At 68.0% G+C, this 56,007-nt stretch carries 58 protein-coding genes and 1 riboswitch (2 of these 59 only partly in view); of the genes, 23 read left to right on the top strand and 35 right to left on the bottom strand.

The window, feature by feature from the left end; all coding sequences use genetic code 11:
- From otsB to ACIA75_RS05320, 6 genes are all read left to right on the top strand, one after another.
- Positions 1-126, top strand: the end of a protein-coding gene (otsB, locus tag ACIA75_RS05345) for a trehalose-phosphatase (RefSeq protein WP_397100123.1). It extends 2,427 nt beyond the left edge of the window; only the last 126 of its 2,553 coding nucleotides appear in the window; the start codon falls outside the window, past its left edge; the stop codon is at positions 124-126.
- A 287-nt stretch (positions 127-413) separates the two neighbouring features.
- On the top strand, positions 414-1,304 hold the full coding sequence (locus tag ACIA75_RS05340; RefSeq protein ID WP_397100120.1) for a metal ABC transporter solute-binding protein, Zn/Mn family: 891 nt from the start codon (positions 414-416) through the stop codon (positions 1,302-1,304).
- Between the two features lie 32 nt (positions 1,305-1,336).
- Positions 1,337-2,377 carry a metal ABC transporter ATP-binding protein gene (locus ACIA75_RS05335; RefSeq protein WP_397100118.1) on the top strand — a complete coding sequence of 347 codons (1,041 nt, stop codon included), beginning with the start codon at positions 1,337-1,339 and terminating at the stop codon, positions 2,375-2,377.
- On the top strand, positions 2,378-3,244 hold the full coding sequence (locus tag ACIA75_RS05330; RefSeq protein ID WP_397100116.1) for a metal ABC transporter permease: 867 nt from the start codon (positions 2,378-2,380) through the stop codon (positions 3,242-3,244).
- Positions 3,245-3,336: 92 nt separating this feature from the next.
- Positions 3,337-4,506: an acyl-CoA dehydrogenase family protein gene (locus ACIA75_RS05325; RefSeq protein WP_397100114.1), complete on the top strand. Its 1,170-nt coding sequence runs from the start codon at positions 3,337-3,339 to the stop codon at positions 4,504-4,506.
- 85 nt (positions 4,507-4,591) lie between these two features.
- Positions 4,592-5,395 (top strand): enoyl-CoA hydratase/isomerase family protein, encoded by an 804-nt coding sequence (locus ACIA75_RS05320; protein WP_397100112.1) that lies wholly within the window; start codon positions 4,592-4,594, stop codon positions 5,393-5,395.
- A 6-nt stretch (positions 5,396-5,401) separates the two neighbouring features.
- Here the strand turns inward: ACIA75_RS05320 and ACIA75_RS05315 are convergent, their stop codons facing one another.
- From ACIA75_RS05315 to carD, 6 genes are all read right to left on the bottom strand, one after another.
- Positions 5,402-5,677: a DUF4190 domain-containing protein gene (locus ACIA75_RS05315; protein ID WP_397100110.1), complete on the bottom strand. Its 276-nt coding sequence runs from the start codon at positions 5,675-5,677 to the stop codon at positions 5,402-5,404.
- Positions 5,678-5,790: 113 nt separating this feature from the next.
- Positions 5,791-6,762 carry a 23S rRNA (guanosine(2251)-2'-O)-methyltransferase RlmB gene (gene rlmB, locus ACIA75_RS05310; RefSeq protein ID WP_397100108.1) on the bottom strand — a complete coding sequence of 324 codons (972 nt, stop codon included), beginning with the start codon at positions 6,760-6,762 and terminating at the stop codon, positions 5,791-5,793.
- A complete protein-coding gene (cysS, locus tag ACIA75_RS05305; RefSeq protein WP_397100106.1) occupies positions 6,762-8,168 on the bottom strand; it encodes a cysteine--tRNA ligase in 1,407 nt (468 codons plus the stop codon). Before cysS ends, rlmB begins: the two co-directional genes overlap by 1 nt.
- 184 nt (positions 8,169-8,352) lie before the next feature.
- Positions 8,353-8,847: a 2-C-methyl-D-erythritol 2,4-cyclodiphosphate synthase gene (ispF, locus tag ACIA75_RS05300; protein WP_397100962.1), complete on the bottom strand. Its 495-nt coding sequence runs from the start codon at positions 8,845-8,847 to the stop codon at positions 8,353-8,355.
- Between the two features lie 2 nt (positions 8,848-8,849).
- Positions 8,850-9,563, bottom strand: a complete 714-nt coding sequence (gene ispD, locus ACIA75_RS05295) for a 2-C-methyl-D-erythritol 4-phosphate cytidylyltransferase (protein ID WP_397100104.1) — start codon at positions 9,561-9,563, stop codon at positions 8,850-8,852.
- 2 nt (positions 9,564-9,565) lie between these two features.
- On the bottom strand, positions 9,566-10,054 hold the full coding sequence (carD, locus tag ACIA75_RS05290) for an RNA polymerase-binding transcription factor CarD (protein WP_397100101.1): 489 nt from the start codon (positions 10,052-10,054) through the stop codon (positions 9,566-9,568).
- 462 nt (positions 10,055-10,516) lie between these two features.
- Between carD and ACIA75_RS05285 the strand changes: the two genes are divergently transcribed.
- Positions 10,517-11,173 carry a hypothetical protein gene (locus ACIA75_RS05285; protein WP_397100099.1) on the top strand — a complete coding sequence of 219 codons (657 nt, stop codon included), beginning with the start codon at positions 10,517-10,519 and terminating at the stop codon, positions 11,171-11,173.
- 333 nt (positions 11,174-11,506) lie between these two features.
- Positions 11,507-12,886 (top strand): DNA repair protein RadA, encoded by a 1,380-nt coding sequence (gene radA / locus ACIA75_RS05280; protein ID WP_397100097.1) that lies wholly within the window; start codon positions 11,507-11,509, stop codon positions 12,884-12,886.
- A gap of 130 nt (positions 12,887-13,016) precedes the next feature.
- On the opposite strand, the gene ACIA75_RS05275 is transcribed toward radA, so the two are convergent.
- Entirely contained in the window at positions 13,017-13,667 is a 651-nt protein-coding gene (locus ACIA75_RS05275) for a hypothetical protein (protein ID WP_397100095.1), read from the bottom strand.
- Positions 13,668-13,785: 118 nt separating this feature from the next.
- Positions 13,786-14,409 (bottom strand): carbonic anhydrase, encoded by a 624-nt coding sequence (locus ACIA75_RS05270; protein WP_397100093.1) that lies wholly within the window; start codon positions 14,407-14,409, stop codon positions 13,786-13,788.
- A 182-nt stretch (positions 14,410-14,591) separates the two neighbouring features.
- Between ACIA75_RS05270 and ACIA75_RS05265 the strand changes: the two genes are divergently transcribed.
- Complete coding sequence (locus tag ACIA75_RS05265) at positions 14,592-15,455, top strand: A/G-specific adenine glycosylase (protein ID WP_397100960.1); 864 nt, start codon at positions 14,592-14,594, stop codon at positions 15,453-15,455.
- Positions 15,456-15,480: 25 nt separating this feature from the next.
- Here the strand turns inward: ACIA75_RS05265 and ACIA75_RS05260 are convergent, their stop codons facing one another.
- The gene (locus ACIA75_RS05260; RefSeq protein ID WP_397100090.1) at positions 15,481-16,245 is read right to left on the bottom strand and encodes an alpha/beta fold hydrolase; all 765 of its coding nucleotides are present in this window, start codon (positions 16,243-16,245) and stop codon (positions 15,481-15,483) included.
- A gap of 159 nt (positions 16,246-16,404) precedes the next feature.
- On the opposite strand from ACIA75_RS05260, the gene ACIA75_RS05255 reads away from it, so the two are divergent.
- From ACIA75_RS05255 to ACIA75_RS05240, 4 genes are all read left to right on the top strand, one after another.
- Positions 16,405-16,719 carry an antibiotic biosynthesis monooxygenase family protein gene (locus tag ACIA75_RS05255; protein WP_397100088.1) on the top strand — a complete coding sequence of 105 codons (315 nt, stop codon included), beginning with the start codon at positions 16,405-16,407 and terminating at the stop codon, positions 16,717-16,719.
- A 60-nt stretch (positions 16,720-16,779) separates the two neighbouring features.
- Positions 16,780-16,922: riboswitch (cobalamin riboswitch) on the top strand.
- 31 nt (positions 16,923-16,953) lie between these two features.
- Positions 16,954-17,148 carry a CbtB domain-containing protein gene (locus ACIA75_RS05250; RefSeq protein WP_397100086.1) on the top strand — a complete coding sequence of 65 codons (195 nt, stop codon included), beginning with the start codon at positions 16,954-16,956 and terminating at the stop codon, positions 17,146-17,148.
- Complete coding sequence (locus ACIA75_RS05245) at positions 17,139-17,942, top strand: CbtA family protein (RefSeq protein ID WP_397100084.1); 804 nt, start codon at positions 17,139-17,141, stop codon at positions 17,940-17,942. The genes ACIA75_RS05250 and ACIA75_RS05245 overlap by 10 nt, the downstream gene beginning before the upstream one ends.
- 207 nt (positions 17,943-18,149) lie before the next feature.
- A complete protein-coding gene (locus tag ACIA75_RS05240) occupies positions 18,150-18,608 on the top strand; it encodes a hypothetical protein (protein ID WP_397100082.1) in 459 nt (152 codons plus the stop codon).
- Between the two features lie 60 nt (positions 18,609-18,668).
- On the opposite strand, the gene ACIA75_RS05235 is transcribed toward ACIA75_RS05240, so the two are convergent.
- Both ACIA75_RS05235 and ACIA75_RS05230 read right to left on the bottom strand, forming a co-directional pair.
- Positions 18,669-19,112 carry an OsmC family peroxiredoxin gene (locus ACIA75_RS05235; RefSeq protein WP_397100080.1) on the bottom strand — a complete coding sequence of 148 codons (444 nt, stop codon included), beginning with the start codon at positions 19,110-19,112 and terminating at the stop codon, positions 18,669-18,671.
- 56 nt (positions 19,113-19,168) lie between these two features.
- A complete protein-coding gene (locus tag ACIA75_RS05230; RefSeq protein WP_397100078.1) occupies positions 19,169-19,624 on the bottom strand; it encodes an SRPBCC domain-containing protein in 456 nt (151 codons plus the stop codon).
- Between the two features lie 250 nt (positions 19,625-19,874).
- Between ACIA75_RS05230 and ACIA75_RS05225 the strand changes: the two genes are divergently transcribed.
- Complete coding sequence (locus ACIA75_RS05225; protein ID WP_397100076.1) at positions 19,875-20,978, top strand: sensor histidine kinase; 1,104 nt, start codon at positions 19,875-19,877, stop codon at positions 20,976-20,978.
- A 325-nt stretch (positions 20,979-21,303) separates the two neighbouring features.
- On the opposite strand, the gene ACIA75_RS05220 is transcribed toward ACIA75_RS05225, so the two are convergent.
- The 18 genes from ACIA75_RS05220 to ftsH form a co-directional block, all read right to left on the bottom strand.
- Positions 21,304-21,960, bottom strand: a complete 657-nt coding sequence (locus ACIA75_RS05220) for a VWA domain-containing protein (RefSeq protein WP_397100074.1) — start codon at positions 21,958-21,960, stop codon at positions 21,304-21,306.
- A 160-nt stretch (positions 21,961-22,120) separates the two neighbouring features.
- Complete coding sequence (locus tag ACIA75_RS05215; protein WP_397100072.1) at positions 22,121-24,676, bottom strand: ATP-dependent Clp protease ATP-binding subunit; 2,556 nt, start codon at positions 24,674-24,676, stop codon at positions 22,121-22,123.
- Positions 24,677-25,017: 341 nt separating this feature from the next.
- Positions 25,018-25,665, bottom strand: coding sequence for an FHA domain-containing protein (locus ACIA75_RS05210; RefSeq protein WP_397100070.1), 648 nt, complete (start codon positions 25,663-25,665; stop codon positions 25,018-25,020).
- Positions 25,666-25,898: 233 nt separating this feature from the next.
- Positions 25,899-26,261, bottom strand: coding sequence for an Lsr2 family protein (locus tag ACIA75_RS05205; RefSeq protein ID WP_397100068.1), 363 nt, complete (start codon positions 26,259-26,261; stop codon positions 25,899-25,901).
- 118 nt (positions 26,262-26,379) lie between these two features.
- Positions 26,380-27,846, bottom strand: a complete 1,467-nt coding sequence (lysS, locus tag ACIA75_RS05200; protein ID WP_397100958.1) for a lysine--tRNA ligase — start codon at positions 27,844-27,846, stop codon at positions 26,380-26,382.
- A gap of 300 nt (positions 27,847-28,146) precedes the next feature.
- Positions 28,147-28,569 (bottom strand): rhodanese-like domain-containing protein, encoded by a 423-nt coding sequence (locus tag ACIA75_RS05195; protein WP_397100956.1) that lies wholly within the window; start codon positions 28,567-28,569, stop codon positions 28,147-28,149.
- An 8-nt stretch (positions 28,570-28,577) separates the two neighbouring features.
- Positions 28,578-29,204, bottom strand: coding sequence for a cysteine dioxygenase (locus ACIA75_RS05190; RefSeq protein WP_397100066.1), 627 nt, complete (start codon positions 29,202-29,204; stop codon positions 28,578-28,580).
- A 181-nt stretch (positions 29,205-29,385) separates the two neighbouring features.
- On the bottom strand, positions 29,386-30,180 hold the full coding sequence (locus ACIA75_RS05185) for a type III pantothenate kinase (RefSeq protein ID WP_397100064.1): 795 nt from the start codon (positions 30,178-30,180) through the stop codon (positions 29,386-29,388).
- Between the two features lie 17 nt (positions 30,181-30,197).
- Positions 30,198-30,617: an aspartate 1-decarboxylase gene (gene panD / locus ACIA75_RS05180; RefSeq protein WP_397100954.1), complete on the bottom strand. Its 420-nt coding sequence runs from the start codon at positions 30,615-30,617 to the stop codon at positions 30,198-30,200.
- Positions 30,617-31,573, bottom strand: a complete 957-nt coding sequence (gene panC, locus ACIA75_RS05175) for a pantoate--beta-alanine ligase (protein WP_397100062.1) — start codon at positions 31,571-31,573, stop codon at positions 30,617-30,619. The genes panD and panC overlap by 1 nt, the downstream gene beginning before the upstream one ends.
- 91 nt (positions 31,574-31,664) lie before the next feature.
- A complete protein-coding gene (locus ACIA75_RS05170; RefSeq protein ID WP_397100060.1) occupies positions 31,665-32,612 on the bottom strand; it encodes a Rossmann-like and DUF2520 domain-containing protein in 948 nt (315 codons plus the stop codon).
- A 115-nt stretch (positions 32,613-32,727) separates the two neighbouring features.
- A complete protein-coding gene (locus tag ACIA75_RS05165) occupies positions 32,728-33,858 on the bottom strand; it encodes a DUF6779 domain-containing protein (RefSeq protein WP_397100058.1) in 1,131 nt (376 codons plus the stop codon).
- 127 nt (positions 33,859-33,985) lie between these two features.
- Positions 33,986-34,513: a DUF3180 domain-containing protein gene (locus ACIA75_RS05160; protein ID WP_397100056.1), complete on the bottom strand. Its 528-nt coding sequence runs from the start codon at positions 34,511-34,513 to the stop codon at positions 33,986-33,988.
- Positions 34,510-35,055, bottom strand: a complete 546-nt coding sequence (gene folK, locus ACIA75_RS05155) for a 2-amino-4-hydroxy-6-hydroxymethyldihydropteridine diphosphokinase (RefSeq protein WP_397100054.1) — start codon at positions 35,053-35,055, stop codon at positions 34,510-34,512. Before folK ends, ACIA75_RS05160 begins: the two co-directional genes overlap by 4 nt.
- Positions 35,052-35,438 carry a dihydroneopterin aldolase gene (gene folB / locus ACIA75_RS05150; protein WP_397100052.1) on the bottom strand — a complete coding sequence of 129 codons (387 nt, stop codon included), beginning with the start codon at positions 35,436-35,438 and terminating at the stop codon, positions 35,052-35,054. The genes folK and folB overlap by 4 nt, the downstream gene beginning before the upstream one ends.
- Positions 35,435-36,253, bottom strand: a complete 819-nt coding sequence (gene folP / locus ACIA75_RS05145) for a dihydropteroate synthase (protein ID WP_397100952.1) — start codon at positions 36,251-36,253, stop codon at positions 35,435-35,437. Before folP ends, folB begins: the two co-directional genes overlap by 4 nt.
- Before the next feature lie 92 nt (positions 36,254-36,345).
- On the bottom strand, positions 36,346-36,945 hold the full coding sequence (gene folE, locus ACIA75_RS05140; RefSeq protein WP_397100950.1) for a GTP cyclohydrolase I FolE: 600 nt from the start codon (positions 36,943-36,945) through the stop codon (positions 36,346-36,348).
- A 145-nt stretch (positions 36,946-37,090) separates the two neighbouring features.
- On the bottom strand, positions 37,091-39,454 hold the full coding sequence (gene ftsH, locus ACIA75_RS05135; RefSeq protein WP_397100050.1) for an ATP-dependent zinc metalloprotease FtsH: 2,364 nt from the start codon (positions 39,452-39,454) through the stop codon (positions 37,091-37,093).
- A gap of 332 nt (positions 39,455-39,786) precedes the next feature.
- On the opposite strand from ftsH, the gene ACIA75_RS05130 reads away from it, so the two are divergent.
- The gene (locus tag ACIA75_RS05130; RefSeq protein WP_397100048.1) at positions 39,787-40,752 is read left to right on the top strand and encodes a hypothetical protein; all 966 of its coding nucleotides are present in this window, start codon (positions 39,787-39,789) and stop codon (positions 40,750-40,752) included.
- A gap of 251 nt (positions 40,753-41,003) precedes the next feature.
- On the opposite strand, the gene ACIA75_RS05125 is transcribed toward ACIA75_RS05130, so the two are convergent.
- Positions 41,004-41,819: a DUF1266 domain-containing protein gene (locus ACIA75_RS05125; protein WP_397100046.1), complete on the bottom strand. Its 816-nt coding sequence runs from the start codon at positions 41,817-41,819 to the stop codon at positions 41,004-41,006.
- A 149-nt stretch (positions 41,820-41,968) separates the two neighbouring features.
- Here ACIA75_RS05125 and ACIA75_RS05120 point away from each other — a divergent pair, with 149 nt between their 5' ends.
- The 4 genes from ACIA75_RS05120 to ACIA75_RS05105 all read left to right on the top strand — a co-directional run bounded on the left by ACIA75_RS05120 (position 41,969) and on the right by ACIA75_RS05105 (position 46,110).
- Entirely contained in the window at positions 41,969-42,226 is a 258-nt protein-coding gene (locus ACIA75_RS05120) for a DUF2277 domain-containing protein (RefSeq protein ID WP_397100043.1), read from the top strand.
- Between the two features lie 168 nt (positions 42,227-42,394).
- Positions 42,395-43,984: an aldehyde dehydrogenase family protein gene (locus ACIA75_RS05115; protein ID WP_397100041.1), complete on the top strand. Its 1,590-nt coding sequence runs from the start codon at positions 42,395-42,397 to the stop codon at positions 43,982-43,984.
- The gene (locus ACIA75_RS05110) at positions 43,981-44,811 is read left to right on the top strand and encodes an SDR family oxidoreductase (RefSeq protein ID WP_397100039.1); all 831 of its coding nucleotides are present in this window, start codon (positions 43,981-43,983) and stop codon (positions 44,809-44,811) included. Before ACIA75_RS05115 ends, ACIA75_RS05110 begins: the two co-directional genes overlap by 4 nt.
- A gap of 414 nt (positions 44,812-45,225) precedes the next feature.
- Positions 45,226-46,110, top strand: coding sequence for a LysR family transcriptional regulator (locus tag ACIA75_RS05105; protein ID WP_397100037.1), 885 nt, complete (start codon positions 45,226-45,228; stop codon positions 46,108-46,110).
- Positions 46,111-46,168: 58 nt separating this feature from the next.
- On the opposite strand, the gene hpt is transcribed toward ACIA75_RS05105, so the two are convergent.
- From hpt to ACIA75_RS05085, 4 genes are all read right to left on the bottom strand, one after another.
- A complete protein-coding gene (gene hpt / locus ACIA75_RS05100) occupies positions 46,169-46,732 on the bottom strand; it encodes a hypoxanthine phosphoribosyltransferase (RefSeq protein WP_397100035.1) in 564 nt (187 codons plus the stop codon).
- Between the two features lies 1 nt (position 46,733).
- Positions 46,734-47,735, bottom strand: coding sequence for a tRNA lysidine(34) synthetase TilS (gene tilS / locus ACIA75_RS05095; RefSeq protein WP_397100947.1), 1,002 nt, complete (start codon positions 47,733-47,735; stop codon positions 46,734-46,736).
- 186 nt (positions 47,736-47,921) lie between these two features.
- Entirely contained in the window at positions 47,922-49,034 is a 1,113-nt protein-coding gene (locus tag ACIA75_RS05090) for a zinc-dependent metalloprotease (protein WP_397100033.1), read from the bottom strand.
- A 14-nt stretch (positions 49,035-49,048) separates the two neighbouring features.
- A complete protein-coding gene (locus tag ACIA75_RS05085) occupies positions 49,049-50,533 on the bottom strand; it encodes a D-alanyl-D-alanine carboxypeptidase/D-alanyl-D-alanine-endopeptidase (protein WP_397100945.1) in 1,485 nt (494 codons plus the stop codon).
- Positions 50,534-50,724: 191 nt separating this feature from the next.
- On the opposite strand from ACIA75_RS05085, the gene ACIA75_RS05080 reads away from it, so the two are divergent.
- Positions 50,725-51,216 (top strand): inorganic diphosphatase, encoded by a 492-nt coding sequence (locus ACIA75_RS05080; RefSeq protein ID WP_397100031.1) that lies wholly within the window; start codon positions 50,725-50,727, stop codon positions 51,214-51,216.
- Between the two features lie 249 nt (positions 51,217-51,465).
- Here the strand turns inward: ACIA75_RS05080 and ACIA75_RS05075 are convergent, their stop codons facing one another.
- Positions 51,466-52,287 carry a crotonase/enoyl-CoA hydratase family protein gene (locus tag ACIA75_RS05075; RefSeq protein WP_397100029.1) on the bottom strand — a complete coding sequence of 274 codons (822 nt, stop codon included), beginning with the start codon at positions 52,285-52,287 and terminating at the stop codon, positions 51,466-51,468.
- A gap of 152 nt (positions 52,288-52,439) precedes the next feature.
- Between ACIA75_RS05075 and ACIA75_RS05070 the strand changes: the two genes are divergently transcribed.
- From ACIA75_RS05070 to ACIA75_RS05060, 3 genes are all read left to right on the top strand, one after another.
- Positions 52,440-52,913 carry a YbaK/EbsC family protein gene (locus tag ACIA75_RS05070; protein WP_397100027.1) on the top strand — a complete coding sequence of 158 codons (474 nt, stop codon included), beginning with the start codon at positions 52,440-52,442 and terminating at the stop codon, positions 52,911-52,913.
- 67 nt (positions 52,914-52,980) lie between these two features.
- Positions 52,981-53,541, top strand: coding sequence for a flavin reductase family protein (locus ACIA75_RS05065; protein ID WP_397100025.1), 561 nt, complete (start codon positions 52,981-52,983; stop codon positions 53,539-53,541).
- A 160-nt stretch (positions 53,542-53,701) separates the two neighbouring features.
- A protein-coding gene (locus tag ACIA75_RS05060; RefSeq protein WP_397100023.1) for a Pls/PosA family non-ribosomal peptide synthetase crosses the window boundary here: on the top strand, positions 53,702-56,007 show its 5' portion. The gene runs 1,612 nt beyond the window's last position; the window shows 2,306 of its 3,918 coding nt (coding positions 1-2,306); its start codon is at positions 53,702-53,704; its stop codon lies off the right edge, out of view.

Raw genomic sequence — 56,007 nt, 5'->3', positions numbered from 1 at the left:
GTGGCCGGTCCCACAGGCCTGCTGAGCGAGGAGTACGACCCGGTCGCCGAACGGTCCCTGGGCAACCACCCCCAGGCCTACAGCCACCTGGGCCTGCTCCGCTGCGCTCAACTGCTGGCGGCCTGAGAGCGTAGTCACACATCACCCGCGGCGGCACGAACATGCCGCCGCGGGTCGGCCATAACCGGCTCACCGTACGTACCCAGCGGCGGTGCCGAGTCTTATGAGGCCCTTGGAGGTTTCGGCCCGTCCCGGCTTTCGGCCCTCTAAGCACATGCGGCGCAGCCGCGAGTCCCGAGAGCCGAAAGCAGGGCCCGAGGCCGGGACCGAAACCCCCGCGCGCCGGAGGCACGCCAAAGGACACTGCTAAAGTAAAACGGAAACGATTTCCATTAATCCTGGTAGGACTTGCCGTGTCACTGAAATCTGCCCGTAGCGCTCTGATCCTCGCTGTGGGCGTCGCGACCACCGCGGCGCTCACCGCCTGCGGAGGCTCCGGGGACGATTCCGGTAAACCGTCGGTGGTCGCGTCGACGAACGTCTGGGCCGATATCGCGACCGCGGTCGCCGGACCCGACGCGGAGGTTTCGGCGATCATCTCCGATCCCGCGGCCGACCCACATTCGCACGAGACCTCCGCCGCGGAATCCGCCCGGATCAGCGATGCCGACCTGGTGGTCTACAACGGCGGCCACTACGACGAGTTCATGTCGAAGGCGATCGAGGGCCGCGACAAGCGGGCCGTCGAAGCCGCCGCCTCGCGTGCGCCCGAGATCCAGGGCGATGCGAACGAGCACATCTGGTACGACATGGAGACCGTCGCCCTCGTCGCCGAACAGATCGGCACCGCCCTCGGCGAGGTCGATCCCGCCCATGCGACCGGGTACGCCGACCGCGCCGCCCAATTCACCGGCCGCCTCGCCCAGGTCACCTCCCTCAGCGACCGGATCGCCGCGGAACACCCCGGCACTCCGGTCCTGCAGACCGAACCGCTGGCGTACTACCTGCTCCAGGACGCCGGAACGGTCGACCGGACGCCACGCGACTACCAGGAAGCGGTCGAGCAGGAAACCGACCCCGCCCCGGCGGCGGTGGCCGCCACCCGCGACCTGATCAACAGCAAGCAGATCGACGTGCTGGTCTACAACGTCCAGACCGAGGACAAGGTCAGCCAGGACCTGCGGACAGCCGCCGACGCGGCCGGTATTCCGGTCGTCGAGGTGACCGAGACACTGCCGCCCGGGCTCGATTTCGTGACCTGGCAGACCCGGAACACGCAGGCGCTGGCCGACGCCATCGGCTGAGCCGGACCCGGATCGACGAACGGATGAATCCGATGAGTGAAACCGCGTCGCCGGGCGGCCGCACCACGGCTCCCGGTGCGAAGACCGCGCCCGCCGCGGGTCGCGCGAACGGCCCGAGCGGTAACGGCGCCCACCCGGCGTCGGAAGACACCGCTCCCCGGAACGGGCGCGGGCCCGGCTCGGCCCGGACCGAGCCGCCGGCCATCGCGCTCGATTCGGCCACCCTCGCATTCGGTGACCGCACCCTGTGGCGGGAACTGAACCTGAGCGTGGGCCGTGGCGAGTTCATCGCGGTTCTCGGCCCCAACGGGTCCGGTAAAACGTCGCTGCTCCGCGTGCTGCTCGGCCAGCTCGCCCTGACCTCCGGCACCGCCCGCGTCAGCGGGGCCCCGCCCCGGGCCGGGCATCCGGATATCGGATACATCCCGCAGCAGCGCACCATCGACGCCGGGGTGCAGTTACGCGGCACCGATCTGGTCGGTCTCGGCGTCGACGGGCACCGGTGGGGTCTCGGCCTGCGTAGCCGCGCCGACCGCCGCCGCAAGGTCGCCGCCGCGATCGCCGAGGTCGGTGCCGAAGCCTTCGCGAAGGCTCCGCTGGAAAGTATGTCCGGCGGCGAACAGCAGCGGCTGCGGGTCGCGCAGGCGCTGATCGGCGATCCGGCGGTGCTGCTCTGCGACGAGCCCCTGCTCAGTCTCGACCTGGCCAGTCAGCAGCTGGTCGCCGGATTGATCGACGCACGGCGCCGCCGGCACGGCACGGCGGTCCTCTTCGTCACCCACGAGATCAATCCGATCCTGCCGCTGGTGGACCGGGTGCTCTACCTGGTCGACGGGAAGTTCCGGATCGGCACGCCGGACGAGGTGATGACCTCGGCGGTGCTGTCGGAGCTGTATCAGACCGAGGTCGATGTGCTGCGCGTCCGGGGCCGGCTGGTCGTGGTCGGTACCGGTGACACGATGGATGCCCTCGGCACCGCCGGAGCCCACTGCCACGGCGACCCCGGCACCCCGTACACGCCCGACTTCGGAAGCACCGACCTACTCCAGCAATCCCGACAGGCACACAGGTAGATGGACAAGCTTTCCGATGTGGTGACCCAGGTCTTCGATCTGCGGACCACCGTGCACCTGCTCGGCTACGACTTCGTCCAGCAGGCCGTGCTCGCGGCGGCACTGCTGGGGCTGCTGGCCGGGGTCATCGGACCCCTGATCATCAGCCGGCAGATGTCCTTCGCGGTGCACGGCACCAGCGAACTCTCGCTGACCGGCGCCGCGGCGGCGCTGCTGGTGGGCGCCGGGGTCGGTATCGGCGCGATCGCCGGATCGGTGGTGGCGGCGGTGCTGTTCGGCGTGCTCGGCACCCGGGCCCGGGAACGCGATTCGGTGATCGCGGTGGTGCTCTCGTTCGGCCTCGGCCTGTCGGTGCTGTTCCTCTGGCTGGGCCCCGAACGGGCCGGTTCGAAATTCTCCTTGCTCACCGGTCAGGTCGTGAGTGTCGGGTTCGGCGGGCTGACGCTGCTGGCCACCTGCACCGCGGCGGTCCTGGCGGTCCTTGCCGTGGTCTACCGCCCGCTGCTGTTCGCCAGCACCGACCCCGAGGTCGCGGTGGCGCGTGGGGTGCCGGTCCGCGCCCTGTCGATCCTCTTCGCGGTCATGCTCGGTATCACCGCGGCATTCGGCGTGCAGATCGTGGGCGCCCTGCTGGTGCTCGCCCTGTTGATCACTCCGGCCGCCGCGGCGGCACAACTCACCGCCGATCCGGTGCGGGCCACCGTGCTCGCGGTGATCTTCGCGGAGATCTCGGCGGTCGGCGGAATCCTGCTGTCCCTCGCACCGGGCGCCCCGGTCTCCACCTTCGTCACCACGATCTCGTTCCTGATCTACCTGGTCTGCCGGGTAGTCGGCGCCAGACAGCGGCAAGTGGCGCGGGTGCGGTAGGGCTGACACCTTCTTTGCGGGCAGGTGCCTTCAGTCTGGGCGGCGGGGTTTCGTATGCTCGTGCCCAACGCTCCCGGAACGAAGGTGACACGATGATCGACTTCACGATTCCCGCCGACCTGGCCGCCGAACGGGACCGGATCCGCCGATTCGTCGCCGACAAGATCGTGCCCTACGAGCGCGACCCTCGCCTCACCTCGCACGGACCCACCGACGAACTCCGGCAGGAACTCGTCGAACTCGCCCGTGCCGAGAAGCTCCTCACCATCCAGGCCCCCACCGAACTCGGCGGCCGCGGCCTCACCCATCTCGAACAGGCCGTCCTCTACGAGGCAGCCGGCTGGTCCACCCTCGGCCCGGTCGCGATGAACTGCGCGGCACCCGACGAGGGCAATATGTTCCTGCTCTCCAAGATCGCCGACCCGGACCAGACCGCACGCTATCTGCAGCCGGTCATCGACGGGCACCAGCGCTCGGTCTTCGCCATGACCGAACCCGACGGCGCCGGATCCGACCCCGGCCAGCTGACCACCACCGCCACCTTCGACGGCGAGAACTTCATCATCGACGGCCGCAAATGGCTCATCACCGGCGCGAACGGCGCGAAAACCTGGATCATCATGGCCAAGCTCGCCGAGAACCCGCACCTCCCAGCCGGCCCGACCCTGTTCCTCACCGACGGTGACCAGCCCGGCATCATTATCGAACGCACCATGAACACAATGGACCGCAATTATGTGGCCGGCCACTGTGTGGTGCGCTTCGACAAGCTGACCCTGCCGAAATCCGCCCTGCTCGGCGAGGCGGGCCAGGCCCTGCGCTACGCCCAGCTGCGCCTTGCCCCGGCCCGGCTCACCCACTGCATGCGCTGGCTCGGCGCGGCCGAACGCGCCCAGAGCATCGCGGTGGAGCACGCCAAAACGCGCACGGCCTTCGGCAAAACCCTCGGCGAACACCAGGGCGTTTCCTTCATGATCGCCGACAACGAGATCGCCCTGCACCAGTGCCGCCTGACCATCTGGCATACCTGCTGGCTCATGGACCAGGGCGAAAAAGCACGCCATGAGAGCTCGATGGCGAAATCGTTCGTCTCCGAGGAACTGTTCAAGGTCGCCGACCGCTGCGTTCAGATTCTCGGCGGAATCGGCGTCAGTGACGAAACGGTGGTCGAAATGATCTTCCGCGATATGCGCCCCTTCCGCCTCTACGACGGCCCCACCGAAGTCCACAAATACGCCATAGCCCGCAAGGTGCTGCGGTAATTCTTCCGCGCCGCGGCGCGCGGGTTTTCGGACCGACCAGGGGGCCAAAAACCCGCGCCGCCGGAGGCAGCGCCATAATCACCCCATGAGTTCGGAATTGCTCGTCGATGTCTCAGCGGGCATCGCCGTCCTCACGCTGAATCGACCGGCCAAACAGAACGCGTTCAACCCCGCCATGACCGAGGCGCTGGGAGCCGCACTGAAACGGTGCGATACCGAGGACGCCATCCGGGTCGTGGTCATCACCGGGACGCCGCCCGCCTTCTGCGCCGGGGCCGACCTGTCCGACCGGGTGGGCGAGGTGAGCGCGAGTATCGATCCGCCGCCGTTCCGGGTCCGTAAACCGGTGATCGCGGCGGTCAACGGACATGCAGTGGGGGTCGGGCTGGCGCTGGCGCTGCAATGCGATCTGCGGTACCTCGCCGACGACGCGGTCTATGCGCTGAGCCAGGTGCGGCGCGGAGTCCTGGCGGACGGCTATGCGCACTGGACGTTGCCGCGGCTGGCCGGGCTGGCCAATGCCGCCGATATCCTGCTCACCGGCCGCACCTTCGACGGCGCCGAGGCAAAAGCGATGGGGCTGGCGAATGCCTGCCTGCCCGCGGCGGAAGTGCTGCCGACCGCGATGGCAGTCGCGCACGATATCGCCAACGGATCGGCACCGCTCAGCGTGGCGCTGTCCAAGCGCCTGCTCTGGGAGGGGGTGGGTCTGGAACCGTCGATGGTCGGGCAGCTGGAGGCCGACCTCAACGAGCACATCGCCGGCGGCCGCGACGCGGGCGAGGCAATGGCCGCCTTCCGGGAACGCCGCCAGCCCACCTGGTCGGGTTCGATCAGCGAGGAATGGCCGGGACCGGCGAAATGGTCCGGCCAGCAGAGCCTCGACTGAACGGCGTCACCCGCCGCCGAGCAATACCAGGACGAACAGCAGCGCCATCAGCACCATCAGGATCGTGCCGATGACACCGAGGGTGAACCCGACCACGACCTGCGTACGCCCGCCGTATGCGCCACCGGACTCGTCGATCTGATCGAGCGCCCGTTTACCCATCGCCCACGCCACCGGCCCGGACAGCCCGAAACAGAACAGGCTGAGGACGCCCAGCAACAGCACCACCGTTGCGTACGGGTGCTCGATCGGCTTACCGATGGGCGCGTTGGGTATCACCACACAGCGAATTCTACGGTGCCGAGCCGGTTTTGCGTTCCGGGCGCGGCAGAATCGCCGCCGGACCGCGTGTCCGGCCCGCCCGGTCAGCGGCTCGGACCGCGCGGCGGGGCAGGTCAGGCGCGGCGCTGCCGGGCCGTCTCGGCCAGCACCACACCGGCCGCCACGGAGGCATTGAGCGATTCCACCGGCCCCGACATCGGGATACTCAGGATCGCGTCGCAGTTCTCGCGGACGAGCCGCGACAGTCCCTTACCCTCGGACCCGACCACGATCACCGTCGGCCCGGTGGCGTCGAAATCGTCGAGCGAGGTGTCACCGCCGGCGTCCAGGCCCACGATCTGAACACCCTTGGCGGCCCAATCTTTCAGCGTGCGAGTGAGATTGGTGGCCCGGGCGACCGGTAGCCGCGCGGCCGCGCCGGCACTGGTCCGCCAGGCCACCGCGGTCACGCTGGCGCTGCGGCGCTGCGGGATCACGACACCGTGCCCACCGAACGCGGCGACCGAACGGACCACGGCACCCAGATTGCGCGGGTCGGAGATATTGTCCAAGGCGACCAGCAGCGCGGGGGCCGCCGATTGCTGCGCCCGGGCGAGCAGATCGTCGGGATGCGCGTACCGATAGGGCGGCACCTGCAGCGCCATACCCTGGTGTAACCCGTTGGAGCTCATCCGGTCCAGATCGGTGCGCGGCACCTCGAGGATGGAGATTCCGGTATCGGCGGCAATGCGCACACTCTCGGTGAGCCGCTCATCGTTCTCGGTACCCACCGCGACATACAGGGCGGTCGCCGGAACCCCGGCGCGCAGGCATTCGATCACCGGGTTGCGCCCGAGAACCAGTTCGGGACCGTCGTCACCGCGCCGTCCCGCCGGACGAGCGCCACGATTCGGCGAACTGCCCTGGGCAGCACGCGCTTTCGCGGCGGCCTTGCGTGCCGCCGGATGCTTCGTCCGAGCCTCGGCCGGTGGTGTCGGCCCGCGTCCTTCCAGTCCGCGGCGCCGCTGGCCACCGGACCCGACCACCGCCCCCTTCTTGCTGCCGCCCTTGCGGATCGCACCACGACGTTGTGAATTGCCGGCCATCAGCCCGCCTTTCCAGGGGTAGGTGTGCCCAGCGACCATTCGGCACCGTTGGGGGTATCGGTCACATCGATGCCGGCCGCCTGCAGCCGATCGCGCACGGCATCGGCCGTCGCCCAGTCCTTCGTGGCCCGGGCCTGCTGCCGCCGTTCCAGTTCGGCTTGCACCAGCACATCGAGAGCCGTGTCGGCGGCCGAATGGTCGGCGGCGCGGTGCCAGTGCGGATCGAGCGGATCCACGCCCAGTACGTCGAGCATGGCGCGGACCTGGCTCGCGTGTTCGCGGGCGGTATCGAGGACCCCCGCGTCCAGGGCGCGATTGCCCTCGTGCACCCCGTGATGAATTTCGGCGAGCGCCTTCGGGACACCGAGATCATCGTCCAGGGCAGCAGCGAATCCGTCGGTCCATTTCCCCATCGGGATATCGCCGCCGCGTTCGGACACCCGCTGTACGAAGGCCTCGATCCGCTGATAGGACTGCGCGGCATCGGCCAGCGCTTTATCCGAATATTCCAGCATGGACCGGTAGTGCGCACTGCCCAGATAGAACCGCAATTCCACGGCCCGCACGGATTTCAGCACATTCGGAATGGAGAGCACATTGCCGAGCGATTTCGACATCTTCTCGCCGCCCATGGTCACCCAGCCGTTGTGCAACCAGTATTGAGCGAAACCGTGCCCGGCCGCCTTGGACTGCGCGATTTCGTTCTCATGGTGCGGGAACACCAGATCCATTCCACCGCAGTGGATATCGAACTCGCCGCCGAGATAGAACTCGGCCATGGCCGAGCATTCCAGATGCCAGCCGGGGCGTCCCGGCCCCCAGGGCGAGGGCCAGGTGGGCTCGCCCGGTTTCGCGGCCTTCCACAGGGTGAAATCCCGGGGGTCGCGTTTACCCATCCCGGCGCTCTCACCCTGGTGCACGTCCTCGAGCCGGTGACCGGACAGATGGCCGTAGTCCGGATAACTGCGCACATCGAAATACACATTGCCCTCGGAGGCATAGGCATGCCCCCGGTCGATCAGCCGCTGCATGAGATCGACCATCTGGGTGATGTGCCCGGTCGCCCGCGGTTCGGCGGACGGCGGCAGCACGCCCAGCTCCCGATAGGCCTGATCGAATGCCCGCTCATGGGTAGCGGCCCATTCCCACCACGGCCGGCCGGCTGCGGCCGCCTTGGTGAGAATCTTGTCCTCGATATCGGTGACATTGCGGATGAACGCCACATCCAGCCCGTTGGCGGTGAGCCAGCGTCGCAGAATATCGAAGGCGACACCGCTGCGCACATGGCCGATATGCGGTTGACCCTGCACGGTCGCGCCACACAGGTACACCGAGGCGCGTCCGGGTACCAGCGGCGTGAAATCACGCAGGGTCCGTTTCTCGGTGTCGAACAGGCGCAGCGTCACGGCAGTCGATCCTAGTTTCGTTTGTGGATTGCACTCGGATGTGGTGCAGCGGGGATATGGGCAGGGTAGCGGCAAAGACCGGACCTCCGGCATTCGGCCGGTGCCTGTCACACGACATCCACCAGCTGGAAATTTCCGGTTCTTGCTGGATCAGGCGGCTTCGCTGACCCCGGATCTCGTCCGGTTACCGGTCCCCGGGGTGGTCGCTCGGCCGCTCCGGACAGTGCAGCAGGGCCGTGGCGACCGCGGCAACACCCTCCCCGCGGCCGGTGAGACCCAGCCCGTCACTGGTGGTGCCGGATACCGAAACCGGAGCGCTGAGCAGATCGCCCAGCACCTGCTGTGCCTCCGCGCGCCGCGGGCCGACCCGCGGATGGTTGCCGATGATCTGGACCGCGGCGTTGACCACCGCGTATCCGTCCTCTTCCAGTTGCCGCCGCACTTCTTTCAGCATGGCGGCGCCGGAAACACCGGCCCACTCCGGGCGACCGGTTCCGAATACCGCCCCCACATCGCCGAGGCCGGCGGCAGACAGCAGGGCGTCGCACAGGGCATGAGCGGCCACATCACCGTCGGAGTGGCCTGCGCAACCGTCTTCTCCGTCGAACAGCAGCCCCGCCATCCAGCAGGGCCTCCCCGGTTCGATCGGATGCACATCGGTGCCGATTCCGACCCGCATGTTCAGCATCGGCCGACCACCTGCTTTCCGTCGAGGACAGCTTCGGCCAGACGCAGGTCGAGCGGGGTTGTGATCTTGAATGCGAGCGGGTCGCCGGTGATGGTGCGCACCCCGATACCGAGCCGTTCCACCAAGCCGGCGTCGTCGGTCGCGGCCTCCGGGTGCTCATAGGCGCTGCGCAGCACGTCAGCGGCGAAACCCTGCGGAGTCTGGACCGCGCGCAGTGCGGAACGGTCCGGCGTACCCGTGACGACACCGGCGGAATCGACCGTCTTCACCGTATCGACCACCGGCAGGGCAGGTACGACCGCGCGATGACCGGCGCGGAGCTCGGCCACCACCCGGGCGATGAGCGTGGGCGGTGTCAGCGCCCGCGCGGCATCGTGAACCAGGACATACGCGGCATCACCGGCATTGGCGAGTCCGGCGCGCACGGAATCGGTGCGCTCCGCGCCACCGGCCACGATCCGAGCCGGCGCGGCGGGCGGTAACAGGGCTGCCGTTGCCTCGACGAGTTGGGCGGGCACCATCACAATGATCTCGTCGACGACTCCGGCAGCCATCAGGCCGCTGACAGCCAGTCCGAGCATGGGTACGCCGCCGATCGGGACGAACGCTTTGGGAGCATCTGCACCCAAGCGCACGCCACGACCGGCGGCGGGAACCAATGCGATGACGGGACCGGCGTCACGGCCGGGCCCGTCCGGTTCGTGCACGGTCAGGACGCCGCGGCGAGAACCTCGTCGAGGAGCGTCTCGGCCTTGTCGTCATCGGTCCCCTCGGCGAGCGCCAGCTCACCGACGAGGATCTGCCGAGCCTTGGCCAGCATCCGCTTCTCGCCCGCGGACAGACCACGATCCTGTTCCCGGCGCCACAGGTCGCGGACGACCTCGGCCACCTTGTTCACATCGCCGGAGGCGAGCTTCTCGAGGTTGGCCTTGTAACGGCGGGACCAGTTGGTGGGTTCTTCCGTATGTGGCGCCCGCAGCACCTGAAAGACCCGATCCAAGCCTTCCTGGCCCACGACATCGCGAACGCCGACGTATTCCGCGTTTTCCGCGGGAACCCGAACAGTGAGGTCACCCTGTGCGACCTTCAGGACCAGATACTCTTTCTGCTCACCCTTGATGGTGCGGGTCTCGATAGCTTCGATCAAAGCCGCCCCATGATGGGGATAAACGACGGTATCTCCGACCTTAAAAATCATGTGTCCCGTGCCCCTTTCGATGTTCACAGTTTAACACGCGACTCGATAACGGCGCGATCAACTGCGCAGGTCAGGGCCACAACGACCAGGTACTGGGGCTTGACAGACCGTATTTGGTGTGCATCACGTTGTGGCCGAACGGGTGTCGTCATCAGCCGCATCCGAGCCCCGCGGAAGCGGGCCGCCCGGGCACGGGTCACCGACCGGTGTAAGCCGAATCGTTACCGGTCAGCGCCCCGGCTCGCGGTATACCGGCCGACGCCGGACACCCCCCCGAAAAGAGGCCGCAGAGCAGAACCAGGCCACCCCGCCAGAGACAATGCGACCTGGGCGCCGGGTGCGACAAATCACACAGTCCCGACCACGCAATACCCCCTGACACCGCCCGGTGCGCCCGGTGCCGCACAGCGACTACTACAGTGCCTAGTTGGAGTGCGCCCACTCGGACATGGAGGACAACCCGTGACTGCACTGACTGCTGTGACTGCCGCGAGCCCGGCCGCCCCGACTCGGCGGCGCCGCTTGGCGCCGGTCGCCGCGCTCGCCGCCGGTGCGGCTCTCATCCTGTCCGGCTGCGGCGCCGGCCAGATCTCGCAGACCGCCGACCAGGTCGCCGCGGTCAACGGCAATACCGCCGATATCGGCACCATCGCCCTGCGCAACGTGCACATCGTCTACCCGGGCACCGCCACCCACACCAACACCGCCGGCGGCCAGGCCGCCCTGGCACTGTCGATCATCAACACCGGCGAAACGGTCCCCGACGAACTCACCAGCGTCACCACCGACCTCGGCACGGTGAAGATCACCCCGGCCGAGGGCGACAAGCTCGAGATCTCCCCCTCCGAAACGGTCGTGGTCTCCACTCCGTCGGCCGGCGCGGAAACTCACACCACCGGTGAAGCCGTGGATACCGAAGCCGGCGAAACGAAGGCCGCGAACATCGAGGTCACCGGCCTGACCCAGAACATCACCCCGGGCCTCACCTACGATTTCTCCTTCAACTTCAAGGAAAACGGAACGGTCCTGGTCCAGGTCCCGGTCGATGCCGGCCTGGAATCCCCCCGCCACGAATCGGAAATCTCCAAGAGCACCACGGGACCGGCCGGCGGACACTGAGCTCTGTTTTTTGGCGCGCCTCCGGCGCGCGGGGTTTCGGCCCCCTTGGCCCATGCCGTCACTCCTCGAGACTCGCGGCTGCGCCGCATGCGCTTCGAGGAGTGACGGCATGGCCGGGCCAAAACCTTTCAAGGGCCTCGTAAGACTCGGCGCCGCCGCTGGGCGCGTTTGATCGGGGTTATGGGAACCGTACGGGCGTCGTAGAACTCGGTGCCGCCGCTTGACATGTTCGGTCGGGGAAGGGTTGCCGACCTCTCAGCGGTGGCGGACGTCGAGTTGTCCAGTTGCGCCGAATCCCGGCGCTGTCGGTGTGGTTGCGTAAGGTGCGGGTCTGTGGCAGCCACCAAGACCAAAGCCGTGTACCGGTGTTCGGAGTGCGCGCACGAAGTTGCCAAATGGGTCGGCAAGTGCCCGGGTTGCGGATCGTGGGGCACGGTCGACGAGGCACTGCCCGCCGCGGGGGCCGCCGCTGTCCCGGCGGGACGGAAGGCCATGCTGCCGAGCACCGCTGCCGCCCCGATCTCACGGATCGATTCGAAGACCACGACCGCGCGGCCGACCGGGGTTTCCGAGCTCGACCGCGTGCTGGGCGGCGGGATCGTCGCCGGGTCCGTGGTGCTGCTGTCCGGGGAGCCGGGGGTGGGGAAATCGACGCTGCTGCTCGAGGTCGCGCACCGGTGGGCGCGGCAGCGAGACGAACGGGCGCTGTACGTCACCGCGGAAGAATCCGCGGGGCAGGTGCGGTTACGCGCGGATCGGACGGGCGCGGTTCACGATCGCGTATACCTGGCGGCCGAATCCGATCTGTCGGTGCTGCTCGGCCATGTCGATCAGGTGAAACCCACACTGCTGGTGGTCGATTCGGTGCAGACCATGCTGGCCACGGACAGTGACGGCGTCATCGGCGGTGTCACCCAGGTCCGGGCGGTCACCGCGGCACTGACCTCCCTGGCCAAGGCGAGTGGTATCGCGGTCCTGCTCGTCGGGCATGTCACCAAGGACGGGGCGGTGGCGGGGCCGCGCACACTCGAGCATCTGGTCGATGTGGTGTTGCAGTTCGAGGGTGACAAGAACTCGACGCTGCGGATGGTGCGCGGTATCAAGAACCGGTTCGGCAGTGCCGACGAAGTGGGCTGTTTCGAGTTACACGACGATGGAATCGCCTGTGTCACCGACCCTTCCGGACTGTTTCTGCACCACCGGGCCGATTCGGTGCCCGGTACGGCGGTTACCGTCGCCATGGACGGGAAGCGGCCGCTCGTCGGGGAGGTTCAAGGACTCACCGTCGACACCCAGGCTCCCGCGCCGCGCCGGGCCGTCAGCGGCCTGGACTACAACCGGGTCGCCATGGTGCTGGCGGTCCTGCAGAGTCGCTGCGGCCTGTATGTGGGCAAACAGGATATCTACGCGGCGACGGTGGGCGGGATGCGGCTCACCGAACCCGCCGCGGATCTGGCGGTCGCGCTGGCGATCGCGAGCGCGGCCCGCGATACCGCGCTGCCGCCGGGCTGGGTGATCCTCGGAGAGGTGGGTCTGGCCGGTGAAATCCGCCGGGTCACCGCCGTGGGCCGCCGGCTCGCCGAGGCCGAACGCCTCGGCTTCACGACAGCGGTGGTACCGCCGGGTGTGACCGGGAAGGACACAGCCATGAAGCTGCATGAGGCGTCCAGCCTCCGGGGCGCGCTACGGCTGGCGAGTCTGACCAAGAAATGAGCAGGGCGGCTGCGGGTATCTCCGATATCGCTGCGCGATCTCCGGGCGGTGCGCCGAGCAGGGTCCGGAGTGCTGACCGGCCGGCGGTGCGGCGATCGAATTCGACGCCGCGCAAAGGGTTCGGCGCCCGTCAGGCGATGTTGAAAGGTTCGGGGGCACTGCGCACCGATCCCAGGTGCGCCACCACGTTGTAGGCCCCGGAGGGGACCTGGATGCGCTCTCCCGCGCATTCCGGCTGGGAGGTCGTGCCGGTCCAGGTCACCGTGAACGCGGCCTGCTCGCCGCGGTCGAGCGTCCGCACATCCGGATCACCGTCGGGGTAGCAGTCCGTACTGGCCCAGAGCTGCCGCCCGCCGTCCAAGGTGTGCACCGAAACGCGCTGCAGGCCCGAACCCATATCGCGGGTGCAGGGCTCTCCGGAGATATTCGTGATCACGATTCCGAAGGTGGGCTCCTCGCCGACCCGGTAGGTCGGCTGGGCCACCGAAATCTTGATCGCGAGCGATTGGTCGGCGCACTCCCCGGACGCGGCAGGCGCCGGACTGGACGATGCGGCGCCCGAGGCCGTGGTGGATGTCGGACCGGACGCCGAGGTCGAGGTCGAGGGTGGTGCGAGGCTCGTCGTGGACGATACCGCCGCCGCACCGGGCGAATCCCCGCCGCGGGATACGGTCACGACCAGCCAGATCACCACCGCAAGCGCGACGACCAGCGCTCCGATGGCAAAAACGCGACGCCGCCAGTAGATCTCCGGCGGTAACGGTCCTGTCGGTTCCAACACGTGTCAACGGTAAGCGCAGCGGGCGGCGAGGACGGTCAACGGCACACCGGAAGCTGCGGCCGGGCGCCGGCGTGGCAGCAGCGCGCCCGCCTTCCGGCAGCTCAGCGGCGTTCCGTCGTCAGACGGTCTCCCCTATCTCGCCGACAACGCGGTGCAGCTGTGCACGGCCCTCGGCCAGTTTGTAGGTGGCACAGGCGATCGCGCACTCCCCGGATTCCACCCGTTCGGCGACGATCTTCGACCGCTCCATGAGCAGGCTGCTGGTTTCGACGACATGGCGGGCTTCGAGTTCGTCCACCGTGCTCAGGCCCTCGCGGCGGCCGATCAGCATCGAGGGGGTGACCTTCTCGACAATGCTGCGGATGAAGCCGCCGGGCACGGCACCGCCGTCCAGCGCGTCCAGGGTGGCTTTGACGGCCCCGCAGCTGTCGTGGCCGAGGACGACGATCAGCGGTACGTTCAGCACGCCCACGCCGTACTCGATCGAACCCAGTACTGCCGCATCGATGACGTGGCCGGCTGTTCGCACCACGAACATATCGCCGAGCCCCTGATCGAAGATCAACTCTGCCGCAACACGGGAATCTCCGCACCCGAAAAGGATGGCGGTGGGACTCTGGCCGCCGACGAGCTTGGCTCGGTCGGCAGCTCCCTGACTAGGATGCTGCAGCGTGCCGTTCATGAAGCGCTCGTTACCTTCACGCAGCGACTTCCAGGCACTCACCGGGTTGGACTGAGGCATGGTGTCCATTCTGCACGATTCGATATTGCCGCCCGCTTCGGTCCGGTTACGGCGCGGCATCCATCCGCGCGGCGCCGGTGGTTTTGCACAGTGAGGTGGATGGGAGCGGGTCAGTGAGCAGCAGGACAGCCGGCGGGCCGGGTACGGGCGAGCGCCGCGACACTTCGAGCGAACCGGCCGCGATCGACACCGATATCCTGATCGAGTGGTACGGCCGTACCGCCCGGGATCTGCCCTGGCGACGGCCCGGTGTGAGCGCCTGGCAGATCCTGATGAGCGAGATCATGCTGCAGCAGACCCCGGTCGCCCGGGTCGAACCGATCTGGCGGGAGTGGGTGGCGCGCTGGCCGGTGCCGTCGGCCATGGCGGCGGCCTCCGCGGGCGAGGTGCTGCGGGCCTGGGGCAAGCTCGGATATCCGCGGCGCGCGCTGCGACTGCACGAATGCGCGCAGGTGCTGGCCGGTGAGCACGGGGACGAGGTCCCCGACGATGTCGAGGTACTGCTCGGACTGCCGGGCATCGGCGCCTACACCGCGCGTGCGGTCGCCTGTTTCGCCTACGGACAGCGCGTGCCGGTGGTGGATACCAACGTTCGCCGGGTGGTGGCACGAGCCGTGCACGGACGCGGTGAGGCGGGCAATCCGGCGGCCCGCGATCTCCGCGAAACCGAGGCGCTGCTGCCCCTCCGGGTCGAGCGGGCGGCGGTTTTCTCCGCGGCACTGATGGAGCTGGGCGCGACAGTGTGCACCGCCCGCACCCCCGACTGCGGCCGTTGCCCGCTCCCCCGCTGCGCATGGGTGACCGCGGGCCGGCCGCTACTGGAATCGACTCGCCGCACCCAGAAATACGAAGGCACCGACCGGCAAGCGCGCGGAAGGCTCCTGGATGTGCTGCGGGCGGCGACCGAGCCCGTGGACCGCATCCGCCTGGACCTGGCCTGGACCCGCGATCCCGGCCAGCGCGACCGGGCGCTGGATTCGCTCCTGGTGGATGGTCTGATCGAACAGACCCGCGATGGCCGGTTCGCACTGGCCGGCGAAGGCTGACCCGGCCGCGACCGGGGCGGGCCGATCAGCGGTCCGGAGTGGGTTCCGTGGCGAGCACGCGAGCGAGAAACCGTTGTACCTCGGCCCGGTAGTGAGCGGGCTGGTCGTCGTGCACCAGATGCCCGGCGTCGGGGATGACGATATGTTCGGCATTCGGATGCAATTCCGCCATACGACGCATCTGGCCCGGCGGGGTGATGGTGTGCTCGCCCTCGATCAGCAGAGTGGGCACGCTGGACTCGGCCCATTCCCGCCAGAACGCACGGGTTCCCCATTCCTCGGAGATATCGCGGAAAGTCGTGATATCTCCGTGCAGCCGGTAACCGTCCGGGGTCCGGTCGAACGAGTTGAGGAAATAGCGCCCGGCAACCGGGCCGAAGTACTCGAGCACGGCGGCCTCGTCAGCGAAGGGCTGCGGCCAGGCCGCGACCATGGCGGCCCAACCGGCGGCCGTGCGACCGGTGAAATCCGCGGCCATATCCTCCACCACCAGCGCCCGCACCCGCTGCGGATACCGGGCCGCGAAGACCCATCCGTGCAGCGCACCCATCGAGTGACCGATGACCACCATCGGCACGGTGACGTCGGCGGTTGCCGCGGCCAGGTCCGCGACGAACGCGTCGGTGGTCAATTCGGCCGGCGCGGGGCGTCCGTGCCCGGCGGCGTCGAAGGTGTACACATGACCGTGGCCACGCAGCCAGCCGACCTGATCCGCCCAGGTCCGGGCGCTGCCCATCAAACCGTGCAGCAGCAGTATGGGGGCTCCGGTCCCGCCTTCGTCGTGCAACATCGACAAGAGTGTATTCCGGCCCGGCCGCGCCCTGCCCGAGGATTCATACCCGGCCGACGGTAGGCACACCCGCCACCCGCTCGTCGTGGTTCACCACGGTGGTTCGGGACCAAGGGGGGCCCGAACCTGCGCCGCCGGAGGCGGCGCAATATATACAGTATGGCTGTTGTGAAGATCAATGCGATCGAGATCCCCGAGGGCGCGGGACCCGAACTGGAGAAGCGGTTCGCCCACCGCGCGCACGCCGTCGAGAACTCCCCCGGATTCCTCGGCTTCCAGCTACTGCGGCCCACCGCCGGCGAGAACCGGTACTTCGTCGTCACCCAGTGGGATTCCGAGGAGTCCTTCGCGACGTGGCGTGACGGCCCGGCCAAGGAGGCCCACGCCGGTCAGCAGAACAAGCCGGTCGCCACCGGCGCGTCGCTGCTGGAGTTCGAGGTGGTACTGGACGTGGCGGGTAAGCCCGCCTCCTGATCCGTTCGCTGGTCACGCCGCTCACTGCGGCGTGACCAGCACTTTGTTCCACCACATATTGACGCCCGGCCGCTCCGGTGTCACAGTTCGAGGGATAAGCGAAGGTGATGCGGTAATCCGGTGAGATCCCGGAGCGGTCGCGCCACTGTGTTCTCCGCCGCGGCGGAGAGAGCCAGACACCGGCACCGACGCATGGCACTCGACGGGACGCGAACTCCCGGAGGAGGACACATCATGGCCATCGTCCACGTCCCGAGCCGGGCCGCCGAGACCGCGGCGACCGTGCTCATCACGGCCGGTGTCGTATTCCTGGCGTTGCTGACGCTCTACCTGGTGGGCTTCGACCAGGGCGCGATCTCGCGCAGCGGGATGTTCCTGCACGAGCTGATGCACGACGGACGGCATCTGCTGGGCGTCCCATGCCACTGAGCGGGTCGTTCGGAGCTCTACTGATCCGTGGCCTGCTCGCCGGTTTGATCGCCGGACTGCTGGCGGGTGTCGTCGGGAATTTCGTCGGCGAACCCAAGGTGGACGCGGCCATCGCCATCGAAGAGGCCGCGGCCGGGACCGAGGCGAACTCGCACGATTCTCCGGCCGGGCACACCCACGGTGACGAAGCCGGGCACAGCCACGACGAGGACGAAGCCGTGGTCAGCCGGCCGTGGCAGAAGTTCGGCCAGTTCCTGGCGAACGCCCTCGCGGGTATGGCCTTCGGCGCGATCGTCGCGACGGCAGCGCACTACGTCCGGCGGTTCACCTCGCTACCTGGACCGCGGCTGGTGCTGGGGCTCGGCCTCGGCGGCTGGCTCGCGGTAGTGGCCGTGCCGTTCTTCAAGTACCCCGCCAACCCACCTGCGGTGGGCGATCCGGAAACGATCAGCGAACGCACTCTGCTGTGGGTCGCCGCTGTTGTCCTGGGCCTGGTCGCTGCAGCGGCGGGGGTCTACGTCTGGAAGCTGCTGCGCACGCAACTCGAAACCGTCCGGCTCATTGCCGCGGTTGCGGTGTTCGCGCTGATCACCACGATCGGTTACATAGCGCTGCCCGGCGTGAACGAGGTGGGTCCGGATTTCCCGGCCACGCTGCTGTGGGAGTTCCGGACCGCGTCCCTGGCGGTCTCCACCACGCTGTGGGTGAGCATCGGCCTCGCGTTCGCGGTGCTCACCGAGTGGAGCACGCACAGCCGTACCCCGGTACCGGAAACAGCCACCACCGCAGGGTGATTCCGGCTCCGGTGTGCCCCCGGAAGTGTCGAGTGCATGAACCAGACCGGCATCCGCATGGGCGAGTCAGGCCCGGAGGCGGCAGCGAAGCGTAACCACGCAGGGCCCTCGCTCATGCGCGATAGGCACAGCATGGGCGAGTCAGGCCCGGAGGCGGCAGCGAAGCGTAACCACGCAGGGCCCTCGCTCATGCGCGATAAGCACAGCATGAGCGAGTCAGGTGTCGATCGCCCGCGGCCCGGGGCCGTCACCACCGCGTTCCTCGCGCTGGTGACGGCGGTCGGGTTCGGCGTCGCGGAGGCGGGGGTCCATACCGTGGGGCAACTCGGTGAGCCGGCCGCGGACCTCGGTTCGGTCGCCGGCGGACTGCTCGTGCGCGCGGTGATCTACACCGTGGTACTCGGGGTGGCCTGGCGGATGCTGCGCGGTGACCGCTGGGCGCGGCTGATGCTGACCTTCGGCATCGGCCTGATCGGCTCGGCGTCGCTGCTGGTGGAACCGATCGCCGCGCTGGCGGCCGCCGGCAGTATCGGCGGCGCGCTTCCCGATCCGACCGTCGAAAATATTCTCGTCGTGCTCACTCGGGTGGGGCATATCTGCGCGGTGCTGGTCGCGATCCCGGCCATGTACACGCCGGCGGCGCGCGCCTGGTTCCGGGGCCGGTAGGGGCCATCCGCACCCGTCCGGTGGTCCCGGGCCCCGCCGATGCGGGAGCCCGGGAACCGCTCAGGATTCCAGGGCGGCGTCGAGCGTGATCTCGTCGACTCCGGCCAGTGCTTTGCTCACCGGGCATCCCGACTTGGCCGCGGCGGCCGCCGTGGTGAAACCCGCGTTGTCCAGACCGGACACCCGGCCGCGCACGGTCAGCGCGATCCGGCTGATCCGGAACCCACCGGCCGGATCGGGTCCGAGGGTGACGGACGCCGATACATCGAGGCTCTCCGGAGTTCCCCCGGCCTGGGCGATCTCGTTCGAGAGTGCCATCGCGTAGCAGGACGCATGGGCTCCCGCGATCAACTCCTCCGGGCTGGTCGTGCCGCCGGCTTCGTCGGCGGACCGTTTGGGGAAGGACACCTCGTACTTGCCGACTCCGGAACTGACCAGCTCGACCTGGCCGGAGCCGTCCTGCAGACCACCGGTCCATGCGGTGCGCGCGGTACGTGTGGGCATCACAATCCTTTCGAAGACAAATTGATGGGGGCCATTGTCGAACCTACTCGCACCTGTCAGCCGGCCGCAGCCGTACGTTCGTCGAGCCGGGCCAGCGCCGGCGGCCAGGCCGCGCGGTGCCGGTCGCGGGCCGCTTCGTCGGCAAAACCGCTGTGCCGCAGACGCAACCGGATACCGCGGGGTTGTTTGACGAACTCCACCCGCAGCACCGTTTCCACACCCTCGGTACCGCCGGGCCCGGTCAGCCAGGTCATTTCGACCAGGCGCCGCGGTTCGAGCCGCAGGAATCGCCCGTAGTGCGGACGCCTGTTCTCCTCCCGGCCCGCCTCGAAGTAGAACGGCTCGTTCACCTCGGGGCGCATCCGCATCGTCCCGGGCTCTGCTAACCAGATATCGAATCCCTGGGTCCATGCCAAGTAGAGCAGTTCGGGCGAGGCTTTCATCACCCGTTCCACTGTCAGCTCATACGGCCGTGCTGACAGGTCCGGTACACGCACTTGCTGGTCGACCATCACTGGACCATACCCGCGCAGGGCCTGGTCACGCGGCAGTTGCGACCGGTATCGCGCCGCCGCCGATCGTTTCGTGCCCAACCGGCGGATTCGGCCTGTGTCTGTTGGGCATGAGCGGGGGCCCTGCGTGGTAACGCTTCCGGGCCTGACCCGCTCATGCCCGGAATGTCTTTGCGATACCGGGAATCCGGGTGTGCAGCGCCGACTTCGCCCGATGGGCGAATAGGGTGATACAGGTGGAGAGTTCGCGATGACGAGCTGGGAGATAGCCGGGCTACTGGGTTGGCCGGCGCTGGCCGCGGCACTGGCGGTGCTGATGTGGCAGCGCCGCGTGCTCCTGCGCGCCCACCGGGAGCGGGATGCCGCCACCGAGGTGGCGGCACAGCGGCTGCGGGAGCTCGAGGTGAGTACCGAGCGCCTGCTGATCGCGCGGGAACTACACGATGTGGTGGGGCACAACCTTTCACTGATCAACGTGCAGTCGGGTATGGCGCTGCAGCAGGTCGAGAACAAATCGGCGAAGGCCGCGGGCACGGTGGCCGAGATCAAGACCACCAGCCGCAACGCGCTCGAAGATGTGCAGGCCTTGCGGCACGCGATCCAGACGGTGGAACCGGCCGGCCCCACCGCACCGCCCGCATCCGACAACCAGCAGCGGCGGGATACCGATACAGCGCTACCGCGCGACCGGGAGAAACGGTCCCGGCGTGGCGGTTTCGTGCGTCGCGAGCGAACCGGCCCGCCGGAATCGGCGCGCGACGCCGAATCGACCATCCGGGCCGACGGCACGCCCACCGCACCGCCGCCGCCGGCGCGCGAGCCCGACCCGACCATGTCCGACCTCGACGAACTCCTGCGCAAACCCCGGCTGGCGGGACTCATCGTGCACACTCGCCTGGTCGGGACGGCCGGGTCCCTGCCCGGGGCGATCGATGAGGCCGCGACCCAGATCGTGACGGAATCGCTGAGCAACGTCATCCGGCACGCCCCCGGTGCCGAAGCCACGGTGACCGTGCGGTTCACCGCCGATTCCGTGGACCTCACGATCGACAACACCAGGCCCACCGGCAAACCCGAACACACCGGCCCGACCCGCGGAATGGGCATTATCGCCATGCGGGAACGCACCCACGCACTGGGCGGCGCGCTCACCGCGGGCCCGAAGCCCAGCGGCGGTTATCGAGTCGCGGCCAGACTGCCGAGCCGGCCGCTGCGGGTAGCGGCCGACCCGGACGAACTGGCGCGGTCGCGGGTGGGGTCGGAGATGAACAAGCGGACTCCGGCGGCCGACCGCCCCGCCGGTCGCGATACCACACCCGAACGGGTCGAAACCGGTCCGACCACAACGGAATAGAACCACGGATTCTCCGGCGATCATGAGCATGCGCTGATGTGCGGTCAGCAGAAAATGCGGCGACCGGCGGTGAATGCGGCGACCGGCGGTGTCCGAGGCCATAGTCGCCGGACGTCGGCCCACGCGGACGGGCGCTGCACGTCGGCGGCGCCGGTTCACTAGCTACTGCGCCGGATCGGCTCACCCGCAGCAGGCGACCGTGGTCAATGCGCGCAGCACGTCGTACACGGCTCGGCGCCGCGCTGCCCTGAACTGCACACCCGCCTGCTGGAACTGGCCCGCTCCCGCGGCTCCCGGCTGTTGGTGCCCGTGGCGTGCGGATCAGCTAACTACTGCCCGGGTCGGCGGCACGGCGCTCCTCGTCGGTGAACCCGGCAGCGCGGGCCGAACCCGGGGCGGCGCCCGGGGCTTGCAGACGGGACGAATACGCACCCGCGGCCCGGAAAACACCCTGAACGCCGGCCGGTGCCGCGCCGTAGGTGATCGACTGTTGCGGCGCGAACCCCAACTGGGTGCCGATCTGCACCGCATCCATATTGGCGCCCAGGAACAGAAAGTCCCAGTTGTAGTCGGTCTGCTGTTGTTCGATCAGCGAACGCACGGCGGAATGGGTCCATTCGCGGCTGGAATTCTCATGGCCGTCGGTGAGAATCACGACAATCACCGTGCCCGGGCGCTCGGATTCCGGGCGACCGGCGAGCTCGGCACCGATATCGGTGACCAATTTCCCGATCGCGTCGTAGAGCGCCGTACCGCCCCGGGGATGCAGGACCGGCGGCGGAATCTCGTCGAGCGGGATATTCGAGTACAGGCATTCGTACTCGGTATCGAACTGGGCGAAAGTCACCCGGACGGTCTTTTCGACCTTGCCCTGTTCCTCGAAGAAGGCGGCCAGCCCGCCCTCGGTATCGGATTTGATCGACTGCATGGAGCCGGAGCGGTCGAGCAGGACAGCGATCAAACTCTGATTCGGATCGGTCATCGTTACCCCCATTCGAAGTGCACCTCTGCGTCCAACCCTACGCGCGCCCCCACCTGCCCGCCGCCGAATTACGGGCCGCCGAGTTCCGGTGACCGGGACATACGAAAGGGCCTGTCCAGCTGTGCAATACAGCGGGACAGGCCCTTCGTTCGCGGATGGATTACTCGCCCGAGGCGGCCTCGGTAGTACCCTCGCCCGCACCGGTCAGCACGACCTCCGGCTTCTTCTCACCCTCGTCCTTGGTGAGCTTGGCCTTCGGGGTGAAGGTGAACCGGGCGTCCTCGCCGGAACCTTCGCCGTCCCAGCCCTCGACGTCGACAAGGACGTTCTGGCCGGCACCGATCTCGCCGAACAGGATCTTCTCCGACAGCTGGTCCTCGATCTCGCGCTGAATGGTGCGGCGCAGCGGCCGGGCACCGAGCACGGGATCGAAACCACGCTTGGCCAGCAGGCTCTTGGCCTGATCGCTGAGCTCCATCGACATATCCTTGTTCTTCAACTGCACGCCGACGCGGTTGATCATCAGATCCACCATCTCCACGATCTGCTCGGTGGTGAGCTGGTGGAAGACGATCACGTCATCGATACGGTTGAGGAACTCGGGCCGGAAGTGCTTCTTCAGCTCGTCGTTGACCTTGAGCTTCATCCGCTCGTAGTTCGAGCCCTCCTTGTTGGACTGGGTGAAGCCCAGGCCGACAGCCTTCGAGATATCCGAAGTGCCGAGGTTCGAGGTGAAGATCAGCACCGTGTTCTTGAAGTCCACGGTCCGGCCCTGGCCGTCGGTCAGGCGGCCGTCCTCCAGTACCTGCAACAGGGTGTTGTAGATCTCCTGGTGGGCCTTCTCGATCTCGTCGAACAGCACGACCGAGAACGGCTTGCGCCGCACCTTCTCGGTGAGCTGGCCGCCCTCCTCGTAGCCGACGTAGCCCGGAGGGGCACCGAAGAGCCGCGAGGCGGTGAAGCGGTCGTGGAACTCGCCCATATCGATCTGGATGAGCGCGTCGTCGTCGCCGAACAGGAAGTTCGCCAGCGCCTTGGACAGCTCGGTCTTACCGACACCGGACGGACCGGCGAAGATGAACGAACCGGACGGACGCTTCGGATCCTTCAGGCCGGCACGAGTACGGCGGATGGCCTTCGAGACCGCCTTGACGGCGTCCTCCTGGCCGATGATCCGCTTGTGCAGCTCGTCCTCCATACGGAGCAGACGGGTGGTCTCCTCCTCGGTGAGCTTGAAGACGGGGATACCGGTCCAGTTGGCCAGCACCTCGGCGATCTGCTCGTCATCGACCTCGGCCACGACATCCAGATCACCGGAGCGCCACTGCTTCTCGCGCTCGGCCCGCTTGGCGACGAGCTGCTTCTCCTTGTCGCGCAGCCGCGCGGCCTTCTCGAAGTCCTGCGCGTCGATCGCCGATTCCTTCTCCCGGCGCGCATCGGCGATCTTGTCGTCGAATTCGCGCAGGTCCGGCGGGGCGGTCATCCGGCGGATACGCATCCGGGCGCCGGCCTCGTCGATCAGGTCGATCGCCTTGTCCGGCAGGAACCGGTCGTTGATGTAGCGGTCGGCCAGGGTGGCGGCGGCGACCAGGGCACCGTCGGTGATGGAGACCCGGTGGTGCGCCTCGTAGCGGTCACGCAGACCCTTGAGGATGTTGATGGTGTGCTCGACGGTCGGCTCGCCCACCTGGACCGGCTGGAAGCGGCGTTCCAGGGCGGCGTCCTTCTCGATGTACTTGCGGTACTCGTCGAGGGTGGTGGCGCCGATCGTCTGCAGCTCACCGCGGGCCAGCTTCGGCTTCAGGATCGAGGCCGCGTCGATAGCGCCCTCGGCAGCACCCGCACCGACCAGCGTGTGCAGCTCGTCGATGAACAGGATGATGTCGCCGCGGGTGTTGATCTCCTTGAGCACCTTCTTCAGGCGCTCCTCGAAATCACCCCGGTAGCGGCTGCCCGCGACCAGGGAACCCAGGTCGAGGGTGTAGAGCTGCTTGTCCTTCAACGTCTCGGGGACCTCGCCGTTGACGATGGCCTGGGCCAGGCCCTCCACTACGGCGGTCTTACCGACACCGGGCTCGCCGATCAGCACCGGGTTGTTCTTGGTGCGGCGGCTGAGCACCTGCATGACCCGCTCGATCTCTTTCGAGCGGCCGATCACGGGGTCGAGTTTGCCTTCCAGCGCGGCCTGCGTGAGGTTGCGGCCGAACTGGTCGAGCACCAGCGAAGTGGACGGGGTGCCGGTTTCGCCCCGGGCGCCGGATTCCACCGGCTCCTTGCCCTGGTACCCGGACAGCAGCTGGATGACCTGCTGACGGACCCGGTTCAGGTCGGCGCCGAGTTTGACCAGCACCTGGGCGGCGACGCCCTCGCCCTCTCGAATCAGCCCGAGCAGAATGTGCTCGGTACCGATGTAGTTGTGGCCGAGCTGCAGCGCCTCGCGCAGGCTCAGCTCCAGCACCTTCTTGGCGCGCGGGGTGAACGGAATATGACCGGACGGGGCCTGCTGACCCTGGCCGATGATCTCTTCGACCTGGCTGCGCACGCCCTCCAGCGAGATGCCGAGCGACTCCAGGGACTTGGCCGCGACACCCTCACCCTCGTGGATCAGACCCAGCAGGATGTGCTCGGTGCCGATGTAGTTGTGGTTGAGCATCCGGGCCTCTTCTTGGGCCAGGACGACGACACGCCTCGCGCGGTCGGTGAACCTCTCGAACATCGCTCCCTCACTCTCCTGCTCCGGACTCTATGGCCGGCTCACGCCGTGGTGTGTCGTGGACAACCGTCGGCTTCAGCCTGCCATGAAGGCCAGGGGTTGCGGCCCCCGCCTCCCACTCTAGTTGGCAGGGGTTCGTGCCGCCGCCGGTCCACCCTAATGATCTGTAGCCGGTCGCAGCGCTATTCATTCATAACGCCCATACCCGCGGATTCGTTTCCCACTCAGGTTTTGCCCACAGCGAACACCCCGCTGCCCGGGAGCGCTCCCGGGGACCTGATCGGGAATGTCGGCCGGATTACACCCGACGGCCGCGCACAGGCGGGACGAAGGCGGACATACGGCTAGAGATCGCGATCAGCGATGAGACCGCTGCGCATGGCCAGCGCGGCGAGCCGGACCCGCTTCTGGTTCTGGGGCAGGTCCTCGACCCCGAACTTCGCGAACAGCGCACGCAGATGCGTTTTGACGGCGTCCACGCTGAGGAACAGCTCGTCGGCGATCTGTTGATTGGACGCGGGGGCGGCGAAGCCGGCATCTCCCTTGTACGGGCGGCACAGCGCGATCAGGACGCCGCGCTGCGCCTCGGTCAGCGATCGGACGGTGGGGGTGCTACCGCTGGAGGCACGGGTCGCGTCATCGGCGACCCCGTTGAAATCATGGAAGGAAACCAGGGAGGTACCCATCCGGATACGGTCCCCGGGCATGAGCCGACGGCGGCCGTGCAGGCGTTCGCCGTTGACGAACGTGCCGTTACGGGACAGGCCGTCGTCGACGATGGTCCATTGCGCGGCGAGGTATTCCACGGCGGCGTGTAATCGCGACACCTCGGCGTCCCAGCGCAGCGACAGGTCGGCGCCGGCCGAACGCCCGATCGTGATCCGCTGCTTGTCGGGGCTCAGCATCACCTCACGCCGGCGGCCTTCGTCATCGGTGAAACGTAGGAACGAGCCGACGGATCCGGACACTGCGCCGATACCTGACCTCTCCATACCGGCAGCAACTGCCGAACACCACCCGACCCCCACGCTGCCACACGTACGGGCCCGGTCCAACCAACCCCTCTATGGTGCCGGGCGAGCGGGCACCGGAGCAAGACGGAACACCGCTGAGCGCAGCGACCCCGGCGCACAACGCCGGGGCCAGCGGTAATTCCAATTCGCTATCGAGAAAGACCTACCGCCGCCGGGTACGAAAAATCTCCGAACGACAGTTGAAAGAAGAACTAACCCTTCGAGGCCTTGTTGTACGCGTCGGTGATATCCGCGGAGATACGCCCCCGGGCGGAAACCTTGTGGCCATTCCGGCGCGCCCACTCACGAATTGCCGCACTTTGTTCACGGTCCATGGTGGCACGGCCCTTGCTGTTACCACCGGCGGCGGCGACCGCCGACTTCACCCGGCGCCGGCCGCTCACGCGACGGGCACTGGTAACCCACTGCTCCAACTCGTCCCGAAGCTTCGACGCATTCGACGACGACAGGTCGATCTCGTACGACACCCCATCGATTGCGAACTCGATGGTCTCGTCCGCGATGGACTCACCGTCGACATCGTCGATCAGGCTAACGGTGACCTTCTTTGCCATGAGATGAACGTCCTCTCGAAATCGTGCGGCCCGCAAAAATCAGGCCGATTACCCGAGGCAAGAATACCTCGAATTCGGAAAATTCCAAGACGAGCGATCGGCTATGCAAACCGCTCGCTCAACGGCCGACCGGCCGCACTATTGGGAACAGTATCGTTTCCCGGATTCCCAATCCGGTGAGCGCCATCAACAACCTGTCGATTCCCATACCGGTTCCGGTTGTCGGCGGCATCCCGTGTTCCATCGCGGCCAGGAAGTCTTCGTCCAGAACCATTGCTTCGTCATCACCGGCCGCGGCCAGCCGCGCCTGATCGACGAACCGTTCCCGCTGGATCACCGGGTCCACCAACTCCGAATAACCAGTGGCCAACTCGAAGCCGCGGACATACAGGTCCCACTTCTCGGTGACCCCGGCGCGCGACCGGTGCTGCCTGGTCAGCGGGGAGGTCTCGACCGGGAAATCACGGACGAAAGTCGGCATATACAGCTTGTCGCCGTAGCAGTGCTCCCAGAGTTCCTCCACGAGTTTGCCGTGGCCGTAGCCCTTGCCTTCGGGAATTTCCAGACCTTCCCGTTCGGCGAGTGCCAGCAATTCCGGAACAGTTGTTTCCGGAGTCACTTCGACCCCCAGCGACTCCGATAGCGACGGATACATCTCGACGGTTGTCCACTCGCCACCCAGATCGTATTCCGTGCCGTCGGCCAGTGTCACGACCAGAGTTCCCAGTGCCTCCTGGGCGACTTCCTGGATCAATTCGCGAGTCATCCGCGCGGAGTCGTCGTAGGTGCCGTACGCCTGATAAGTTTCGAGCATCGCGAACTCGGGCGAATGGGTGGAATCGGCGCCCTCGTTACGGAAGTTGCGATTGATCTCGAACACCCGCTCGAGGCCTCCGACCACACAGCGCTTGAGAAAAAGTTCCGGAGCAATGCGCAGGTAGAGATCCATATCGAGCGCATTCGAGTGCGTCCGGAAGGGGCGGGCGGCGGCGCCCCCGTGCAGAGTTTGCAGCATCGGCGTCTCGACCTCGAGGAAGCCCCGGCGTTCGAGCGCATTGCGCAGCGCCCGCACCACCGCGACCCGGGTCCGTGCCGTCTCCCGTGCCTCCGGACGCACGATCAGGTCCACATAACGCTGCCGGACCCGCGACTCCTCGCTCATCTCCTTATGGGCGACGGGCAGTGGGCGCAGCGCTTTCGAGGCCATGGACCAGGAATCGGCCATAATGCTCAATTCCCCCGTACGCGACGAGATGACTTCGCCGTGCACGAAAACCATGTCGCCGAGATCCACATCGGCCTTCCACGCCGCCAGCGCATCCGCACCTACGCCGTTGAGGCTGACCATCGCCTGCAACGTGGTGCCGTCGCCCTCCTGCAACTGCGCGAAGCACAATTTGCCGGTATTGCGCATAAAGATGACCCGCCCGGCCACGCCGGCCTGGACACCGGTCGCGGTATCGGCCGCGAGATCCGGATGAGCGGCGCGGATTTCGGCCAGGGTATGGGTGCGGGGCACCGCTACCGGATAGGCCTCCCCACCCGCCGCGAGCAGCCGTTCCCGCTTCTCCTGCCGGATCCGCATCTGCTCGGGGACGTCGTCGACTTCCGCGGAGCGGCCGGCCCGCCCCGCGGGAACAACGCCCGCGGAGCCGCCGGATGACGAGGAGTTCGGGTTGCTCACAGCGAACCACCCTAGCGTGCACAGCAAATCGATTCGTCAGCCGCCCGCCCCTCGACCGCGCGATATGGAATCAGCGTAGGGGCTCGCGGCGACGCCGGTCGGAAAAATAGACCATTCGGTAGCTTCGAGAATTCCGCCGGCGCTTCGATACCACGGAAATATATTGCGCTCCGGTCGCATTCGCGGGGCCGTAGAACAATTTCAGAGAGCCGCGAGCGAACGGACTTCCCTCGTGAAGTGCTCGGCACCGGTCGCCACGGTACGCAGACCGGCCGCCACCAGCGCCTGATAGCCGCCGATCAGATCGGTGGCCCGATGCAACCCCAATTGACGCAATGATGCGGCGGCCAAGCTCGAGGTGTAACCCTGCGAGCACACGACAATCCATTCGACATCGTGATCGGCGGCCAGCGCCAACCGGGCCGAACTGCTCGGGTCCAGCCGCCACTCCAGCACATTGCGTTCGATGACCAGCGCTCCCGGCAGTGATCCCTCCCGGGTCCGCTGGGCCGCGGGCCGGATATCGACCAGGATCGCGCCGCGGGCCAACGCGGCCGGTAATTCGACGGGCTGGATCCGCCGCAACTGCGCGCGGGCATTGTCGAGCATCTGATCGATGGTCAGTGTCGGCATCAGAGTTCACCTTCGGGCTGATCGGTGAGGACGGTGTGAGTACGCCGGAGGTTCCCGTGCCCGGTCACCTCGTAATAAGACATGGCGGTGAGCGGGGGCGAATACGCATGCACGCTCAATGTGGGATCCAGCGGACCCGTGCCGGACTGCCCGGAAACCGCGACCCGCTCGGAAGCGCGGACGACATCGTGCACCCAGCCGATCGGAAATGCGGCCTGGTCGCCGGCCGAAAGAATCCGGTGCCGGAGTTCGGTGCCGTTCCACCGGTACTCCGCGAGCGCACCGCTCAGCACGGTCAGCGCACCGAGCGAACCGGCATGGTCGTGTAGTTTCGTGGATTTGTCCGGGGTCCAGCTGATCAACCAGATGTCGAGTTCGTCGTCGGCGACCAACCGGGTGGCCCAACGGTCCACCAGCGGCCACCGGCCGCCGGCGGGGAGCACATGGTCGTATCGACCGGCCAGAACATCCTCACCGGTCTCGTCGGTCAGCCGTAAGAGATCCGCCGGACGCAGGCGGGTCGGCAATGCCGGGGCGATCGGCCGATCGGGGATCGGATTCGCGGCAGCGACGGCGATATCACGAGCCGAGGGCCGGGCTACGGAGGAAAGAACAGGGGAACGCATATGCGCATCTCCAGGAGGAATGAGAACGGTCGAGGAATTCGGGATGCCTCGAACGGTCGAGGCGAATCAGCCTCGACAACACTCCTGGGTACGCACGCGGAACAGCACACGGCGAGCTTAGCAACACGGACCCGATGCGGCCACCTCCGGCCCAGCGGAATACGTCACACCGGAAAATGCGTCAGCCGCGGCTACGCCGCTGGTTACGTTCGTAGACCAGCCGCAAACCGGTCAGCGTGAGATGCGGCAGATGATGTTCGATGGTCTCGGACTCGTCCAGGATCAACGACGCTGCCGGGCCCGTCGCCACCACGGCGATATCGTCGCCGGCGAATCCGTCCACATCTTCCCGGATCCGGTCGACCAGGCCGTCCACCAGACCCGCGAAACCGAACACCGCGCCGGCCTGAATACATTCGACGCTGTTCTTCCCGAGCACCGACCTCGGCCGGGCCAGTTCGACCCGGCGCAGCGCGGCCCGCTCGATCAGCGCCTCGGTCGCGATCTCCACCCCCGGTGCGATCACACCCCCGAGGAATTCCCCCTTCGCCGACACCAGATCGACACAGATCGAGACGCCGAAATCCACCACGATCGCGGCGGTGCCGTATTCGTGATAGGCGGCGAGACTGTTGACGATCCGGTCCGCACCGACCTCTTTCGGGTTGTCCACCAGCAGCGGAATACCCGTGCGCACCCCGGGCTCCACCAGCACATGCGGCACGTGCTGCCAGTAGCGATCCACCATGAGCCGCATCTCCCGCAGCATGGGCGGCATGGTGGACAGCCCGGCGACCCCGGTCACCTCATCGAGATCGGATCCCACCAGGCCGCGCAGATTCATCGCGAACTCGTCGGCGGTGTGCAGCGGGTTGGTGTGAATCCGCCAGTGCCGCACCAGTTCCGAACCCGGACCGGTTCCGTTCATCAACCCGATAACGGTGCTCGTGGTGCGAACGTCGATGGTCAGCAGCATCCGTTTACCGTCGGCGCTCAGACCAGAGACAGATTGCGCGGGCTGATCAGATCGGATCCCTCCGGAGCATGCGCCGGATCGGAACCCAGTTCGACCGGCCGGTTCCGCGAGTCGACGAATACGACCTTCGGTTCGTATTCGCGCAACTCGGCCTCGTCCATCATCCCGTACGCGATCAGAATCACCAGATCCCCGGGATTCACCAGATGCGCGGCGGCCCCGTTGATACCGATCACCCCGGACCCACGCTCACCTGCGATGATGTAGGTCTCCAGCCGGGCACCGTTATCGATATCGACGATGCAGACCTGTTCGCCCTCGAGCAGATCGGCGGCATCCAGCAGATCCTGATCCACGGTCACCGATCCGACGTAATGGAGATCGGCGTGGGTCACGGTGGCCCGGTGGATCTTCGATTTCATCATGGTCCGCAACATCATCGTCGCCCTTCTGTGTTCGATAGCGCCGTTCGCTCCGGCGCCCGGGAGATATCCGCGTCGGGGTGGCCGTCCAACTGCACGCCGAGCTGCACTGCGGCGTTGTCGATCAGCCGGGTGCTGCCGACGCGGGCCGCGATCAGGAGGCGGGCGTTGCCTGCTTCCGGGGCGGGGCCCAGGTCCGCGGCACGGAGTTCCAGGTAATCCAGTTCGATATCGGGGGCGGCAGCCAGGACCGAGCGCGCGGCGTCCAGCACGGCCTGTCCGCCCGCGGCGCCGGAGCGGGCGCCGGCCAGCAGAGTCGCCGACAGTGTGGTCGCCAGCTCACGCTGGGCGGGGTCGAGGTAGCGATTGCGCGACGACAGTGCCAGCCCGTCGGCCTCGCGGACCGTCGGGACCGCCACGATCTTCGCGTCGAAGTTCAGGTCGCGGACCATCTGCCGGATCAGGGCCAGCTGCTGGTAGTCCTTCTCGCCGAAGAACGCCTCGTTCGGGGCCACGATCTGCAACAGTTTCGCCACCACGGTGAGCATTCCGGCGAAATGCGTCGGCCGGGAGGCGCCCTCGAGTTCGGCGCCCAGCGGACCCGGCTGCACCGTCGTGCGCGGCCCGTCCGGGTACATATCGGCCGGGCTCGGCGCGAAAACCAGGTCGACGCCCTCCGGACGCAACATATCGACATCCGCGTCGAGTGTGCGCGGATAGCTGTCCAGATCCTCGCCGGCGCCGAACTGCAGCGGGTTCACGAAAATCGAGACAACCACGATCTGGTTGCTGCGCTTCGCGCGGCGGACCAGTTCGAGATGTCCCTCGTGCAGCGCTCCCATGGTGGGTACGAAGCCGACCGTGCGGCCGGAACGGCGCAGCGCGCGGACAACCTTCCCGAGCACAGCCGGATCGTGCTGCACGGTCAGTTCACCGGCGCGGTAGGCACCGCGCAGGGTCTGGTCGTTCATCGCACCTCCTGCGAAGCAGCGACCCGGTCGACGCCTGGCGAAGTGATCACCTGTGGCCGGCGGAGGCCGGAGCGAAGGCGGCGGTATCGCATCATCGGTGTCCCTCCAGCAGGTCACGAAGTTCGGCAGGTGCCTGGGCCCGTTCGGCGGTACGCCGCGACATCGCCCGGTACCCGGCGGCGATCTGCGGATCGGCCGCGGTCAGCGCCTCGAGGTGCGCGGCGACGGCGGCGGTATCGCCGCGGGCCACCGGGCCGGTCAGCGCGGCCTGCCCCCGGCGCAATGCGTTGTCCAGTGCCGCCGAGGCCAGCGGGGCGAGCAGGCGTTCGGGCAGCCCGTTCGGCTGATCGTCGATGGTCTGCTGGCCGAGTAGTCCGGGCCCGGCCAGCGCTTCCCGCAGGGCTTCCACCGCGTCCAGCACAAGAGTGACCAGGTGGTTGCTGCCGTGCGCGAGCGCGGCGTGATAGAGCGTGCGATGCTCCTCCGCCACCCGGACCGGCTCCCCGCCCATTTCGATCACCAGCGACTGCGCGATCGCATAGCCGATCTCGTCCGCCGCGGTGATCCCGAAACAGGCGTTGGCCAGGCGCGATACATCCTCGTCGTGGCCGGTGAAGGTCATCGCGGGGTGGATGGCCAGCGGTAACGCGCCCGCTTCCTGCAGCGGCGCGAGAACGCCGACCCCGTTCGCGCCCGAGGTGTGCGCGACGATCGTGCCCGGCCGTACCGTATGCGCGCTCGCGAGACCCCGGACCAGGCCGGCCAGTTCGGCGTCGGGAACCGCCAGGATGAGCAGTTCGCTGCGGGCAGCGATCTCCTCGACCGGGAGGATCCGGGATTCGGGCAGCCGGGCACGGGCCCGCTGCACCGAGGCATCGGAGATGGCGGCGACGCCGAACACCACGTGTCCGGCGCGCTCGAGGGCGGCACCGAGCGCTGATCCCACGCGTCCCGCCGAAACGATTCCTACCGTCAATCGTGCGGGCGCCGGATCACCACTCGCGGCCGGATTGCCAGGAGTCACGCGTGGCGAGGTCAACAGTGTCCTCTCGAAGTCGTTCCAGTCCCGCTGGGCGGGTACCGGACGTTACGAGTCGAGGATAGGTCCGAGATGCGCCGATGCGCCATGGACGCACCGGGTGATATGCCGCACTTCAGGAGCTGCGCTGCTCCTCTTCCCGGCTCAGATTGGCCATGATCTCGGCGACCGACAGCCGGCGCGAGCCGCCTGGGTCGGCGGCCTGGGTCCGGCGCCGCCGGGAGTTCGCCGACCGAGGGGTCGCTGTGGCCGGGGTGCGCCTGGTCCGCTCCCGGGATTTCGTCGTCGCGGCTTGTTTCTTGGGTAGCTCCGATTTCGGCACTGCCGCACCATTGACGGGCACCTCCGGTGCCGGTGGACCGTGGATCAGCTCGTGCTGCCGCGGCGGACCCTGTACGGGCTCGTCCGCCGGAAGCGGTGCGGGGCGTTCGGTAGCGGCCGCATCCGGGTCGTCGTACACCTCGGTGAAGGCGTCCGACCAGCTCGGTACGGACCTACCGGGGGCCGGCGACTCCTCGTCGTCGAAACGCACGATCGCCGTTTCGGCGGTGACCGGATCGTCGTCGCGGCTGGCGAACCGGGGCCGGCCCGGATGGTCACTGTCGTAGACCGGGGTGTCGCTCCCGCGCCCGCCCGCGCCGGGGCTCTGTTCGGCGGACTCCGCCTCGGTATCCACCCAGGCATCCGCGGCATGCGACCAGCCCGCCGCGGCGTTCGCCCAGGCATCGACCGCCCGGCGCTCACCCTCCTCGGTCGCGCGCCACCCGGTCGCGAGCACGGGCCCGTCCTGGGCACTCGGCAGCTCCTGGACCCGGGTCGCGGAGGCGCGCAACGCGGGGCGTTCCGGTGGGAGTTCCCCGTCGAACAGCCGCTGCAGTTGACGCCGCAGGACGGCCAGTTCGGCCCGTAGCGCGGCCATCTCGGACGCGTCGGCACCGACCTCGGACCGTACCCGCGCCTCGACACCGAGATCGTGTTCGCGCCGCGCGCTGATCTCCCGTTCGAGTTCGACCTCGTAGGTCCGTCGCAGATCACGGATCTTGCCCTGATACCGGCTCACCGCCCACGCCCCGAGCACCGCCGCCCACAGCGCGATCACCAACCCCACCCGGACGATCTGCACCCGATCGCTGAGCACCAGAAAGACACTCGCCACCAATCCGAGTAGGACCAGGGCGCCGAGGAAGAGCTTTCCCACATCTTCCCGGCCGCGCGGGGAAGAGCTACTGCGGGACGGTGAAACCATGACCGCAAGGGTAGCCGCGATATGCGGCCGCGCCCAGGTCGGAAAGGGCGTGATCGATCACGAAGACGCCTGTTCGGTTGCTGTCGGGGCACAGTCCGCGCGACCGGAACGAACGCGGAGAGCCCGCTTACGAGGGCGCGGGATCGTCGGACGGGTCGTCGGGAGCGCGGCAGCAGTATTCGAGCCACAATGCCGCAACAACCAGAGCGATACCCGCACCGCAGCCGATCAGGACACCGGGATAGTCCGCATCGGCGGCCCGCAGATCACCACGCTGCGGGAAAATCCACAGCAGGAAACCCAGCCAGACCCCGGCTGCCAGCGACCCGACCTGCGCGGACGCCTTGGCCAGCGCCAGCGCCCGGGCCACCGTGATCGGATGCAGCCGGCGACCGTCGGCCCCGATCTGGCTGTTGCTCACCCGGGTGCGGATATAGAACCCGAGCACGGCCTCGAGCGCGGCGACCGGATACAGGGAGGCTCCCGCGATCGAGGAGATCGGCGGGAAACTCCCGTACGCGAGACGAGTGGCCACCCAGGCGATCACGGTGGCGATGAGGACATTGGCCAGCAGTTCCCGGATACGGGTGGGTTTCAGTTTCATATCCGGTCCGTCCCCGCCGCCGGTGTTCTTATCGCTGCCCCCGAAGGTCATGGCGCGGCTCCCGCGGCGGGTTCGAGGGTGTGGGTTGTCCGGCGGACCCCCGCGACCTCGGCTTCGTCCAGCTTCGCCAGCAGTTCCCGGACCCGGTGGTCGATACCCGCCACCGTCAGCACCGCGTCCGGCTCCACGTCCAGCCAGGGGACCAGGACGAAGGCGCGTTCATGGGCTCGTGGATGCGGCAGGGTCAGTTCGGGGTCGGCGCTGGAACAGACGTGGAACCCTCCTGCTACCGATTCGGCGCAGGTGACGATATCCACATCGAGGGTGCGGGCGCCCCAGCGCACCGTCCGCTCTCGCCCGGCGGCCTGTTCGAGCTGCCGGCCGTGTTCGAGCCAGGCACGGCAGTTGTAGTCCGGATCCTCGGCGACGAGGACGGCGTTCAGAAAATCGTCCTGCTCCACCCCGCCCCAGGGCGCGGTGGTGTACACCGGCGAGACCGCGCGGACCCGCGGACCGAACCCGGCGACGACCCCACGCAGCAACTCCAGCCGATCCCCCATGTTCGAGCCGATGGAAAGCACCGCGCGCGTCATGGCGACGCCTGTTCGCCGCGGCGCGCGGTCACCACCCGGACATCGGCGAAGCTGTGCGGTATCGGCGCACCCGGTTTGTGCAGGACCACCTCGACCTCGGCGACGCCGGGCACCGTGCGCACCCGGTCGGCGATTTCGGTGGCGACGGTCTCGATCAGATTCCGCGGTGGCCCCTGCACGATGCCCACCGCGATATCGGCGAGGGCGCCGTAATCCACGGTGTGGGCGAGATCGTCGGTGGCCGCGGCGGCCGAGATATCGGTCCAGACGGTGAGATCCACCACGAACTCCTGGCCGTCCCGGCGTTCGTGCTCGAAAACGCCGTGGTAGCCGAATACTCGTAGCCCACGCAGTTCGATCCGGTCCGCCGGCGCGGCGCTCATCGGACGGCTCCTGCCGCGACGGCACGGCGCCAGGCGTCGGTCACCGCGAGCGCATCCTGCGAACCGCGCACATCGTGCACCCGGACCCCCCACGCGCCGTGCCAGGCGGCCAGCGCCGACACCGTCGCCGTGGCGGTTTCCCGCCCGGCGGGTGGGCGCGGTGCCGCGCCGTCGGCCAGCAGCGAACCCAGGAATCTCTTGCGCGACGCCCCGATCAGCACCGGGAACCCGTCGGCGACGAAACGGTCCAGCGCGGCCAGCAGCGCCCAGTTGTGCTCCGCGGTTTTCGCGAAGCCCAGGCCGGGGTCGAGAACGATCCGGGCGGGATCGACACCGGCCGCGATCGCCTGCCGCACCTGGACCCCCAGTTCCGCCCGCACCTCGGCCACGACATCGTCGTAGTGATCGGCCGGGCCGGTGTGCCGGTAGTCCGCGGCGGCCCGCCAGTGCATGAGAATCCACGGAATATCGGCCGCGGCGACCACCTCGGCCATGGCCGGATCGGCCCGCCCACCGGAGACATCGTTGACCACCGAGACCCCGGCCGCGATCGACGCCTCCGCGACCACTGCCCGCATGGTGTCGACGCTGGTGGGCACCCCGGCCGCCACCAACCCCGAGATCACCGGAACAACCCGGTCCACCTCGGTTCGCGGGTCGATCCGCGCCGCCCCCGGACGGGTCGACTCGCCGCCCACATCGATGATGTCCGCACCCGACTCGAAGAGCCGGACCCCGTGCTCGATCGCCCGATCCGGATCGAGGTAGCGCCCGCCGTCGGAGAACGAATCGCTGGTGACGTTCACGATGCCCATCACCACACACGACCGGCCCGGCCGCGGCTGCACGCCCGGGCGGGGCGCTACCCCGGTCAGGGTGGGCACGGTGGCGGCCGGTCGCTGATCGCTCACTTGCGCAGGATCAAATCGAGGGCCTCGGAGCGCGAGGCCGAATTGGTCTGCAGCAGTCCCCGGACGGCGGAGGTGGTGGTGCTGGCACCGGGTTTACGGATACCGCGCATGGCCATGCACAAGTGTTCGGCCTCGACCACCACGATCGCTCCGCGCGGATCCAGTTTGCGCATCACCGCGTCGGCGATCTGGCTGGTCAGCCGCTCCTGCACCTGAGGGCGTTTGGCGTACAGATCCACCAGCCGGGCCAGTTTCGACAGGCCCGTCACCCGTCCGTGCGGGCCGGGAATGTAACCGACGTGCGCGACTCCGTGGAACGACACCAGGTGGTGCTCGCAGGTCGAGTACATCGGAATATCACGGACCAGCACCAGCTCCTGATGCTCCTCGTCGAATGTGGTGTTGAGTACCGCGTCCGGTTCCACATACAGTCCGGCGAACATTTCCCGGTAGGCACGCGCGACCCGCGCGGGGGTATCGAGCAACCCGGGCCGGTCGGGGTTCTCGCCCACCGCGAGCAGCAACTCCCGGACCGCCGACTCGGCGCGCGCCTGGTCGAACGGTTTACCGGTATGCCGGGCGATCAGCTCCGGCATCGGGCCACCGGTCTCCCCCAATTCGGCGGGGATACCGGCTGTATGGCCGTTGGTCTGCTGATCGGCCGACATAGGACACCTCCACATCTCGGGCGCGGCAGTACTCACCGGGCGCCGAACACGTCCGAGCGTAATCGGCGCCGGTCTACTGCCGACCGTTCGGGCTGTCCCAGGAGTGCCCGCCGCCACGGCCCGGCTCCTCACCGGACCCGTAACCGGAATCTCCCTGACCGCCGTGGTCGCCGGAGTTCCGGTCCGGCTGGGCATGCCGCGGCTGCTCCGCGGGCGCACCGTAGCCGCGCTCGGCAGGAGGTGATTGCGGCTGCTCACGCGGCGGCCAGCCCGGGGCCGACCAGCCCGCGGGAGCGCCGTAATCCGGACGCGAGCCCTGCGTCGCACCTCGCGGATAGCTGGGCGCCGGCTGTTGCGGCACCGGATAGCCGGCAGGGGGCTGTCCGTAACCGGGCTGGGCGACCGGCCCACCCGGATACCCGGCGGGTTGCGGCAAGCTCCCAGCGGCTGCCGGATCGTGCGGTACGACGCCCGCCGGAACCTTGGGCTCCGGTGGCCAGGGTTCACCGCGTTCGGCGGCGAGTTCGCCCGGGGTCTTCACCGGGGGTTTGTCCGACGGCACTCGATCACCGAATTCGTTGAACGCGGTAATCCGCGGCCGCTTCTGCACCGCGCTCAGGATGACTTCCAGATCCTTACGATGCAGGGTTTCGCGTTCGAGCAGCGCGGTGGCCAGATCGTCGAGCACGTCGCGGTACTCGTTGAGGATCGCCCACGCCTCGGTATGCGCGGCCTCGATGAGGTTGCGGACCTCTTCGTCGATGGCGCCCGCGACCTCGTGCGAATAATCCGAGGCGGTGCCCATGGACCGGCCGAGGAACGGATCGCCCTGCTCCTGGCCGTACCGGACGGCGCCCAGGCGGGAGCTCATACCGTATTCGGTGACCATGGCGCGCGAAATCTTGGTGGCCTGGTCGATATCGGAGGACGCACCCGTGGTGGGCTCGTGGAACACCAACTCCTCGGCGGCGCGGCCACCCATGGCCATGACCAGCCGCGCGATCATCTCCGAGCGGGTCATCAGGCCCTTGTCGTCCTCGGGCACTGTCATCGCGTGTCCGCCGGTGCGCCCGCGGGCCAGAATCGTCACCTTGTAGACCGGTTCGATATCGGGCATCGCCCAGGCCGCCAGGGCATGCCCGCCCTCGTGGTACGCGGTGATCTTCTTCTCGTGTTCGCTGATGATCCGGCTCTTGCGGCGCGGACCACCGATCACCCGGTCCACCGACTCCTCGAGCGCGTCACCGGTGATGGTCGCGCCGTTCTCCCGCGCGGTGAGCAGCGCAGCCTCGTTGATCACGTTCGCCAGATCGGCACCCGACATACCGACGGTCCGCTTGGCCAGACCGTCCAGATCGGCTTCCTGCGCAATGGGCTTGCCCTGGGAATGCACCCGCAGGATGGCACGGCGTCCGGCCAGGTCGGGGTTGCTGACCGGGATCTGCCGATCGAACCGGCCCGGGCGCAGCAGGGCGGGGTCGAGGATATCGGGGCGGTTGGTCGCGGCGATCAGAATGATGCCGGTGCGGTCGCCGAAGCCGTCCATCTCGACCAACAGCTGGTTGAGGGTCTGTTCGCGTTCGTCGTGCCCGCCGCCGAGCCCGGCGCCGCGCTGGCGGCCGACCGCGTCGATCTCGTCGACGAAGATGATGCAGGGACTGTTCTGCTTGGCCTGTTCGAAGAGGTCACGCACCCGGGAGGCACCGACACCGACGAACATCTCGACGAAATCCGAGCCGGAGATGGTGAAGAACGGCACACCCGCTTCACCGGCAACAGCACGGGCGAGCAGCGTCTTACCGGTACCGGGCGGCCCGTAGAGCAGCACGCCCTTCGGGATCTTGGCGCCCAGCGCCTGGTAGCGCACCGGATTCTGCAGGAAGTCCTTGATCTCGTACAGCTCTTCGACCGCTTCGTCGGCGCCGGCCACATCCGCGAACGTGGTCTTGGGCATATCCTTCGACAGCTGTTTGGCCTTGGATTTGCCGAAGCCCATCATCCCGCCGCGGCCACCGCCCTGCATCCGCGACATCACGAAAATGAAGAGTCCGAGCAGGATCACCATGGGCAGGACGAACAGCAGGATCTGAGTGAGCCAGCTCTCCTGTTTGACCACCGTGTTGTAGGGCGCGCCGGAATCCTGCACAGCCCGGAAGATCTGCGATGAGGTATCGCTGCCGCCGGGATACTTGGCGATGATCTTGTTCTGGCCCTCGGTGGCGTCGTTGCCGTTCCTCAGTTCGATCCGCAGCTGCTGCTCGCGATCATCGATCTGAACATTGGTGACGTTCTCCTTGTCGGAGAGCTGGTTCAGGGCCACCGACGTATCGACGCTCTGCCAGCCGCGGGTGTCGTTGCCGAAGTAACTGAACAGATAGATCACGAGCAGAATGCCCGTGATTATCGCCAGGGTGCGAAACACTGTCTTGCGGTTCATAGAGCGTCGGCCGGGCGGCCAGTCCTTTCAGGCGTCTCCGCGTTTTGCCTAGCGATGCGTCGGTCTCGAGCGGCGCAACCCACTTCCGGGACCGTCCGGTGGACGGATTCGGATGCGGATATGCCACGTTACCGCGTACGGTCTAGTCGATACATCGCGCTTCCTGACTTATCGCAAGCGAGGAGTTCGGCTGGTGATGCAGTTCAACAGGTAAACGGCCGGAAAACCACGGTGGTTCCCGGCAGCGTGGTCTGTGATATCTCGTAGTGATCACAATCATGGCACGCACGCCCGACCGATGATGATCTACGTACGACCCGAGCGCAGGGGGTATGGACATAGTCGAGTTACGGACACCCACAGCAATCGTCCGGCACGGAGCGGGGCGGTTGATCGTCCTGCGCCCCGGCGCCGACGGAGAAACCGAGACCGACGGCGAGCCGGTGCTCGACGTCGCGGTCACCGACCTGCTGGAAGTACGGCTCAGCCGGCGGGCCGATGACGCGGTCGTGATCGAGATCTACCTGCGTTACCCGGCCCAGCTGCTGGTCGGCGTGCCCGCCGACCGGACTCCGCTACCGGTGCTCATCGCCGAGCACGATGTGCCGGCCGCCGCCGGAATCGTCTCCCGCATCAACGACCAGATCCTGGCCGCGCAGCGGATCGATATCCACGCACCGGAGCTGAAGGCGCCGCCCCTCGAAGACACCGACCGGGGTCCGGTGCGCGCGGATGTCGACCGGGCGGTGGGCCGCATGTCGGTGGCCGGGCGCGGTGAATCGGCCCTGACGGATCTGCACCGCCTCGTCACCGGTGACGAATATGTACTCGAAACCGCCTACGTGACGGCGCACCCGCCGGTCGGCAACGACGATCCCTGCCTGCTCACGGTGACGACCACCCGCCTGCTCCTGGTGGCACTGGGCGCGGACGAACCATACGTCCACGAACTGCCGATTCCGATGATCATGAGGGCGCGGGCCACCGAGGAGCCGGACTCGGTAGCCGGCGGCTCGGACCCGGCGGCGCGCCGGCCGCTGATCGAGGTGCACGACGGAAACACCACGATATGTTTCACCGGTCTGGACCGTGCCGATACCGAACGCGTGACCTACGCCGTCAACTTCGCCGTCCGGCTGGTCGCGCTGGACGGGTCGGCGGGACCGGCCGACCCGAGCGTCGCCCATCTGTACTCGGAGTGGGAACTGCTGGTCGAACGGCATTCGCTGGGCATGGTCGACGACACCCAGTTCCAGCGCTACGGCCGCGGCATCCTGCGCTCCCTACCCGGAATCTGAGTGGTGGGGGGGGGGGGGGGGGCGGGCCGGGGGGGGGGGGCGGGGGGGGGGGGGGGGGGGGGGGGGGGGGGGGGGGGGGGGGGGGTGGCGCGCCCCCCCGGGGGCGGGCGGCGGCCCCCCCCCCCCCCCCCCCCCCCCCCCCCCCCCGGGCGGGCCCCCCCCCCCCCCCCCCCCCCCCGGGGGGGCGCCCCCCCCCCCCCCCCCCCACCACTGAGGTCTTCACGACGGTGCGGTCCCGGATGCGGCCGGCATCAGTGCAAGGTGATCATCCGCCACGGGCTGGTGGGACGTAGCCACAGGCGGAGCAGCTCTTGGCGGCGGTCGACCCCGCCGTCCTTGAGTTCTGCCAGGTCTTCGCAGGCCTGCCAGTAGGTCCAGCCGGTGAGGTAAGCGTCGCCGAACTGGCGCCAGTTGCGGTATTTGCGCTGCGCCAGGGGTAGCGCGCGGGCCAGGTAATCCCAGGCCACATCCGCTTCGATATAGCTCGCGGTGTACGCCATCCGCGCCACGGCGACGACCCGGGCCAGATCCCAGGCGTGGATATCGGCGGGCAGCGGGCGGGACAGGTGGTCGGTGAAGCCGATCTTGATGGCCTGCGACCAGATGTCGTAGTCGCGGACCAGAGTCTCGGAATTATCGATACCGCGGAACGAGGCGACCTGGCGCAGGAAGGCCCGGTGGCGGTCGGCGCGTTCACCGAAGCGGTCGCGTTCGCTGGCGTTGAGCGAGGCCGTGACGAGCGGGTGCACCAGGGCGAAGAGCGGGGCGTGCATACCCTCGAGGAGCTGTTCCATCGAGGCCCGGGCCTCGGTGCCGTCGGTGATTCCCCAGGCTCCGGTGAGTGTGTCGATGGCCAGTTCGCGCCGGTCACCGAGCGGATGGTCGCGCTCTGGGCCGAGCAGCAGTTCATCGTGGAACGCGTCCCAGCGGGCCGAGTAGAAGGCGCCCAGCGACAATGCCCGCAGGCGGTCATCGTCGATCTGCGCGCCGGACCAATGGTCTTCCTCGCGCTTGTCGAGCTCCGGATAGGGGAAGGTGGTCGGCGTGGGCAATCCGGCAGCAGCCATACCGTGAGTGTAGGACCCGAATCCCGTGCCGGTCCGGTCAATGTCATCAGGACATGTCGATCACGGCAATCGATACCGAACCGGTCGATATGTTTTCACATTTGCTGCTTGGCCTGTCACAGCCATAGTCCCGGGGCTAATGTGCATTCATGTGTAGAAACATCACCGCCTTGCGAGGTCTGGAACCCGCCGCAACCGAGCAGGAGATCTACGCCGCAGCACTGCAGTATGTGCGCAAGGTCGGTGGCCTGTCCGGATTGAGTTCGGCCACCAAACCCGCGGTGGACAAGGCGGTCGCCGCGGTCGCCGAGGCGACGACAGCCCTGCTCGCGGAGCTACCCGACCGCCGGGTCCCCCCGGCTACCGAACCGCCGCTGCGCCGACTGGCCGCCCGGGAAAACCTGTAATCGATCCCGTTCGGGTGCCGCGACCGGGCGCGGCGTCCGCGACAAGCAGCCTCCGTTCCATGAGATGTTGAGGCGATTACCGATGAATTGTGTCACGATCGGTCCAGTGCGCTGATCCACTGTGATCGGCCACCAGCGGTTCCAGCACGACGCAGTGGGAGAACAGCAGTGACCAATACCGAATCGGCACGACCCGATACCGAGCCGGCCGGCGGCCGGCCCCCTGACTCGGAGATCCGAGTTCTCAATCCCGCTACCGGCGAGATCGTCGGCAGCGTCCCCGACACCCCGGCCGAACAGGTCGTCGCGCGGATCGCCGAATTACGCGAGCACCAGCGCGAATGGGCGGCCATCGGCGCCGACGGGCGCAAAGAATGGCTCCTGAAGCTGCAGGACTGGATCATCGACAACACCGAGGCCCTCGCCGACGTTCTCCAGTCCGAAACCGGTAAGCCCCGGGTGGACGCGCTCATCGACCCGATCTTCGGCAGCGATCTGATCGGCTACTACGCCCGGCGCGCTCCCAAGTTCCTGGCTGACGAGCATCCCTCCCCGCACAGCCCGCTGTCCCGGGTGAAACGGCTGACCACGGTGTTCGAACCGTACCCGGTGGTCGGCGTGATCACGCCGTGGAACTTCCCGCTGGCCATGCCGATTCTGGATGTCATCCCGGCGCTGGCGGCCCGGGCCGCGGTGCTCTTGAAACCGTCCGAGGTCACCCCGCTGTCCGCCCTCGAACTCGCCCGCGGCTGGGCGGAGATCGGCGCGCCGCGGGTGCTCTCCGTGGTCACCGGAGCGGGCGCGACCGGCGCGGCGGTCGTCGACAACGCCGATTACATCCAGTTCACCGGCTCCACCGCCACCGGCCGCCGGATCGCCGCCGCCTGCGCGGCCCGCATGATTCCCTACAGCCTGGAACTGGGCGGCAAGGATCCGGCGATCGTGCTCGCCGACGCCGATATCGATCGCGCCGCGCACGGTATCGCGTTCGGCGGCATGTTCAACTCCGGGCAGGTCTGCATCTCGGTGGAACGGGTCTATGTCGAAGCACCCGTCTACGACGAGTTCGTCGCCAAACTGACGGCGAACGTCAAATCCTTGCGACAGGGCCGCGACGATCGCACCCCGCGCAACGATGTCGGCGCCATGGCCAACGAGAGTCAGGTCTCCATCGTCTCCCGGCATGTCGAAGAAGCGGTCGCCGCGGGCGCGAAAGTACTCACCGGCGGCAAACGAACCGGTGAAGGCACCTTTTTCGAACCCACCGTCCTGGTCGATGTCGACCACAGCATGTCGTGCATCGCGGAGGAGACCTTCGGGCCCACGCTGCCGGTGATGAAGGTAGCCGACGAGGCGGAGGCCATCCGCCTCGCCAACGATTCCGCCTACGGCCTGTCGGCCTCGGTATGGACCGGCGACAAGGCCCGCGGAGAACGGGTCGCACGGGCGTTGAACGCCGGCGCGGTCAATATCAACGATATTTTCGCCAACCTGTTCAACTTCGCCCTCCCGATGGGCGGCTGGGGCGATTCCGGGGTCGGCGCCCGCTGGGGCGGCGCCAACGGGGTGCGCAAGTACTGCAAGGCGAAAGCGATCACCACGCCGCTGCTGCCGACGCAGGAACGCGAACTCACCTGGATGCCGTACGACCTGAACAAGATCCTGATCGGGCTCGGCGCGATGCGCGCGGCCGGAGCGCGCGGTATGCGCCGGATCGACCTGCCCGCCCTGCTCCGACTCAAGGGAGACAACCGTTGAAGACCGATTCCATTCGCGGCAAGGTTGTCGTGATCACGGGCGGGGCACGCGGGATCGGCCTGGCCACCGCGCTCGCCCTGGCGAAACTGGGCGCCAAGATCGCGATCGGCGATATCGACGAGAAAACGGTCAAGGAGTCGGGCACCGAGCACGATTTCGACCACTACGCCCGGCTCGATGTCACCGATCAGCAATCGTTCGCCACCTTCCTCGACGATGTCGAGCGCGAACTCGGCCCGATCGATGTGCTGATCAACAATGCGGGGATCATGCCGACGGGCCGGCTGGTGGAGGAACCCGATCAGATCACCCGCCGGATCCTGGAGATCAACGTCTACGGCGTGATCCTGGGCTCGAAGATCGCGCTGGCCCGGATGCTCGAGCGCCGGCGCGGGCACATCATCAATATCGCCTCGCTGGCCGGCGAGACCCATATTCCGGGCCTGGCCACCTATAACGCCTCCAAGCACGCGGTGCTGGGTTTCACCGACACGCTGCGTGAGGAGTATCGCGGTACCGGTGTCGAATTCTCTTCGGTGCTGCCAACGCTGACCAATACCGATCTCGGTTCCGGAGTCCCCGCACCCAAGGGTCTACCGGCGGCGGAGCCGGAGGATATCGCCGCCGCGGTGGTCCGGCTCATCGCCAAACCCCGGGCGAAGGCGCGGGTGACGCGGGCGGCGGGCGCTATGTCGGTCTTCGTGAACCTGCTGCCGCAATCGGTGGGTGATGCCCTGGGCCGGTCGATGGGGTCGGCACAGACCTTCCTCGGCGATGTGGACACCGAGCAGCGCAAGGCCTACGAGGAACGCATCCGGAACAACTGACACCCGATTCGATACGCCGCGGCCCGGTACCCCCGGGCCGCGGCGATGTCGTCGGCGCCATCGAATGGGCATCGAAACACTATTGTGATCAATATCACTTGACGTGCATAGTCGGATAGAGGTCGCACGACGCACCGTCCCCGCGGCCGTGCCGGAGCAGTCCCGTGGCTTCATCACCCGAGGTGACAACGACACTCTCCATGAACAGCCCTACCACCGGAAATGCCCGAACCTTTACGTCGTATCGCCCACGGACGGCGCACAGACCGCGCGGCGCAAAACTCATGATGCACATCACCGTGACACCTAATAAGCTGTCACTAACAAACCTGCCGACTGTTTCGAGGCCGCTATGCGGACCATCCGAACAGATTAGGGCTGGAAATTCAGCAACGATTCTGATAGCAAGGTGCTATGGACCCGCATTTGCGCGATCTGCGGTATTTCGTCGCCGTCGCCGAGGAACTGCACTTCACCAACGCCGCTCAGCGGCTGCACATCGCTCAACCGACCCTGTCGCGTCAGATCCGACAGCTGGAACGTCAGCTCGATGTGGTCCTGTTCGATCGCAACCAGCGCAGCGTCGCACTCACAGTTGCCGGTAAGGAGCTGCTGGGCGGCGCCCGCAAGATCCTCGAGCTCTGGGAGACCACCAACGGTTCGCTGCAGGAAGCGGGCGAGGTACTGCGCGTCGGCCTGCAATCGACCCTGGGCCGCGGCCTGCTCAACGATCTGGAGAGCGCCAGCGGCCACCGCCTCGCGCTGCATCCGGCCGCCTGGACCGACCCCTCCAGCGGTCTCTCCGGCCGGCAGGCGGATCTGGCGCTGGTCTGGCTGCCACTCCCCGACCCCAACCGGTACCGCTGGCAGGTCCTGCGCACCGAACGCCGCTGGGTACTACTCCCGGAAAACCACCCGCGCGCGAATCAGGAAATGATCGACTTCGCGGACGTGATGGACGAACCGTTCATCGCACTGCCCGCCGAAGCCGGCGCGGTGCGCGACTTCTGGCTCGGCAACGACGCCCGCGGTGGCCGCCCGGTCGCGATCGGCGCGGAAGCCGCCACCCCGGAAGACCGGCTCGAGGCCGTCGGGCTGGGCCTGGGCCTGTGCCTGCTCGCGGAGAACAACGTACCGATGTACCGCTGGCCCGGGCTGACCGCACGGCCGCTCACCGGTATGCCGCCGTGTGAACTCGCGGTGGCCTGGCGGGCCGACGACACCCGGCCGACCATCCTGGAATTCGGCCAGCGCGCCGTCGCGGGTGGGTTCGCGGCCCCGCCGGCTATTCCGGCGTAACTACACTGATCTGAACCGTGCATGGGTGGAGGGTGATCACCCTCCACCCATGCACGGTTCAGTCGGTCTCGCCTCCGTAGACCCGCGGGTGGAGAGTGCCGATATAGGGCAGATCCCGGTAACGCTCGGCGTAGTCCAGGCCGTATCCGACCACGAATTCGTTCGGGATATCGAAGCCCACATTCGCCACCTCGACCTGAGTGCGCAGCGCATCGGGCTTGCGCAGGAGGGTGACGACCTCGAGCGAGGCCGGGTTACGGGTGGAGAGGTTGCGCATCAGCCAGGACAGTGTCAGTCCCGAATCGATGATGTCCTCGACGATCAGCACATTGCGCCCGGCGATGTCCTTGTCCAGATCCTTCATGATGCGCACGACACCGGAGGACGACGTGGACGAACCGTAGGACGAAACGGCCATGAACTCCATCTGGGTCGGGATGGGCAGGGCCTTGGCGAGATCGGTCATGAAGAAGATCGCGCCCTTGAGTACCCCGACCAGCAGCAAATCCCCTTCCGGGGCATCGGCCGGGTACCTTTTGGAGATCAGTTCGGCCAGCTCGTTGACCTTGGCCTCGATTTGGTCCTCGGTGATCAGGACCGAAGCGATATCGTCCCCGTACACGTCAGCTGGTTTCCCTTCGGTCGCGGCTCACCCGGTCGGCGCGGGCAAGTGTCAGCCTGCCATGCTCGCGGACGACGACCAACCTCGTCCCCCGCTCCGGACCGCTCACCGCGACCCCGCCCTGGCCGCGCCACCCCACCACCAGCTCGTCGATCGACCGGATATGCGCTCCGGTCACGGCACGCACCCCCTGCGTCAGCAGCCAGGCACGGACGGCCCGGGAACGCACCGCCGCCGCCGCGGCGGCGAGGACCGCGCAGGACAATCCCGGAGCCTCGGATTCCGCCCGGACCAGCAGTTCCCCGGCGAATTCGTCGAGCGCGGCATTGTCCTGGCGCAACTGTTCGGCGGTCCGGGCCAGCGCCGGCGCCGCGGTCCCGCCGAGCACATCCTCCAGTAACGGCAGCACCTCGGTGCGCAGGCGAACCCTGGTGAATTCCGGGGAACTGTTGTGGGGATCTTCATAGGGCGAAAGACCCAGATCCACGCAGAACTGCCGGGTGGTCTCGCGCCGCACACCGAGGAGGGGCCGGCCCCACGGGTCGTCGAACGGGGCCATCCCTTGGATGGAGCGCGCCCCGGACCCACGCCCGAGCCCGAGCAGCACCGTCTCGGCCTGATCGTCGAGCGTATGGCCGAGCAGAACTGGCAATCCACCGCGCGAAGACGCCAAGGCGGCGTACCGGGCGGTGCGCGCGGCCGCTTCCATCCCGCCCACGCGGCCCACCTCCACCGGCAATACACGAGCCGAGCGGCACCCCAGTCCCCGCGCTGTCGCCGCGGCTGTCGCAGCGACCTCGTCCGATCCATCCTGCAACCGATGGTCCACCACCAACGCGTCCACCAACGCGGCCTCGGCAACGGCCGCGGCGGTCAACGCCAGCGAATCGGCACCGCCCGAGACAGCGACAGCCACCACCGAGCCCGACGGCCCGAATCGTGCCAGCCAGTCCCGGACTGCCTGCCGCAGCGCCAGTACCGCGGGTGTCTCCGGTAACGGCATCGGCTGGGTCATCGGCGTCGCCGCGGGCGTCGCAGGGTTCGGGGCCCCCTCGGTCTCAATTCTTCACTCCTCCGCTGCAGTGTTTTCCGCGCCGCCCTTCGGCGAAACGGGACCTCGGCAGGGCGGGGTTGTGTTGTTTGCCGGTGTCGCGTGGACGTTGGTCTCGTACGCAACCAGCCGTTGAGATCAGTCCAGCACGCGGGCGATCCAGCGGCTCGGTTCGTCGATCTCGTCGGCGCGCGGGAGGGTGTCGGCGTCGGTCCATATCGCGTTGAACTGCGGCATTCCCACTGTGCTCACCACCTCGTCGACGAAAGCCTTACCGCGCACGTATTGCGCCACCTTCGCGTCGATACCCAGCAGGGCGCGCAACAGACGCTGGACAGGGTTTGCCGGGCGGGTGCGGCGTTTGTCGAATGCCCCCCGGATCTGCTCCACCGTCGGCACCACGCTCGGCCCGACCGCGTCCATCACATGGTCGGCGTGTCCCTCGAGCAGGGTGCCCAGCATCAGTAGGCGGTCCAGTGCCTCGCGCTGCGCGGGCGGCTGCGTCGCCCGCAACAGTCCGACCACCCCGCGCGAGTTGGGGTCGTCGGAAGCCTGACCACTGCGCCGGAGTTTGAGCTCGGTGATCAGTCGCGCCAGCATCTCCGAGGTGGCCTCGTCCTCGATATCGCCGAGCACCTCGACGTTCTCCCGCATATAGCCGGCCAGCCAGGGCGACGCCGAGAACTGGACCCGATGGCACACCTCGTGCAGGCAGACCCACAACCGGAAATCGGCGGGCGTCACGCCCAGAGCCCGCTCGACCCCCACGATATTCGGCGCCACCAGCAAAAGGGTGCCGTCGGGCCCGGTGAACGGATCGTATTGGCCGAGAATCGCGGTGGACAGGAAGGCGAGCATGGCGCCCACCTGCACGCCGGCGGGCTTACCGGCGAGCACGCCGCCCTTTTCCGCCGGGCCCGTACCGGTGAGCAGGGACATGGAATCGGCCGCGGCGCCGATCCAGCCGGGCCGGTCGACGATCCGGGCGGCGGGCACCGGTTGGTCGTCGAGCAGACCGGTCACCGCACGCACCGGCTGCTCGGCCCGCACGGACGCCTCACCGAGTTCGGCGACAGCCTGTTCGGCGGCGAGCCGGGAGGTTCGCGGGCCGGCGGGTACGAGCGCCGCCCCGGTGCGGGCGGCCCAGCGCCAATCCACCGCGGCAGAGAAGGTGCGGCGCTCGGCGTCGGAGGTGCCGGCATCGGCCGACTCCGGGGCGCCGGGCCCGCCGGGACCTTGTCGAATCGTCATGCGCCCTCCAGCCGTCAGGAACATCCACAGTTACGCAGCGCGGCCGCGACGGCATCCAGGGCGGGCCTGCTGACCTCCGGCGGCCGATCACTCGACATCAGCGTGAAGGTCAGGACCCGGCCGTCACGATCCAGCACGTACCCAGCCAACGTACTGGCCACCGACAATGTTCCGGTCTTGGCGCGCACCCAGCCGGCGCCGACCTGATTCTGCGTGACATAACGGCTGGTCAGCGAGCCGGTGCCACCCGCGACCGGCAGGTAATCGAGCAGCGGGACCAGGGCATCGGTCAGCGTGGCCCCGGTGTCGGCCGGGTCGGACTGCGATCCGGCGCCCGCACCGAGCGGCGGCACCAACGGCGGCGGGGCGGTGGTGGCCGGCTCCTTTTCCACCTCGGGTCCGGCCGCGGTGGCCAGAATCCGGTCCAGTACCCGGGCCGGAATCCGATCGTCGACCGAGAGCCCGCTGCAATCGTGCATGGTCACGCCGGTCAGATCGAAGCCGTGCTCGGCGAGCACCGCCGCGACCGCCGCGGCGGCCCCCTCGAACGACGCGGGCCGACCGGTCGCGACCGCAACCTCCCGGCCCACCGTCTCGGCCAGCACATTGTCCGAATACACCATCATGTCGCGCAGCCGGTCGCGCAGCGGCGCGGAAGCCACATCGGCGAGCCGCTTGGTTCCCTGGGGTGCGGTGCCGATCCGCACCCGCGCCGGATCGAGACCGAGTTCGGTCGCGAGCCGCCGGCCCACGTCCAGCGCCGGTGTACTCGAACGCGGCGAATACTCGACCAGCGGATCCAGCCGGCCACCGTCGAGCATGACCGGTTCGATCGGCGCGATGGAACCACCGGGGATATCGATCGGGTCCCAGCCGCGGGCCATCGTCGGGCCGGAGTAGCGGGAAATATCGACCACGACCGTATCGGCCCGCACATCGGCCGAGCGGACCTGATCGGCGAGGTCGCTCAGGCCGGCGGCGCCCGGGTAGTAACCCTCCCCGTCCGGCCGGGCCGTCAGGGTGGGGTCACCGCCGGCCACCAGCACGATCTCGTTCGGCGTGGCGCCCGCGACGACCCGGGTGTGCACCCGCTGATCGGCGGGCAACGTGAGGAGTGCCGCGGCGGTGGTCATGATCTTGGCCGTGGACGACGGCACCCGCGGTTCATCGGCGCGGGAGTTCCACAGCACCGTGCCGGTCTCGGCATCGGTGACCGACCCGGCGAAACCGCCGAGATCGGGACTGGCGGCCACCGGACCCAATGCCGCGGCGATACCGGCAGCACTGGGTGCCGGCCCGGTATCCGGTGCGGGCCGGACCTCCGGGGCGACCGGAACCGGGCCGGGCGCGGCGGCGATGGTGAGCCCACCGTGCCGGAACTCAGGGGTCCACGGCTGCAGCACCGCCAGCAGCACCGCCGCCGCCCCCACCAGCGCCACCAGCACGGCCACCAGCCATGCCCGCACCCCACGGCGCCGGCGCCCGGCCGACCCGTTCATCTCGCTGCCACCCTGCCAAACCACGTTGCCGCTGTCTCCCTCGTACCCGTCCACGGCACCGGTCCCCCGCCGAACCCAAGTGCCCGCCGACAACACTATCGGTGTTCGGCTACCGTTCTCGGCGAACAACCGGGTGCGCCGGCCACGGCCGGCCACCACGGTGCATCGTGAGAGCAGCGGAAGGAGCTGGCGTGGAGTTCGACGTCACCATCGAGATCCCCAAGGGTTCGCGCAACAAGTACGAGGTCGACCACGAAACGGGACGGGTCCGGCTCGACCGGTTCCTGTACACGTCGATGGCCTACCCGGCCGATTACGGTTTCATCGAGAACACCCTGGGCGAAGACGGCGACCCGCTGGACGCCCTGGTCCTGCTGCCGGATTCGGTGTTCCCCGGCGTGATCGTCGAGGCCCGTGCAGTGGCCATGTACAAGATGACGGACGAAGCGGGCGGCGACGACAAGGTCCTGTGCGTACCCGCGGGTGATCCGCGCTGGGACCATATCCAGGACGTCGGTGATGTCCCGGAGTTCGAACTGGCGGCGATCAAGCACTTCTTCGAGCGATACAAGGACCTGGAGCCCGGTAAGTACGTCAAGGGTTCGGAGTGGGTCGGGCGCGCGGAGGCCGAAGCCGAGATCGAGGCGTCGTTCCAGCGTCTGAAGGACAAAGGCGGGCACTGAGCTCTATTTTTTGGCGCGCCTACGGCGCGCGGGTTTCGGCCCCCCTTGGTCCATGCTTTCCGCCCTCGAGACTCGCGCCTGCGGCGCATGCGCTTCGAGGACGGAAAGCATGGACGGGCCGAAACCTCCAAGGGCCTCGTAAGACTCGGCACCACCGCTGGGCGCGCCAGGTGCGTTCGTGGTGATGGGCTTCCAGGGCCTCGCTGAACTCGGCGCCGGGTTCGGGCTCTCGGGGTTGCCCCGATCCGGCTACCGGCCCTTGTAATCCGGGGTGCGCTTCTCGAAGACCGCCTGGATGGCCTCGGTCAGATCCTCGGAGGGTAGGAAGGCCGCATTCCAGGCCGAGACGTAACGCAGGCCCTCGGTGACCGCGGCGTGGTTACGTTGGCCCAGCACATCTTTCACACCCTGCACCACGAGCGGCGGGTTCGCGGCGATCTCCCGCGCCGTCGCATGAGCCGCTTCCAGGACGGCCGCGGGGTCCGGGTAGACATCGTTGACCAGGCCGATCCTCTCCGCCCGCGCCGCGTCGATATCTTTGGCCGTGTACGCCAGTTCGCGCAGGTGACCTTCGCCGATGATCCCGGGCAGCCGCTGCAGCGAACCCACATCGGCGACAATGGCGACCTTCGCCTCCCGCAGGCTGAACTTCGCTTCCGCGCTGGCGTAACGGATATCCGCCGCGGATATGAGGTCGAGACCGCCGCCGATGCACCAGCCCGAGACCGCGGCGATCACCGGTTTACGGCATTCGGCCACCGCGGTGATCGCGTCCTGCAGGCGCCGGATCTCGCCGAGGAAATCGGTGCGCGGCGCGGCGAGGGCGCGATCGGCCATCAGCGGACCGAAGGTACCGCTCATCGCGGGCAGGTCCAGGCCGTAGGAGAAGTGGGCCCCGGACCCGGTGAGCACAACCGCCCGGACCTCCGGGTCGGCGTCCAGGCCGCGGAAGATTTCCGGCAGCTCCCGCCAGAAATCCGGGCCCATGGCGTTACCTTTGCCCGGGCCGGTGAGCGTCACCCGGGCCACGCGATCGTGGGTTTCGACGGTGAAAGCCTGCCAATCTGTCATCGCTCCAGACTAATGGTCGGCGCCGCGCTGTCTGGGTCGCGCCGTGGATCCACACCGCACCGGCCGGACCCGGCCCCGCGATCCTGTCCGCTCAGCGGATACGCGGCGGGCGTTCGGCGGCGCGATACCCCGGATCGCTTTACCCTGTGGCCATGCGCAGGTCGCTTCCACCGATAACCTGCCGGGTCTCGGACACTTTGATAGCGCGCGGACACCACGGCCTGATCGTCACCGTGCCGGAATCGGCGGCCGGACCCACCGAAACCGCGCACGCGATGGAGGTGGAACCGGGCGCGCTGGTGCAGGCGCAGGTCTTCCTACTCGGCGACGAACCGATCCTGCTGCTGGTTTCCGCGGCGCACCCGGTGGACACGGCGCGCACCGGCGCCCGGCTCGACGGCGTGCTGGTTCCCGCGCCGCCTCATCTGACGGTGAAGTACACCGGACAGCTGCCCGGCAGTATCGCTCCGGTCGGCCACCCGGCGAACCTGCCCACCTGGGTGGACAGCACCCTGTCCCGATTCGGCGGACTGCTGGCGGCCGGCGGCTCCCCGGGCACGGTTTTCCGCACCTCCTACGCGGAACTGCTGCGGATCACGGCCGGTTTATCCATCGACGTGGACTGACCTGCGGTATCCCGGACAGCGGACCGGACCGCACCACCGCCGGCGGTCCGGGCGTAGCGTCGGCCGGGTGACCGAAGCACCACGGCCCGAGACCGGAATCCGGATTCCCGACGACCTCAGCGGTATCACCGCCGAGCAATACCGCGCCTCGATGCGGCACTACCCGTCCGGCGTCACCATCGTCACGCTGAACTCGGCCACCGGCCCGGTCGGTTTCACCGCGACCTCGTTCGCGTCGCTGTCCCTGGATCCGCCGCTCATCTCGTTCAATATCAGCGATACCTCGTCCAGCCTGTCCGCACTGACCGCCGCCGATTCGGTGGTGGTCCATTTCCTGGGCGAACACCAGCGCCACCTCGCCCAGCGGTTCGCCCGGACCGCGGCGCACCGGTTCAGCGACCGCGCCCTCTGGTCCGCTCTGGACACCGGCGAACCGGTCCTGCACGGCACCCCGCTGTGGCTGCGCACCACCATCGAACAGCTCATCCCGATCGGGGATCACACCCTCGTGGTGGGCCGGGTGGTCAAGGTCCACGACGACACCGACGAGGAACCGCCCACCGTTCCCCTGCTCTATTACAAGGGCAGCTACTACCGCCCCACACCACTCGCCGACGACGTGGACTGAGGGCCACGTCTCACCTGCGCGGGTCAGCGCACCGAAAACCCAGCCCAGAGGCCGCGCATGCCTCGGCACGCCATAAACTCAGTCTGCCGTTTGCCGGGCGGTAACCCTGGTATGAGACAAACGAGTCCGTCGGCTGGGCGATGGAAGGTGGGCCGCGTAGATGCAGTCGCAGCTGCAAGCGGAGAGTGAGCTCCGGCGCGCGGTGGCGGCTCCGCGCGCCCGCACACTGGTCGATATTCTCGGCGAGACCGCAGCCCGCTACCCGGACGCGCCGGCCCTGGCAACTGCCGGCCGCACTCTCACCTACGCCGAACTGCTGCCGGAAATCGACCGTTCGGTGGGCGAGTTGATCGCCGCCGGGGTCTGCCGGGGCGATCGGGTGGGCGTGCGGATGCCGTCGGGCACCTGGGAGCTGTATCTGACCATCCTGGCCGTGCTGCACGCCGGCGCGGCCTACGTTCCGGTCGACGCCGACGACCCCGAGGAACGGGCCCAGCTGGTCTTCGGTGAGGCACAGGTCACGGCCATCGCCACCGCCACCGGTATCCACCCCGCGGGCGTTCCCACGACGGCGCCCGCGCCCGCCCCGGCAACCAACGGGCAATCCAACCAGTCGCCCACTGCGGACGACGATGCCTGGATCATCTTCACCTCCGGCTCCACCGGCACACCGAAAGGTGTCGCGGTGACCCACCGCAACGCCGCCGCCTTCGTCGACGCCGAGGCCCGCCTGTTCCTGCGGGACAGCCCGATCGGCCCGGGCGATCGCGTCCTGGCCGGGCTGTCGGTCGCCTTCGACGCGTCCTGTGAGGAAATGTGGCTGGCCTGGCGGCACGGCGCCTGCCTCGTCCCCGCGCCGCGCGCCCTGGTCCGGACCGGCGCCGATCTCGGCCCGTGGCTGGTCCGGCAGGGCATCACCGTGGTTTCCACGGTGCCCACCCTGGCCGCGACCTGGCCCGCCGAAGCCCTGGAATCGGTGCGGCTGCTGATCTTCGGCGGCGAAGCGGTACCCCCGGAATTGGCCGAACGCCTGGCCGACGAGGACCGCGAGGTGTGGAACACCTACGGCCCCACCGAGGCCACCGTGGTCGCCTGCGCGGCCCTGCTGGACGGAACCGGGCCCGTACGGATCGGGCTGCCGCTCGACGGCTGGGATCTGGCGGTGGTCGACGCGGACGGCGCACCGGTGAGCGAGGGCGAATCGGGCGAGCTGGTGATCGGCGGTGTGGGCCTGGCCCGCTATCTCGATCCCGCGAAGGACGCCGAGAAGTACGCGCCCCTGGCAACGCTGGGCTGGGACCGCGCCTACCGCAGCGGCGATCTGGTCCGCAACGACCGCGCCGGGTTGATCTTCCTGGGTCGCGCGGACGACCAGGTGAAAATCGGCGGCCGCCGGATCGAACTCGGTGAAATCGATAACGCCCTGCAGCATCTTCCAGGAGTGAGCGGCGCGGCCGCCGCGGTGCGCACGACGGCCACGGGGTCACCGGTTCTCATCGGCTACCTCACCGGTATCGCGGACGATTACGATCTGGCCGCGGCGCGGGCGCATCTGTCCGGACAGCTTCCCGCTCCGTTGATTCCCCGTCTGGTGGTTGTCCCCGAACTACCCACCCGCACCTCGGGCAAGGTCGACCGCAATGCCCTGCCCTGGCCGCTGCCGGGAGCCGATTCCGGTTCCGACCACGGTCTCACCGGCACCGCCGCATGGGTGGCGCAGATCTGGACCGATGTCCTCGGCGCCGAGATCACCGGCGCCGCAGCCGACTTCTTCGAACTCGGTGGCGGATCCCTGTCTGCCGCGCAGTTGGTGACGGCTCTGCGTACCCGGTATCCGCGGGTCACGGTCGCCGATATCTACGATCATCCCCGGCTCGGGGCGCTGACCGAACTCCTCGACGACAGCGGTCCCGGCGCCACTGCCGAAACCCGCCGGGTCGCGCCGACACCGGGATCGGCGCAGTTGATCCAGGTTCTCGCGACAGTCGCCCTGACCACCCTCACCGGCCTGCAGTGGGTGACCTGGCTCGCCGTCGCCACCGGTGTCGCGGGCTGGTTCGATCTGCTGCCGTGGCTGCCCCGGCTTTCCTGGTGGTGGACCGCGCTGCTGTTCATCGTGTTCATCACCCCGCTGGGCCGGATGGCGATCTGCGTCGCGGGCGCCCGCCTACTGCTCGCCGGTGTCCGGCCGGGTAGTTATCCGCGCGGCGGGCCGGTGCACGTGCGGCTGTGGGCCGCGGTCCGGCTGTCCGAGGCCAGCGGGGCGGAAAACCTCTCGGGCGCACCGTGGATGGTGCCGTTCGCCCGGGCACTGGGGGCAACCATCGGCAAAGGCGTGGACCTGCACACCCTGCCCCCGGTCACCGGAATGCTGGAATTGCGGGACGGGTGCAGCGTGGAACCCGAGGTCGACCTGTCCGGCTACTGGATCGACGGCGATACCGTGCATATCGGTTCGATTCTGGT

Origin of the sequence: Nocardia sp. NPDC051750 (assembly GCF_044453135.1) — a bacterium.
Taxonomy (GTDB): Bacteria; Actinomycetota; Actinomycetes; order Mycobacteriales; family Mycobacteriaceae; genus Nocardia.
The sequence above is the reverse complement of the archived record's forward strand: the minus strand, read 5'-3'. Positions and strand labels throughout refer to the sequence as shown.

What these genes read in the sequence shown, in the direction of transcription:
- ACIA75_RS05335 (WP_397100118.1), top strand. Translation starts at nt 1,337, where the DNA reads ATGAGTGAAACCGCGTCGCCGGGCGGCCGCACCACGGCTCCCGGTGCG.
- ACIA75_RS05330 (WP_397100116.1), top strand. Translation starts at nt 2,378, where the DNA reads ATGGACAAGCTTTCCGATGTGGTGACCCAGGTCTTCGATCTGCGGACC.
- ACIA75_RS05325 (WP_397100114.1), top strand. Translation starts at nt 3,337, where the DNA reads ATGATCGACTTCACGATTCCCGCCGACCTGGCCGCCGAACGGGACCGG.
- ACIA75_RS05320 (WP_397100112.1), top strand. Translation starts at nt 4,592, where the DNA reads ATGAGTTCGGAATTGCTCGTCGATGTCTCAGCGGGCATCGCCGTCCTC.
- rlmB (WP_397100108.1), bottom strand. Translation starts at nt 6,762, where the DNA reads ATGGCCGGCAATTCACAACGTCGTGGTGCGATCCGCAAGGGCGGCAGC.
- ispF (WP_397100962.1), bottom strand. Translation starts at nt 8,847, where the DNA reads ATGCGGGTCGGAATCGGCACCGATGTGCATCCGATCGAACCGGGGAGG.
- carD (WP_397100101.1), bottom strand. Translation starts at nt 10,054, where the DNA reads ATGATTTTTAAGGTCGGAGATACCGTCGTTTATCCCCATCATGGGGCG.
- ACIA75_RS05270 (WP_397100093.1), bottom strand. Translation starts at nt 14,409, where the DNA reads ATGCCTCAGTCCAACCCGGTGAGTGCCTGGAAGTCGCTGCGTGAAGGT.
- ACIA75_RS05260 (WP_397100090.1), bottom strand. Translation starts at nt 16,245, where the DNA reads ATGTTGCACGACGAAGGCGGGACCGGAGCCCCCATACTGCTGCTGCAC.
- ACIA75_RS05255 (WP_397100088.1), top strand. Translation starts at nt 16,405, where the DNA reads ATGGCTGTTGTGAAGATCAATGCGATCGAGATCCCCGAGGGCGCGGGA.
- ACIA75_RS05250 (WP_397100086.1), top strand. Translation starts at nt 16,954, where the DNA reads ATGGCCATCGTCCACGTCCCGAGCCGGGCCGCCGAGACCGCGGCGACC.
- ACIA75_RS05245 (WP_397100084.1), top strand. Translation starts at nt 17,139, where the DNA reads ATGCCACTGAGCGGGTCGTTCGGAGCTCTACTGATCCGTGGCCTGCTC.
- ACIA75_RS05240 (WP_397100082.1), top strand. Translation starts at nt 18,150, where the DNA reads ATGAGCGAGTCAGGTGTCGATCGCCCGCGGCCCGGGGCCGTCACCACC.
- ACIA75_RS05235 (WP_397100080.1), bottom strand. Translation starts at nt 19,112, where the DNA reads ATGCCCACACGTACCGCGCGCACCGCATGGACCGGTGGTCTGCAGGAC.
- ACIA75_RS05230 (WP_397100078.1), bottom strand. Translation starts at nt 19,624, where the DNA reads ATGGTCGACCAGCAAGTGCGTGTACCGGACCTGTCAGCACGGCCGTAT.
- ACIA75_RS05225 (WP_397100076.1), top strand. Translation starts at nt 19,875, where the DNA reads ATGACGAGCTGGGAGATAGCCGGGCTACTGGGTTGGCCGGCGCTGGCC.
- ACIA75_RS05220 (WP_397100074.1), bottom strand. Translation starts at nt 21,960, where the DNA reads ATGACCGATCCGAATCAGAGTTTGATCGCTGTCCTGCTCGACCGCTCC.
- ACIA75_RS05215 (WP_397100072.1), bottom strand. Translation starts at nt 24,676, where the DNA reads ATGTTCGAGAGGTTCACCGACCGCGCGAGGCGTGTCGTCGTCCTGGCC.
- ACIA75_RS05210 (WP_397100070.1), bottom strand. Translation starts at nt 25,665, where the DNA reads ATGGAGAGGTCAGGTATCGGCGCAGTGTCCGGATCCGTCGGCTCGTTC.
- ACIA75_RS05205 (WP_397100068.1), bottom strand. Translation starts at nt 26,261, where the DNA reads ATGGCAAAGAAGGTCACCGTTAGCCTGATCGACGATGTCGACGGTGAG.
- lysS (WP_397100958.1), bottom strand. Translation starts at nt 27,846, where the DNA reads ATGCGGATCCGGCAGGAGAAGCGGGAACGGCTGCTCGCGGCGGGTGGG.
- ACIA75_RS05190 (WP_397100066.1), bottom strand. Translation starts at nt 29,204, where the DNA reads ATGCGTTCCCCTGTTCTTTCCTCCGTAGCCCGGCCCTCGGCTCGTGAT.
- ACIA75_RS05185 (WP_397100064.1), bottom strand. Translation starts at nt 30,180, where the DNA reads ATGCTGCTGACCATCGACGTTCGCACCACGAGCACCGTTATCGGGTTG.
- panD (WP_397100954.1), bottom strand. Translation starts at nt 30,617, where the DNA reads ATGTTGCGGACCATGATGAAATCGAAGATCCACCGGGCCACCGTGACC.
- panC (WP_397100062.1), bottom strand. Translation starts at nt 31,573, where the DNA reads ATGAACGACCAGACCCTGCGCGGTGCCTACCGCGCCGGTGAACTGACC.
- ACIA75_RS05165 (WP_397100058.1), bottom strand. Translation starts at nt 33,858, where the DNA reads ATGGTTTCACCGTCCCGCAGTAGCTCTTCCCCGCGCGGCCGGGAAGAT.
- ACIA75_RS05160 (WP_397100056.1), bottom strand. Translation starts at nt 34,513, where the DNA reads ATGACCTTCGGGGGCAGCGATAAGAACACCGGCGGCGGGGACGGACCG.
- folK (WP_397100054.1), bottom strand. Translation starts at nt 35,055, where the DNA reads ATGACGCGCGCGGTGCTTTCCATCGGCTCGAACATGGGGGATCGGCTG.
- folB (WP_397100052.1), bottom strand. Translation starts at nt 35,438, where the DNA reads ATGAGCGCCGCGCCGGCGGACCGGATCGAACTGCGTGGGCTACGAGTA.
- folP (WP_397100952.1), bottom strand. Translation starts at nt 36,253, where the DNA reads ATGGGCATCGTGAACGTCACCAGCGATTCGTTCTCCGACGGCGGGCGC.
- folE (WP_397100950.1), bottom strand. Translation starts at nt 36,945, where the DNA reads ATGCCGGAGCTGATCGCCCGGCATACCGGTAAACCGTTCGACCAGGCG.
- ftsH (WP_397100050.1), bottom strand. Translation starts at nt 39,454, where the DNA reads ATGAACCGCAAGACAGTGTTTCGCACCCTGGCGATAATCACGGGCATT.
- ACIA75_RS05130 (WP_397100048.1), top strand. Translation starts at nt 39,787, where the DNA reads ATGGACATAGTCGAGTTACGGACACCCACAGCAATCGTCCGGCACGGA.
- ACIA75_RS05125 (WP_397100046.1), bottom strand. Translation starts at nt 41,819, where the DNA reads ATGGCTGCTGCCGGATTGCCCACGCCGACCACCTTCCCCTATCCGGAG.
- ACIA75_RS05120 (WP_397100043.1), top strand. Translation starts at nt 41,969, where the DNA reads ATGTGTAGAAACATCACCGCCTTGCGAGGTCTGGAACCCGCCGCAACC.
- ACIA75_RS05105 (WP_397100037.1), top strand. Translation starts at nt 45,226, where the DNA reads ATGGACCCGCATTTGCGCGATCTGCGGTATTTCGTCGCCGTCGCCGAG.
- tilS (WP_397100947.1), bottom strand. Translation starts at nt 47,735, where the DNA reads ATGCCGTTACCGGAGACACCCGCGGTACTGGCGCTGCGGCAGGCAGTC.
- ACIA75_RS05090 (WP_397100033.1), bottom strand. Translation starts at nt 49,034, where the DNA reads ATGACGATTCGACAAGGTCCCGGCGGGCCCGGCGCCCCGGAGTCGGCC.
- ACIA75_RS05085 (WP_397100945.1), bottom strand. Translation starts at nt 50,533, where the DNA reads ATGAACGGGTCGGCCGGGCGCCGGCGCCGTGGGGTGCGGGCATGGCTG.
- ACIA75_RS05075 (WP_397100029.1), bottom strand. Translation starts at nt 52,287, where the DNA reads ATGACAGATTGGCAGGCTTTCACCGTCGAAACCCACGATCGCGTGGCC.
- ACIA75_RS05070 (WP_397100027.1), top strand. Translation starts at nt 52,440, where the DNA reads ATGCGCAGGTCGCTTCCACCGATAACCTGCCGGGTCTCGGACACTTTG.